We start from the raw sequence: 57,671 nt of genomic DNA on the forward strand, positions 1-57,671 counted from the left end.
TCCCCCGCCGCGCCCCCCCCCCCCCCCCCCCCCCCCCCCCCCCCCCCCCCCCCCCCCCCCCCCACCCCCCCCCCCCCCCCCCCCCCCCCCCCCCCCCCCCCCCCCCGCCCCCCCCCCCCCCCCCCCCCCCCCCCCACGAGCGCGGTGCGCCGGGAGTCCCGGGCGATCTCCGCCTCCCGGCCCTCGCGCTGCCGCGCCACCAGCCCCGGCAGCCGGCCGGACACCAGGCCGCCCAGCGCGAGGAAGACCGGCATGCGCGCCGCGGTGAGCGTCACGAACGCGACCGTCACCTCGCGCGGGCCGCCGCCCAGCAGCGGCACGAGCAGCGGCCCGGCGGCCAGGCCCAGCTGCACGCCCGCGCCGGCCAGCGTGCCGGCCACGAGGTGGCGCGCCCCCGCCCCCTCCGGCCCGTCCCCCGGGTCCGCGGGCGGCGGGGTGCCGCCCCCGCTCCGCAGCCGGCCGGTCAGCCAGAGGCCGGCCAGCACGACCGGCGGGCCGGAGGCCAGCAGCCATGCCACGGCGGTGGCGCTCGGCACCAGGGCCACGACCGGCACGGTGAGCACCAGCCGGACCGCCGCCTCCCCCGCCGTCGCCAGCCCGTACCCGACGGTGTCGCCCCGCGCGGCGAGCAGCCCCCGGGCGACCGTGAAGCCCCCGTAGGACAGCACGACCGCGGCACCGCCCAACCCCAGCAGCACCGGCCCACCGGGCAGCCGCCCCGCCGCCGCGGCCAGCCCCCCGCCCACGGCCGCCGCGAGGGCGACCGTCCACAGCAGGCAGAGCCGGGCCCTGCCCGGCGGGCCGCTGGCCACGAACGCCTCGAACGGGAAGAGCAGGACGGCGAACGCGAGGTACTGCACCGTCCAGAGCACCGAGACCGGGGCGTAGGCCTCCTCCCCGAGCACCCGCACGCCCAGCACCTGGTAGCCGTACGTGGCCAGGCCCGAGACGACGGCGCCGGCCAGCACGGTGCTCGTGCCGCGGCGGGCGCCCCGCGGGGGGCCGCTCACGCAGGCACGTTCGGGTGGAGCGTCACGGGCAGCAGGTGACAAGCCCGGAGCCCGCAGGCAGGATCAGGCTCGCCAGGGGGCCCGACCGCGACGACGAGGAGACGTGGTGACGACGTCACGAGAGGCCCGCGCCCTCCTGCGTGCCCACTACCGGACCAGCGACCCGAAGGTGCGGGCGTACAACACCGCACGGCTGGCGGTCCTGCCGATCCCCTGGACGGTGGGGCTGCTCGACTCCCTGCACGGCAGCATCCTGTGCCTCGGCTGCGGCTTCGGCACGCTGGAGACCGTGCTGGCGGCCAGCCACCCCGACCTGGACTTCACCGCCAGCGACCTGAACGCCACCCGGATCGCCGCCGCGCAGGCGTCGGTCCACGGGCTGGACAACATCCGGTTCTCCGTCGCCGACGCCACGCGCAGCGAGCCGAGCGGCTCCTACGACAACGTGTTCCTGTCCGACCTCCTGCACCACCTGCCGGCGGGCACCCAGGAGCCGCTGCTCGAGCAGCTGTGGGGCGTCGTCCGGCCGGGGGGCACGATGGTCGTCAAGGACCTGGACGTGCGGCCGCGGTGGAAGTACTGGTGGAACTACGCCCACGACCGGGTGGTCGCGGGGCTGCCCCTCACCTACCTGCCGCCGGACCACTACCGCCGGTTCCTCACCGGGCTGGGCGCCCAGGTGCGCACCACCGCGCCGCGGACGGCCCTGCCCTACGCGCACTACGCGATGCTCGCGACGAAGCCGGCCGCGGCCGGGGCCTGACCGCCCCGGCCCGGCCGGCGCCGGTCACGCGCCGCGGCGGGCCCGCAGCTTGGCCAGCGCCTCCTCGAGGAGGGCGTTGCCGTCCTCGTCGGAGCGGCGCTCGCGGACGTAGGCCAGGTGCGTCTTGTACGGCTCGGTGCGCGGCGCCGGCGGCGGGGCCGCCGCGTCCTGCCCGGCCGGGAGCCCGCAGCGCGGGCAGTCCCACAGCTCGGGGACCTCTGCCTCGGAGGCGAAGGCCACCCGCGTCTCGTGCCCGGACGCGCACCAGAAGGCGACCCGGCGACGCGGAGCGGACTCGCCGCGCTCGGCCTCACCCATCGGACCCGCGCCGACCCGCGTGCCGCGGATCGCGTTGCCACCAGCCACAGTGCCCCCTCTGATGCTCTGAGGTGCGACGTGGGACACGCCGCGGGAGGAGTCTAGGGCCTCCGGGCGGGGTATCAGGTCACGTTTTCGTCGACCTGCGCGTCAGACCTTGAGCAGGATCCCGAGGGCGACGATGCAGACGGCCCAGATCAGGCCCGTGAACACGGTCAGCCGGTTGAGGTTCTTCTCGACCACCGAGGAGCCCGACAGCGACGAGGACACCGCGCCGCCGAACATCGAGGACAGCCCGCCGCCCTTGCCGCGGTGCAGCAGGATCAGCACCACGAGGAGCGCACTGGTGAGCACCAGCAGCACGTTGAGGACGAGCTCGACCATGACCCCAGGGTAGCCGAGGCCGGACGCCGTCCCGCCCGCGACGCCCCCGAGGGGTCAGGCGACGCCGGCGGTGGCCAGGTCGTAGCCGGTGTAGGGCCGCATGACGACGGCGTTGTGCAGCCGCTGGCCGGCGAGCAGCTGCACCCGGGTCTCCGCCAGCGGCACGTAGGCGGCGGTGGCACCGGCGGCCTCGGCGACGTCGGCCCAGGCGGCGCGCGCGGCACCGGGGTCGGCGGCGGCCGCCACCGCGGCGTCGACCAGCCCGTTGATCGCGGGGTCGGCAAGGCGGGCGTAGTTGGTGTTGCCGACCAGGCTCACCGAGCGGCCGTCCACCAGGGGCACGAGGAAGGCGCCGGGCGTCGGGAAGTCCGCCGTCCAGGTGGCCAGGACGATGCCGAAGCCGTTGCCGCGCACGTTGTCGGGGTTGCCGATGTCGCGGGCGTAGAAGTCGGCGGCCGGCAGCGGCCGCACCTCCACGGTGATCCCGACGTCGGCCAGCTGGCCGGCGACGGTCTCGGCGACCGCCACGCTGGTCGGCGAGTCGGCGACGGCCAGCACGGTGGAGAAGCCGTCGGGCCGGCCGCAGTCGGCCAGCGCCTGCCGGGCGGTGTCGGGGTCCGGCTGCGGCTCGGGGTCCTCCGGACCGCCGGCGAGGCCGCGCGGCCACAGCTGCGAGGTGGGCACCGCGTTGGCCGGACCGCCGAGCGCCTCCTGCACCGCGGCCCGGTCGACGGCCGCGGCCACCGCCTGGCGGCAGGCCGGCACGTCGAACGGGGCGACGTCGAGCGGCAGGGCGAGCAGCCGCACCGCGCCGCTGGTCACCTCGTCCACCCGGTCCTCCAGCGGCACCTCCCCCTCGGCTCCGTCGGAGAGCCGCGCGGTGGTGGCCATCTGGATGCCGGTGGTGGAGATGTCGACGTCCGCCGACCCGGCGAGGAGGGCCTGGTCGCGCTCGAGGCCGGACAGGCCGGTGCGCACGACGACCTGGTCGGGCAGGGCGGTGCGGACGTCGTCGGTCGCGGGGTCCCACTGCGGGTTGCGGTCCAGCACGATGCCGGTGACGGGGTCGACCGTGGTGATCGCGTACGGACCCGAGGAGACCGGGTCCGCGGCGTAGCCGGCGCCCGAGTCGAGGTCGACCGGCACCGGGCTGCTGGAGGGCAGGGCGAGGACGTAGGGGAAGTCCGGGGTCGCCGCCCGCAGGTGGAAGACGATCGTCCGGTCGTCGGGGGTCTCGATGGCGGGCAGGCCCAGCCGGCCGGGCGTCTCGTCCTGGTACGGGCCGGCGTAGGGGTTGGCCCGGTCGTCGAGCAGGTCCACCACGTGGGTGGGCCCGCCGACGACGACGTCGGAGGCGAAGGACCGCTCGATGCCGTACTTGACGTCCCGCGAGGTGATCGGCTGGCCGGTCTCGAACCGGGCCCCCTCGCGCAGGGTGAACGTCCAGTTGAGCCCGCCGTCGGGCGTGGTGCCGAGGTCGGTGGCGAGGTCGGGCACCAGGGTGTCGGTCTCCCCCGGCTCGCTGGAGTAGGTGACCAGCGTGCGGGTGTAGAGCCGCATGAGGTTCCAGACGCCCGGCGAGTAGGAGCGCTGGGGATCGAGGCTGTCGATCTCCCCGGCGACCACCCGCAGCGTGCCGCCGGTCGCCTCCGACGGAGCGCGGACGCCGTCGACCCCGGCGTCGGCGCCGTCGGCCAGGACGGGCACCCGCCCGCCGCCGTCCCCGCCCGCGCCGCAGCTCACGGCGAGGGCGAGGACGAGGACCAGCAGCACGACGGTGCCCGCGACCCGGCTCCGGGTGCCGCGCGCCCACGCCGGGCCGCGGCGTGCCAGCCGCTCGAGGGTGCCGTCCACTCGCTCCGCTTCCCGCAGGGCGCCGGCGGCGGCGTCAGCTGCCGTCGGCGGCGATCCGACAGATCTGCGCGAACTCGTCGGCGTCCAGGCTGGCCCCGCCGACGAGCGCGCCGTCGATGTCCGGCCCGGCCAGGATCCCGGCCGTGTTCCCGGCCTTCACCGACCCGCCGTACAGGATACGGACGACGTCGGCCGTCTCCTGGCCGAAACGCTCGGCGAGCCGCGCGCGGAGTGCGCCACACACCTCCTGGGCGTCCTCGGGCGTGGCCACCTCGCCGGTGCCGATCGCCCAGACCGGCTCGTAGGCCAGCACGATGCCGCGCACCTCCTCGGCGGTGCGGCCGGCGAGCGCGGCGTCGAGCTGGTCGGTGCAGTGCCCGACGTGCCCGCCGGAACGGCGCACCTCCAGCCCCTCGCCGACGCAGAGGATCGGCACCAGGCCGTGCCGCAGCGCCGCGCTGACCTTGGCGGCCACGGTCGCGTCGGTCTCGCCGTGCAGCGCGCGCCGCTCGGAGTGCCCGACGACGACGAACCCGCAGGCCAGCGCGGCGAGCATCGCCCCGCTCACCTCGCCGGTGTAGGCCCCGGAGTCGTGCACCGAGAGGTCCTGGGCGCCGTAGCCGACGGGCAGCTTGTCGCCGGTCACCAGCGTCTGCACGCTGCGCAGCGCGGTGAACGGCGGCAGCACCACCACCTCGGCGGCGTCCAGCTGCCCTTCCTTGAGGGAGAAGACCAGCTTCTGCACCAGGCCGATGGCCTCGAGGTGGGTCAGGTGCATCTTCCAGTTGCCGGCGATCAGCGGCCGCCGGCCGGTGCGGGGTGCGGGGGTCTCCCGGGTCCGTGCCACGTCTGCGCCCCTCAGTCCGCCAGCACCGCGAGACCGGGCAGCTCCCGGCCCTCGAGGTACTCCAGCGACGCGCCGCCGCCGGTGCTGATGTGCCCGTAGGCCGACTCCTCGAGCCCGAGCACCCGGACGGCGGCCGCGGAGTCCCCGCCGCCGACGACCGACAGCCCGTCCACCGCGCCGACGGCCTGGGCCACGCCGCGGGTGCCGGCCTGGAAGGGGGCCAGCTCGAACACGCCCATCGGGCCGTTCCAGAAGACGGTGCGCGCGCCGCCCAGCGCCGAGCCGAAGGCCTCGACGGTGCGCGGGCCGACGTCCAGGCCCATCTGGTCGCCGGGGATGGCCTCGACCGGGACGACGGTGGTCGGCGCGTCGGCGCTGAACTCCGGCGCGCAGACGACGTCGACCGGCAGCACGATGCGGTCGCCGGCCTCGGCCAGCAGCCGCCGGCAGGTGTCGACCTGGTCGCCCTCCAGCAGCGACTTCCCGACCTCGTGGCCCTGGGCGGCGAGGAAGGTGAAGCACATCCCGCCGCCGACCAGCAGCCGGTCGACCTTGGGCAGCAGCGCCTCGATGACGGCCAGCTTGTCGCTGACCTTCGACCCGCCCAGCACCACCACGTAGGGCCGCTCCGGGTCCTCGGTCAGCCGGGTGAGCACGTCGAGCTCCGCGGCCACCAGCCGGCCCGCCGCGTGCGGCAGCCGCTGCGCGACGTCGTAGACCGAGGCGTGCTTGCGGTGCACGGCGCCGAACGCGTCGTCGACGTACACGTCGGCCAGGGCGGCCAGCCGGTCGGCCAGCTCCCCGCGGACGGCGTCGTCCTTGGACGTCTCCGCCGCCTCGAACCGGACGTTCTCCAGCAGCAGCACCTCCCCGTCGCCGAGCGCCTCGGCGCGGCTGCGGGCGTCGTCACCGGCGACGTCGGCGGCCAGCGCGACCGTCGTGCCCAGCAGCTCCCCGAGCCGGCCGGCGACCGGCGCGAGGGAGAACTGCGGGTCCGGCGCGCCCTTGGGGCGGCCGAGGTGGGCGGCGACCACGATGCGGGCACCGGCCTGGCGCAGCGCCTGCAGGGTCGGCAGGCTGGCGCGGATCCGGCCGTCGTCGGTGATCGCGTGGCTGGTCTTGTCCAGCGGGACGTTCAGGTCGGCGCGCACGAGCACGCGCCGACCCGAGACGCCCTCGGCGAGCAGGTCGTCGAGAGAGCGCATCGTCAGAGGGACTTGCCCACCAGCGCGGTCAGGTCGACCAGGCGGTTCGAGTAGCCCCACTCGTTGTCGTACCAGCCGAGGACCTTGGCCATCGGGCCGAAGACCTTGGTCAGCTTCGCGTCGTAGATGCAGGACGACGGGTCGGTGACGATGTCGGAGGAGACGATCGGCGCGTCGGTGTAGGTGAGGTACTTGCCGAGCGGGCCGGCCGCGGCCTCGCGGTAGGCGGCGTCGATCTCGTCGGCGGAGGCCTTGCGGGTCAGCTGGACGGTGAGGTCGGTCGCCGAGCCGGTGGGCACGGGTACGCGGATGGCGTAGCCGTCGAGCTTGCCCTTGAGCTCGGGCAGCACCAGGCCGATGGCCTTGGCCGCACCGGTCGAGGTCGGGACCATGTTCAGCGCGGCGGCACGGGCGCGGCGGAGGTCCTTGTGCGGGCCGTCCTGCAGGTTCTGGTCGGCGGTGTAGGCGTGGATCGTGGTCATCAGGCCGCGCTCGATGCCGAACGCGTCGTTGAGGACCTTCGCCAGCGGCGCCAGGCAGTTGGTGGTGCACGACGCGTTGCTGATGATCGTCTGCGAGCCGTCGTACAGGCCGTCGTTGACGCCCATCACGATCGTGATGTCGTCGTCGGTCGCGGGCGCGGAGATGATGACCTTCTTCGCGCCGCCGCTGTCGACGTGCTTGCGGGCGTCGGCGGCCTTGGTGAAGAAGCCGGTGGACTCGACGACGACGTCGACCCCCAGGTCACCCCACGGCAGGCTGGCCGGGTCGCGCTCGGAGAGCACCTTCATGGTGCTGCCGCCGATCTTGATGCCCTCGCCGTCGGCCGCGACGTCCTCGGCGAGCTTGCCCAGGACGCTGTCGTGCTTGAGCAGGTGCGCCAGGACCTCGGGGCTGGTCAGGTCGTTGACCGCCACGATCTCGATGTCCTGGCCGCTGGCCGCGGCCGCCCGCCAGAAGTTGCGGCCGATCCGGCCGAACCCGTTGATGCCCACCCGGACCGTCACTGCTGACCTCCACTGTTCGCGTCTCGCCATCGGGGACCGCGCTCAGGCACGCGGCCTCGCTCGGCGACGACCCTAGCGGGCGCCGCCCGCGGCGGCTCCCGGCCGTCCGTTCGATGGACCGACGGACGCGGGCCCGTCCCCCCGGGAGGGGGACGGGCCCGCGGTCGTGCGATCGGCCGGCCGGCCCCCTCGCCGGGCCCCGCCGCGAGCTTGCTCGTGGCGGGGGGCGAGGGGGTCCTTCTACTGGGCGAGCATGTCGTCGGTGACGACGGACTCCGTGTCCGGGATGCCGAGGTCCTTGGCGCGCTTGTCGGCCATGGCCAGCAGCCGGCGGATCCGGCCGGCGACGGCGTCCTTGGTCATCGGCGGGTCGGCGCGCTGGCCGAGCTCCTCCAGCGACGCCTGGCCGTGCTCGAGCCGCAGCCGGCCGGCGACCAGCAGGTGCTCGGGCGCGTCACCCGCGAGGATCTCCAGGGCCCGCTCGACGCGGGCGCTGGCGGCCACCGCGGCGCGCGCGGAGCGGCGCAGGTTGGCGTCGTCGAAGTTGGCCAGCCGGTTGGCCGTGGCCCGGACCTCGCGGCGCATCCGCCGCTCCTCCCAGGCGAGGACGGCGTCGTGCGCGCCCATGCGGGTCAGCAGCGCGCTGATCGCGTCGCCGTCGCGGACGACCACGCGGTCGGCGCCGCGCACCTCGCGGGCCTTGGCCGCGATGCCCAGCCGGCGGGCCGCGCCGACCAGCGCCATGGCCGCCTCGGGCCCGGGGCAGGTGACCTCGAGCGAGGAGGAGCGGCCGGGCTCGGTGAGCGAGCCGTGCGCGAGGAAGGCGCCGCGCCAGGCGGCCTCGGCGTCGTTGATGCCGCCGGAGACGACCGACGGGGGCAGGCCGCGCACCGGGCGGCCGCGCTGGTCGACCAGGCCGGTCTGCCGGGCCAGGCCCTCGCCGTGCTTGGCGATCCGGACCAGGTAGCGCACGCCGCGGCGGATGTTGCCGCCGGCCAGCACGCTGACGCCGCTGGTGTAGCCGTAGACCTCGCTGATGTCGCGCCGCAGGCGGCGGGCCACCGACCCGGTGTCCAGCTCGGCCTCGATGACCACCCGGCCGCCCACGATGTGCAGGCCGCCGGAGAAGCGCAGCAGCGCGGTGACCTCGGCCTTGCGCTCGGAGGTCTTCGTGCACTCCACGCGGGAGAGCTCGTCCTTGACCATGGCCGTCATCGCCACGTCGTCCACCCCCGCCCGGCCGGCGCGCGGCCCGTCGTTCCCCCTGGGGTCATCCCCACCGTCGTCCTCCCCCACGTGCACTCACGGTCCGCCGCTCCCGCACCGCGCGTCGTCCGTCGTCTGCTCGGCGCCTCACCGGCGTCCCCTCCCCCTCGTACCGTTCCGGTACTGCTGTCCCCCGTTACCCGGCTGCGGCCCGTCATGCCTCACCGCACCCCGACCACGGAGGCCAGCGCCGCCGACAGGCGCTCGGGGTCGTGCCTCGGCGCACCGTCCGGCTCGGCGACGGGCGCCAGGACGAGCTCGGCTCCGCACTCGCGGACTGCAGACAGGAGACCACAGCGGTCAACCACCGAATCCGCATCCGCGATCACCGTGTGCAGCGCCACTCCGCCCAGGTGGGCCTGCAGCACCCGCAGGTGCTCCTCCGGCGAGAAGCCGTCGGTCTCCCCGGGCTGCGGCTCCAGGTTGAGGACGACGACCACCCGAGCGGAGCTCGCGGCCAGCGCGGCGCGCAGCCGGGGCACGAGCAGGTGCGGCAGCACCGAGGTGTACCAGGAGCCCGGGCCGAGCGAGACGACGTCCGCGGCGGCGATCGCGGCGAGCACGTCGGGGTGCACCGGTGGGTCCTGCGGCGAGACGAGGATGTCGCGCACCCGGCCCGGGGTGGAGGCGATCGCCACCTGGCCGCGGATGGTGCGCGTGCGCGCCGGGTCGTCGGGGTCGACGGTCTCCACGCGGGCGACCAGGTCCAGCGGGACGTCGGCCATGGGCAGCACCCGGCCGCAGGCGCCGAGCAGCTCGCAGAGGGCGTCGAGGGCCCGCACGGTGTCGCCCCGGTGCAGCTCGACCAGCCCGGTGAGCACCAGGTTGCCCACCGGGTGCCCGGCCAGCACGCCGGTGCCGCCCAGCCGGTGCTGGAGCAGCGCGGTCATCTCCTCCCGCCGGCCGCCCTCGCCGGCGAGCGCGGCCAGCGCCATGCGCAGGTCACCGGGCGGCAGCACCGGCATCTCCCGGCGGATGCGCCCGGAGGAGCCGCCGTCGTCGGCGACGGTGACCACCGCGGTGAGCTCGGGGGTGATCCGGCGCCAGGCGCCCAGCGCGGCGGCCAGGCCGTGCCCGCCGCCGAAGGCCACCACCCGCGGCGGCGCGGCGGGGCCGCCGGGATCCCCGGCCTCGGCCAGGGTCGTCTCGGCGGCCACTACTCGCGCCCCAGGTCGCGGTGCTGCGCCACGGCCTGGACGCCGTCGGCCACCAGCCGGCGGGCGAACTCCTCGGCGAGGGCGACGCTGCGGTGCTTGCCGCCCGTGCAGCCCACGGCGAGGGTCAGGTAGCGCTTGCCCTCGCGGCGGTACCCGGGGATGAGCAGCCGCAGCACGTCGAGGTAGCGGTCGAGGAACGGCGCGGCGTCGTCCTGGCCGAGCACGTAGTCGCGCACCTCCGGGTCCTGCCCCGTGTGCGGCCGCAGCTCCGGCAGCCAGTGCGGGTTGGGCAGGAACCGGGCGTCGACGACGAGGTCGGCGTCGAGCGGGAGGCCGTACTTGAACCCGAAGCTGAGCACGGTGGCGGTCAGCGGCGGGGTCTGCCCCTCGCGGGCGAAGGCGTTCTCGAGGGTCGCCCGGAGCTGGTGGACGTTGAGGTCGCTGGTGTCCACCCACAGGTCGGCCTCGCCGGCGATGCCGGTGAACAGCGCCCGCTCGGCGGAGATGCCGTCGCTGAGCCGGCCCGAGCCCTGCAGCGGGTGCTCGCGGCGGTTGGACTCGTACCGGCGGACCAGCACCTCGTCGCGGGCGTGCAGGTAGAGCACCCGCGGCCGGTGGCCGGCCTCGGCCAGCGCGCGGACCGACTCCTGCAGGTCGCTGGAGAAGGCCCGGCTGCGGACGTCGACGATCGCGGCGAACCGGCGGATGTCGCCGCGGGCGCCGAGCTCGACCATCGGCTGCAGCAGCGCCGGCGGCAGGTTGTCGACCACGAAGAAGCCGAGGTCCTCCAGGACCCGCCCGGCGGTGTTCTTGCCGGCGCCGGACAGCCCGGTGACGACGACGACGTCGAGCGGCGCGGTCTCCGTCGAGGACGGGTCCGCCGGGGGCGGGGTGTCCAGCGGCGGGGTCTCCGGAGCCGTCACGAGGCGACCCCCGTGGGCGCGGCGACGCGGCCCACCTCGGCGGTGTCGCCGGCATCGGCCCGCGGCGTGCCGCGCTCGGCCGGCCCCTGCGGTGCGGTCGTCGTCTCCACCGTGTCGGTGCTCTCCGTTCCCTCGTCGGCTGCGTCCCGCGGCTCGGCGACCGCCGCCTGCACCGCCTCCGCGGTGCGCCGGCCGATGCCGGGCACCGCCATCAGCTCCTCGACGGTGGCCGCGCGCAGCCGCTTGAGCGAGCCGAACTGCTTCATCAGCGCCTTCCGCCGGGTCTCCCCGAGGCCGGGGACGTCGTCGAGGAGGGAGACCAGCATGCTGGCCGACCGCTTCTGCCGGTGGTAGGTGATCGCGAACCGGTGGGCCTCGTCGCGCACCCGCTGCAGCAGGTACAGCGCCTCGGAGGTGCGCGGCAGGATCACCGGGTCGGACTCGCCGGGCATCCACACCTCCTCCATGCGCTTGGCCAGCCCGCAGACGGCGACGTCGACGATGCCGAGCTCGTCGAGCGACCGGGCGGCCGCGGCCACCTGCGGCGCGCCGCCGTCGACGACGAGCAGGTTGGGCGGGTAGGCGAACCGGCGCGGCCGGCCCTCCTCGGCGGCGATGCCCTGCTCGTCGCGGCGGTCGGCCTCCTCCTTGAGGTGGCGGGCGAACCGGCGGCGCACGACCTCGGCCATGGCGGCGGTGTCGTCGGTTCCGTTGGTGACGGAGAAGCGGCGGTAGTCGGACTTCTTCGCCAGGCCGTCCTCGAAGACGACCATGCTGGCCACGACGTTGGTGCCCTGGACGTGCGAGATGTCGATGCACTCGATGCGCAGCGGCGCGTCGGGCAGCTCGAGGGCCTCCTGCAGCTCGCTGAGCGCCAGGGAGCGCGCGGTGAGGTCGCTGGCGCGCTTCACCCGGTGCCGGGCGAAGGCCTCCTTGGCGTTGCGCTCGACGGTCTCCATGAGGCTGCGCTTGTCGCCCCGCTGCGGAACGCGCAGCGACACCCGGCTCCCGCGCAGCTCGCTGAGCAGCTCCTCGTAGACGTCGGCGTCGTCGGGGAGCTCCGGGACGAGCACCTCCTTGGGCACCGCCTCGCCGGCCTCCTGGCCGCCGGTCTGCTCGTCGACGCCGCCGTAGACCTGGAGCAGGAACTGCTCGACCAGCTCGCCGGTGGTGACCTCCTCGACCTTGTCGATGATCCAGCCCCGCTGGCCGCGGACCCGGCCGCCGCGGACGTGGAAGACCTGGACGGCGGCCTCGAGCTCGTCCTGGGCGAAGGCGACGACGTCGGCGTCGGTGCCGTCGCCGAGCACGACCGCCTGCTTCTCCATGGCCCGCCTGAGGGCGCCGAGGTCGTCGCGCAGCCGGGCGGCCTTCTCGTACTCCATGGCCTCGGCGGCCTCGCCCATCTCGCGCTCGAGGCGCTTGACCATGAGGTCGGTGCGGCCGGCCATGAAGTCGCAGAAGTCGTCGACGATCCCGCGGTGCTCCTCGGCGCTCACCCGGCCGACGCAGGGCGCCGCGCACTTGCCGATGTAGCCGAGCAGGCAGGGGCGGCCGATCTGGCCGGCCCGCTTGAAGACGCCGTTGGAGCAGGTGCGGGCCGGGAAGACGCGGGTGAGGGTGTCCAGCGTCTCCCGGATCGCCCAGGCGTGGGCGTAGGGGCCGAAGTACCGGACCCCCTTCTTCTTGGGCCCGCGCATGACCTGCAGCCGCGGGTACTCCTCGTTCAGCGTCACGGCCAGCGACGGATAGCTCTTGTCGTCGCGGTACCGGACGTTGAACCGGGGGTCGAACTCCTTGATCCAGTTGTACTCGAGCTGGAGCGCCTCGACCTCGGTGCCGACGACGGTCCACTCGACGCTGGACGCGGTGGTCACCATCTGCCGGGTGCGCGGATGCAGCCCGGCGACGTCGGCGAAGTAGCTGTTCAGCCGCTGACGGAGGCTCTTGGCCTTGCCGACGTAGATGACCCGGCCGTTCGGGTCGCGGAACTTGTAGACGCCCGGCGACTCCGGGATGGAGCCGACCGCCGGGCGGTACGTGGACGGGTCGGCCATGCCCTCAACACTAGGTCGCGGCACCGACACGCCGGAGGCGGGCGGACCCGTCCGTCCCACGCGTCACACGGGCGCCGCTCCGCCGCCCAGCCGGGCCTCCAGCCAGTCGAGCAGGTCGGCGGTCACCTCGTCGCGGTTGGTCTCGTTGAAGACCTCGTGCCGCGCCTCCGGGTACAGGCGCAGGTCCACCGGCCGGCCGCTCCCGCGGAGCAGGTCGGCCAGGGCGACCACCTGGTCGCCGTCCTCCCCGCCGACGGGGTCCCGCCGGCCGGCCAGCACCAGCACCGGCAGCCCCTCGGGCAGCCGGGCCACCTCGCCGGCCGCTGCCGCGCGGCCGATCAGGGCGAACATCCCCGCGCCGTAGCCGTACGTGGGGGGCAGATCGTCGCCGCACAGCGGGTCGGCGAGGTAGGCGTCGACCTCCGCCTCGTCGCGGCTGAGCCAGTCGTAGGGCGTGCGGGCGGGCTCGAAGGCGGCGTTGAAGGCGCCCAGCACCTCCATCGGCTGGTCGCCCATCCCCGCGGCGACGGCGGCCTCCAGCTGCGGCACCGCCGCGGCCATCTGCGGCGCGATGCCGATGGGGCCGGAGAGGACCAGCCCGGCCAGCGGGGCGCCGTCCCGCTCGGCGGAGGCGAGTGCCACCGTCGAGCCGAGGCTGTGGCCGAGCAGGAAGCGCGGGACGCCGGGGTGGTCGGCGGCCAGCCGTTCCCCCAGGTTCCGGACGTCGTCGAGGACGGCGTCGCTGCTCGTGGCCTGGCCGGCTGCGGCGTCGCCGAACCGGCCGGGCCCGGTCGACTCCGCCGTCCGGCCGTGCCCGCGGTGGTCCAGCGCCCCGACGGCGACGCCGCGGGCGGTCAGGGCGGCGGCCAGCCGGCCGTAGCGGCCGGCGTGCTCGGACAGGCCGTGGACGATCTGCAGCACCGCCCGCACCTCGCCGTCCGGTCGCCAGCGGCGTTCGGCGAGCCGGGCACCGTCGGGGGCGTCGATCCAGGTGATCGCGGGGTCGTCGGCGGACAGGGTCACGGGCGGGGCCTCCTCGGACGTCGTCGTCGGTCCGAGCCTGCCCCGCCCGGGCCGGTCCCGCAGCGGGACCGGCGGCGGGTCGGCGCGAGCCGGTCAGCCCACCGGGCGCGAGCGGCGGACCGCCAGCGACAGCTGCGGCACGGCGGCGGCGGCCCGGCGGGCCAGGCGGACGCCACGACCGCAGAGGACGAGCGCGGAGACCGCGCCGACCGCACCGGCGGCGAACGTCACGAAGCCGGGGAGCGCGCTGCCGGTCACCGCCGCCACGGCGACGGCGACCAGGGCGAGGAGCACCGCGGTGGACCGGAGGCCCGGCCCGCTCCCCGATCCGCCGGCCTCCTCGGGTCCGCACCCGATGGGCGAGCCGCAGGTCGACATGTCGGGGTCGCAGTTGAACGTGAGCGCGCTCATCGCTCTCCTCTCGCGGAACGTCGTCACGGCGACGGAACGGCCGCCGTGACGTCGGTCACAAGGAGGATAGGGTGACCGACACCACATCCTCAACCCCGGCGTGTCACCTTCCCGACGGGACCGGCGACCGGTCGGCCGCGTGCCGCGCGGTGATGTAGCCGTAGACGAGGCCCTGGCCGATGGTGGCCCCGGCGCCCGGGTACGTGGCGCCGAAGACGTTCGCCGCGGTGTTGCCGATCGCGTAGAGCCCCTCGACGACCGAGCCGTCCGCGCGCAGCGCCCGGCCGTGCTCGTCGGCCCGGATGCCGCCGCAGGTGCCGAGGTCGCCGAGCACGACGCGCACCGCGTAGAACCGGCTCCCGCGCAGCGGGCGCAGGTTCGGGTTGGGCGTCACGGTCGGGTCGCCGTAGTACCGGTCGTAGGCGCTGTCGCCACGGCCGAAGTCCTCGTCACGGCCGGCGGCGGCCAGCACGTTGAACCGGTTCACGGTCGCGACCAGCGCCTTCTCGGGCAGGCCGGTCGCGCGGGCCAGCTCCGCGACGCTCCCGGCACGGTGCGCGATGCCGGCGTCGTACCAGGCCTTGGGCAGGGCCTGGCGCGGGAAGACCGCCCCGGCGAGCACGTAGCTGTTGCGGTACTGCTGGTCGAAGACGAGCCACATGTCACCCACCGGGTCCCCGGCCCGCTCGCGGGCGAGCACCCGCTGGCCGAAGGTCATGTAGTCGGTGGACTCGTTGAGGAAGCGGCGGCCGCTGCCGTCGACCATCAGCGAGCCGGGCAGCGACCGCTCGGCCAGCAGCACCTGCGGCGCGCGCCCGCGCAGCGGGGCGACCGCGGGGAACCACCAGGTCTGCTCCATCAGCGCCAGGTCCGCGCCCACCTCCTGGGCCAGCTTGATGGCGTCGCCGGTGTTGCCCTCGCTGCCCAGGCTCCAGCCGGCCTCCAGGGAGGGCGACTGGTACCGGTGGCGCATCGCCAGGTCGTGGTCGAAGCCGCCGGCAGCGAGCACGACGCCGCGGGTCGCGGTGACGGTGACCTCCCGGCCGTCCTGCTCGAGCACCGCACCGCTCACCCGGCCGTCGGTGACGACCAGGCGCCGCAGGCCGGTCCCGGTCCAGAAGGGGATGCCGGCCCTCAGCAGGCCGGCGAACATCCCGGCGGCGATCGCCTGGCCGCCCGCGACGTACTCCCGGCCGAACAGCAGGCCGCCCAGCCCCTGGGCCAGGCGCCGGGCGATCCGGGGAACCGCCTTGCGCGGCACCCGGGACAGCAGGTTCATCCACCGGTAGTCCGCGCCGGTGACCGGCATCGGGACCGGCGCCTCCACCACGCCGGGCCGCAGGCGCGGGCGCTCCTCCCCGAGCACCGAGAGGTCGAACGGCCGGCACTCGCAGCTGCGCCCGGCCGCCGATCCCCCCGGCTGCTCCGGGTGGTAGTCGGAGTACTCCCGCGCCCACGAGAACCGCATCGGGGTGGTGCGCCGGAGCATCTCGACCGCCGCCGGGCCGTGCTCCAGGAAGGCCTGCCAGCGGGCCGCGGGCGCGCTGTCGCCCACCACGGCGCCGACGTACTCGGCCCCGCGCTCGAGCGTGTCGACGCCCCCGGCCTCGAGCAGGGCGGGGTTCGCCGGGATCCAGAAGGCGCCGCCGGAGCGGGCGGTCGAGCCGCCCACGTACCGCGTCTTCTCGACCACCAGCACTCGCAGGCCGAGCTCGGCGGCCGCCAGGGCGGCGGCCATCCCGGTGCCGGAACCGACGACGAGCAGGTCGACCGAGGTGTCGTGCGCCCGCGTCGAGGGCGGGATCGGCTTGGTGGCCACGGGGTCTCCGTCCGCGAACCGGCTCCGGGCCCGGCGGCGCCGGCCCGGTCGGGTGCCGGGGTGGTGGGGGGCAGCCAACTGACCGGCCCGCCGGTCGGCAACCACCCGTCCCACCCATCGAGCCGGCCGGCCGGGCGCCCGCTCAGGAGGCCGGCCCGAACTCCCGGTCCAGCGCCAGGTTGAGCTCGAGCACCCGCACGTGCGGCGCCCCGACGAACCCCAGGTCCCGGCCGGCGGTGGCCTCCCGCACCAGCGCGGCGACCTCCCCGGGAGCGACCCCGCGGGCCGCGGCGACCCGGTCGACCTGGATCGCCGCGTACTCCGGCGAGATGTCGGGATCCAGCCCCGAGCCGGAGGCGGTCACCGCGTCCGGGGGCACGTCGGCCGGGAGGACGCCGTTGAACGCGGCCACCTCGGCCCGGCGCTGCCGCACCAGCTCCACCAGCTCGGCCGAGTTCGGGCCGAGGTTGGAGCCGCCGGAGGCCGCGCCGTCGTACCCCGACGCCGAGGGGCGGGGCTGGAAGTACTGCGGCAGCGGGTCGCCGTCGGCGTCCGTCGTGGCCTGGCCGATCAGCGCCGAGCCGACCACCTCGCCGTCGACGACGACCAGCGAGCCGTCGGCCCGCCCCGGTGCGACGAGCTGGGCGATGCCGGTGACCAGCAGCGGATAGGCCAGGCCGAGGACGGCGGTGGCCACGAGCAGGGCACGGACGGCGGCCAGCAGCAGGCGGCCCGAGCGCAGGGCGGACATCAGGCGATCCCGGGGAGGAGGGAGACGAGCAGGTCGACGAGCTTGATCCCGAGGAACGGGGCGACGACACCGCCGACCCCGTAGACGAGCAGGTTGCGGCGCAGCACCGCCTCGGCCGAGGCCGGCCGGTACCGGACGCCGCGCAGCGCCAGCGGCACCAGCGCGACGATGACGAGGGCGTTGAAGACGACCGCGGAGAGGATCGCCGACTCCGGCGAGGCCAGCCGCATGACGTCGAGCGCGTCCAGGCCCGGGAAGACCCCGGCGAACATCGCCGGGACGATCGCGAAGTACTTCGCCAGGTCGTTGGCGATGGAGAAGGTCGTCAGCGAGCCGCGGGTGATGAGCAGCTGCTTGCCGATCTCGACGATCTCGATGAGCTTGGTCGGGTCGGAGTCGAGGTCGACCATGTTGCCGGCCTCCTTGGCCGCGGTCGTCCCGGTGTTCATCGCGACGCCGACGTCGGCCTGCGCGAGGGCGGGCGCGTCGTTGGTGCCGTCGCCGGTCATCGCGACCAGCCGGCCGCCCTCCTGTTCCCGCCGGATCAGCGCCAGCTTGTCCTCCGGCGTCGCCTCGGCCAGGACGTCGTCGATGCCGGCTTCGGCGGCGATCGCCCGGGCGGTCCGCTCGTTGTCGCCGGTGATCATCACGGTGCGGATGCCCATGCGGCGCAGCTCGGCGAACCGCTCCCGCATCCCGGCCTTGACCACGTCCTTGAGGTGGACGACGCCGAGCACGCGCGGGCCGGCGTCGCCGTCCTCCGCCAGCACCAGGGGCGTTCCGCCCGAGGCCGAGATCCCGTCGACGACCTCCCCGACCTCCGCCGGCACCGCACCGCCCAGGCCGCGCACCCACCCGGTGATCGCGCCGGCGGCACCCTTGCGCAGCCGGCGCCCGCCGGGCAGGTCGACGCCGCTCATCCGGGTCCGGGCGGTGAAGGGCACGAACTCCGCGCCCGGCAGGTCGTCGCGCCCGCGCAGCCCGTATCGCGCCTTGGCGAGGACCACGACGCTGCGGCCCTCGGGGGTCTCGTCGGCGAGGGAGGCCAGCTGCGCGGCGTCGGCCATGACGGCCTCGTCGACCCCGGGCGCCGGCACGAACTCCGCGGCCTGCCGGTTGCCCAGCGTGATCGTGCCGGTCTTGTCGAGCAGCAGGGTGTTCACGTCGCCGGCCGCCTCGACCGCGCGGCCGCTCATCGCCAGCACGTTGCGCTGGACCAGCCGGTCCATGCCGGCGATGCCGATGGCCGACAGCAGCGCGCCGATCGTGGTCGGGATCAGGCAGACCACCAGGGCGATGAGCACGGTCACCGGCTGCCCGGCGCCGCTGTGGAGCGCCAGCGGCTGCAGGGTGACCACCGCCAGCAGGAAGGCGATGGTGAGCGCGCTGAGCAGGATGTTCAGCGCGATCTCGTTCGGCGTGCGCTGCCGCTGCGCACCCTCGACGAGGGCGATCATGCGGTCGACGAAGGTCTCCCCCGGCCGGCTGGTGATCTCCACGACGATGCGGTCGGACAGGACCGTCGTCCCGCCGGTGACCGCCGAGCGGTCGCCGCCGGACTCCCGGATCACCGGCGCGGACTCGCCGGTGATAGCCGACTCGTCGACGCTGGCGATGCCCTCCACCACGTCGCCGTCGCCGGGGACGACCTGGCCGGCCGCGACGACCACCCGCATCCCCGGCCGCAGGTCGGCCGCGGGCACCTCGGTGCCGTCGAGCAGGTGGGCCACGGTCGTGGTGCGGGCCCGGCGCAGCGTCGCGGCCTGGGCCTTGCCGCGCCCCTCGGCCACCGCCTCCGCGGCGTTGGCGAACAGCACGGTCAGCCACAGCCAGGCGGTGACCAGCCAGGCGAACGGCGAAGGGTCCCCGACCGCCAGCACGGTCGAGAACACCGAGCCGACCCAGACCACAAAGACGACGGGCTGGCGGACGAGGGCGCGTGGGTCGAGCTTGCGCACGGCACCGGCCAGCGCCGGCCCCCACTCGATGCGCGGGCGGCGCTGCGCGCGCGGCTCGCGGGGATGGACGGGTGCGCGGTCGAGTGCGCGGGTCATGACAGTCCTTCTGCGAAGGGTCCGAGGGACAGGACGGGGAAGTAGGTGAGGCCGACGACCACGAGGACGACGGCGGTCAGGAGCCCGGCGAACAGCGGCGTGTGCGTGGGGAGGGTCCCGGCGGTGACCGGGCTGCGGCCCTGCGCGGCCAGCCGGCCGGCCAGTGCCAGGACCAGCACGATCGGCAGGAACCGGCCGGCCACCATCACCAGGCCCAGGGCGGTGTTGTAGAAGGGCGTGTTCGCCGAGAGCCCGGCGAACGCCGAGCCGTTGTTGTTGCCGGCCGAGGTGAAGGCGTAGAGCACCTCGGTGAGCCCGTGCGGCCCGTCGTTGAGCATCGAGCCGCGGCCGGCCTCGGTGCCCATCGCCACGGCGGTGCCGACGAGCACGACCGCCGGTGTGGCGAGGACGTACAGGGAGGCCAGCGTCATCTCGCGGCGCCCGAGCTTCTTGCCCAGGTACTCCGGCGTCCGCCCGACCATGAGCCCGGCCACGAACACCGCGACGACGGCGAGCACGAGCATCCCGTAGAGCCCCGAGCCGACGCCGCCCGGCGCCACCTCGCCGAGCATCATGTTGGCCAGCGTCAGGAGCCCGCCGGCGGGCGTGTACGAGTCGTGCATCGAGTTCACCGCGCCCGTGGAGGTCAGCGTGGTGGCGGCGCCGAACAGGGCCGACAGCGGCCCGCCGAAGCGCACCTCCTGGCCTTCCGTGGCGGCGCCGGCCAGCTGCAGCGCGGCACCGCCGGCCCGCGCCTGCGCCCAGGTGATCAGCGCCACCGACGCCGCGGCCAGCCTCGTCATGACGCCGAGGACCGCCAGCCCCTGACGGCGGTCGCCGACCATGCGGCCGAAGGTGCGCGGCAGCGCCGAGGGGATGAGCAGGATCAGGAACACCTGGAACAGCGAGACCCATGCCGACGGCCCCTCGAAGGGGTGCGCGGAGTTGGCGTTGTAGAAGCCGCCGCCGTTGGTGCCGAGCTCCTTGATGACCTCCTGCGAGGCCACTGGCCCGCCGGGCAGGAACTGCGGAGCGCCCGCCAGCGTGCTCGCGTCCGTGCCCGCGGAGAGGTTCTGGACCACGCCGCCAAGCACGAGGACCAGCGCTCCGACCACCGACAGCGGCAGCAGGATCCGGCTGATCGCCCGGGTGACGTCGACCCAGAGGTTGCCGAGCCGGTCGGTGCGGGTGCGGGCGAGCCCGCGCACCAGGGCGACGGCGACCGCGATGCCGACCGCGGCCGACACGAAGTTCTGCACGGCCAGGCCGGCCATCTGGACGAGGTGACCCATCGTCGACTCGCCGCTGTAGCCCTGCCAGTTCGTGTTGGTCACGAAGCTGACCGCGGTGTTCCAGGCCGACGCGGGCGCCACCGCGGCCATCCCGTTGTCCAGCGGCAGCAGCTTCTGCAGCCGCTGCAGGCCGTAGAGCAGCAGCACGCCCGCGGCCGAGAAGACCAGCAGGCTGCGCGCGTACACCGGCCAGCGCTGCTCGGCGGCGGGATCCACGCCCACCGCCCGGTACACCAGGCGCTCGCCGCGCCAGTGCCGGTCGCTGGTGAACACCCGCGCCATCCAGTCACCCAGCGGCCGGTGCACCAGCGCCAGCGCCCCCACCAGCAGCGCCACCTGCAGCCAGCCGGCCGTGACGTCGCTCATCAGAACCGCTCCGGGAACAGCAGCGCGGCCAGCAGGTAGAGCACCAGCCCGGCCGCGACGGCCAGGCCGATCCAGGCCTCGATCACCGGCGCTCCCGCCCGTCCGACCGCTCCAGGCCGCGCACGGCCAGCGCGAGCAGGCCGAACACGGCCACTGTGAGCGCGATGAACAGCACGTCGATCACGACGTCGATCCCTCGATCCGGTCCAGCGGGCGACCCGTCGTCGTCCCGCACCGGGCGGCGACGTTAGGAGCGCCCGGGCAGCCCGGACAGGCCGTTGACGGGTCCCTGACGCCGCCGGCGCCCTCCCTTGACGGGATCTTGACGCCGGCCGCCGCCGGAGCCGCTCCGCCCGGGGCGATCATGGACGCCGTGAATCGCGGGACGCTGCGCGTCTACCTGGGGGCCGCCCCCGGCGTGGGCAAGACCTTCGCGGCACTGGGCGAGGCGCACCGCCGGGCCGAGCGCGGCGCCGACGTCGTCGTCGGGCTGGTCGAGACGCACGGCCGGCCGCGCACCGCCCGGCAGCTGGCGGGCCTGGAGGTGCTCCCGCGGCGGCGGGTGGCGCACCGCGGCATGGTGCTCGAGGAGCTGGACGTCGACGCGGTGCTCGCCCGCCGGCCCGAGGTGGTGGTCGTCGACGAGCTGGCGCACACCAACGCGCCGGGCTGGCGGCACGAGAAGCGCTGGCAGGACGTGGAGGAGATCCTGGCCGCCGGCATCTGCGTGCTGAGCACGGTCAACGTGCAGCACCTGGAGAGCCTCACCGACGTCGTCGCCTCCATCACCGGCGTCGTGCAGCGGGAGACCGTGCCCGACGAGGTGGTCCGCCGGGCCGACCAGGTCGAGCTGGTCGACATGTCGCCCGAGGCGCTGCGCCGCCGGATGGCGCACGGCAACGTCTACCCGGCCGAGCGCGTCGACGCCGCGCTGGGCAACTACTTCCGGGTCGGCAACCTGACCGCGCTGCGCGAGCTGGCGCTGCTGTGGCTGGCCGACCGGGTCGACGAGGGACTGCGCCGTTACCGCGCCGAGCACGCCATCGACGCGGTCTGGGAGGCGCGGGAGCGGGTGGTCGTCGCGCTGACCGGCGGCCCCGAGAGCGAGACGATCGCCCGCCGGGCGGCGCGGGTGGCCCGCCGCTCGGGCGGGGACCTGCTGGCCGTGCACGTGGTCTCGGCCGACGGGCTGACCGGGGCCTCCCCGGGCGCGCTGCGCGGCCTGCGGGAGCTGACCGAGAGCCTGGGGGGCAGCTGGCACCAGGTCGTCGGCGACGACGTGGCCGAGGCGCTGCTGGAGTTCGCCCGCGGCGCCGACGCCACCCAGCTGGTGGTCGGCACCAGCCGGCGCTCCCGCTGGGCGCGGGCGCTGCGCCGGGGCATCGGCGGCTCGGTGGTGGCCGGCTCCGGCGACGTCGACGTGCACATCGTGACGCACGCAGCCGCCGGCTCGCGGGGGTGGCGGCTGCCTCCGCCGGCCAGCGCGCTGACCGCCCGGCGGCGCGGGCTGGGCGCGCTGCTGGCCGTGCTGGGGGTGCCCGCGCTGACCGCCCTGTGCCTGGCCGGCGGCGCCGCGGTGTCGCTGCCCCTGGTGCTGCTGGCCTTCCTCCTCCTGGTGCTCGCGGTGGCCCTGGTCGGAGGGCTGTGGCCGGCCCTGGCCGCGGCCGTGCTGGGCGGGCTGGCGGAGAACTGGTTCTTCGTCTCCCCCACCGGCCGGCTGACGGTCTCCAGCCCGGACGACGTCCTGGCGCTGGGCGGCGGGCTGGTCGTCGCGCTCACCGTGGCCACCGTCGTGGACCGCTCGGCGCGGCGGGCCACCGCGGCGGCGCGGTCGCGCGCGGAGACCGCGATGCTGGCGTCGCTGTCGCGGGCGGTGCTGGAGGGCGACGGCGACCTGCCCGGGCTGCTGGAGCGGATCCGGGAGGGCTTCGGGCTGACGTCGGTCTCGATGGTCGAGGGCGGCACCGTCGTCGGCACCTGCGGCCGGCCGGGCGGCGAGAGCGTCGACGAGGTCGCCGTCACCGGGTCGCTGGTCCTGCGCTGGTGCGGCCGGACGCTGCCGGCCGGTGACCGGCGGCTGCTGGTGGCCGTCGCCGAGCAGGCGGCCGTGGCGCTGCAGCAGGGGCGGCTGGCTGCGCAGGCCGCCGAGGCCGACCGGCGGGCCGCCGGCGACGGGATGCGGCGGGCGCTGCTCGCGGCGGTCAGCCACGACCTGCGCACGCCGCTGGCGGGGATCAAGGCCGCGGCCTCGGCGCTGCGGACCGGGCTCGCGCTGTCCGACGCCGACCGGGACGAGCTGGTGGCGACCGTCGACGAGTCCGCCGACCGGCTGACCGCCCTGGTCGACAACCTGCTCGACATGAGCCGGCTGCAGGCCGGTGCGGTCAGCCCGGCGCTGGTCGCGGTCGACCTGCCGGGGGTCGCCGAGCGGGCGCTGGCCGAGCTGACCGCCGGGGAGCGCTCGCGGATCTCCTGCGACTGGCCCGACGGGCTGCCGGCGGTGCTGGCCGATCCGGGGCTGCTGGAGCGGGTGCTGGCCAACCTGGTGGGCAACGCCGTACGGCACGTCGCCACCGGGCCGGTGACCCTGCGGGCGGACGCGCTGGACGACCGGGTCGAGCTGCGGATCGCCGACCGCGGCCCCGGCGTCCCCGTCGCCGACCGGGAGCGGGTGTTCGCGCCGTTCCAGCGGCTCGGGGACGCACCGGGCGGGCAGGGCGTGGGGCTGGGCCTGGCGGTCGCCCGCGGCCTGACCGAGGCGATGCGCGGCACGCTGGCCGCCGAGGACACCCCCGGCGGTGGGCTCACGATGGTGGTGGCGCTGCCGGCCGCGCCGGCCCCGGCGGACACGGCACCGGTGGCCGCGTGAGCCGGGTGCTCGTCGTCGACGACGACCCGCAGCTGCTGCGCGCGCTGCGCATCACGCTGCGCGCGGCCGGCCACGAGGTGGTGACCGCCGCCGACGGCCGCGCCGCGCTGCGGGAGGCCGCCGCCGCCCATCCGGACGTCGTCGTGCTCGACCTCGGGCTGCCCGACCGGGACGGCACCGAGGTGCTGGCCGGGCTGCGCCCGTGGTTCGCCGGCCCGGTGCTCGTGCTCTCCGCGCGCGTCGACAGCGCGGACAAGGTCGGCGCGCTCGACGCCGGCGCCGACGACTACGTCACCAAGCCCTTCGACATGGGCGAGCTGCTGGCCCGGCTGCGCGCCCTGCAGCGCCGCGCGGTCGCCGACGGGGCAGATCCGGTGACGCGGACCGAGTACTTCACCGTCGATCTCGCCGCCCGCCAGGTGACGGTGGCCGGCGAGGCGGTGCGGCTGACCCCCACGGAGTGGGCGCTGCTGACCGAGCTGGTGCGCGCCCCCGGCCGGCTGGTGGGCCAGCGCCAGCTGCTCCAGGCGGTGTGGGGGCCGGCGTACGAGAAGGAGACCCACTACCTGCGGGTCTACCTCAACCAGCTGCGCCGCAAGCTCGAGCCCGACCCCGCCCACCCGCGCTACCTGCACACCGAGCCCGGGATGGGCTACCGCTTCACCCCGTGACGCCTCGGGCCGTGTCCGGCTCCCGCTCCTCCCACCGCCGACCGGCCGCGACGCGCCCCTCGGCCAGCCGCGGGAAGTGGGCGCCCACGCCGGAGGTCCCGGGTTCGGCCAGCTGCCGCCACAGCTCCCTGCGGGTGCGGTCCGCCCGGACCGGGTCGACGTCGCCCATCGACCGCCAGCCGGGCTCGGCGAGCTGCACCGGGCAGGTGATCGCGTCGCCGAGCAGGAGCAGCCGCTCCTGGCCCGCGGTCACCGACACCGACAGGGAGCCCGGGGTGTGCCCGGGCGTGAGCACGGCGGCGACGCCCGGTGCGACGGCGGCGTCGTCGGCGAGCGGGCGGAGTCGGTCGGTGCCGGCCCACCGCCGGAAGCCGGTGCGGACGTGCCCGGCCATCTCCCCCGGCCCGTCGACGAAGTGCTCGGCGTCGGCGGCGCCGAACCAGATCGTCGCGCCGGCGAAGCCCGGCTCCCCGTCGGGGCCGAACAGCCAGCCAACATGGTCGGCGTGCAGGTGGGTGCAGACCACGTCGGTGACGTCGTCGGGGTGCAGGCCCAGCGCCCGCAGCCCGGTGGTCAGCTGGCCGCCGGCCAGCAGCATGCCGCCGGGCAGCTGCTGGACCTCGAAACCCAGCCCGGCGTCGACCAGCAGCACCCGCCCGCCGGTGCGGACGACGAAGCACCCGATCGGGAGCCAGGCCGCGTCGTCCCGGTCGAAGACCTCCGGATGCGCGCCCGCCGGCACCCCGGCACCGAAGTAGCTGCGACGGGCGACGAACGTGCCGTCCGCGACGGCGTCGACCCGGATGTCCCCGACGCGCACCGGAACCCGCTCAGCTGGCGCGCTTGCGCGCCCGCTTCTTCGGGGCGGCGGCCGCCTCGATCGCCTCGGGGTCGAGCATCGGCACGAGGTACCGGCCGGTGTGGCTCTCCGGCACCGTCGCGACGAACTCCGGCGGCCCCTCGGCGACGACCGTGCCGCCGCGGAACCCGCCCTCCGGCCCCATGTCGATCAGCCAGTCGGCGCTCTTGATGACGTCGAGGTTGTGCTCGATGACGATCACCGAGTTGCCCTTGTCGACCAGGCCCTGCAGCACCAGCAGCAGCTTGCGGATGTCCTCGAAGTGCAGGCCGGTGGTCGGCTCGTCGAGCACGTAGATGCTGCGGCCGTTGGACCGCTTCTGCAGCTCGCTGGCCAGCTTCACCCGCTGCGCCTCACCACCGGAGAGCGTGGTGGCCGGCTGGCCCAGCCGCACGTAGCCCAGGCCGACGTCGGTGAGCGTGCGCAGGTACCGGGCGATCGAGGGGATGGCGGCGAAGAAGTCCGCGGCCTCCTCGATCGGCATGTCGAGGACCTCGGCGACCGTCTTGCCCTTGTAGTGCACCTCGAGGGTCTCCCGGTTGAACCGGGCCCCCTTGCACACCTCGCACGGCACGTAGACGTCGGGCAGGAAGTTCATCTCGATCTTCAGCGTGCCGTCGCCGGAGCAGGCCTCGCAGCGGCCGCCCTTGACGTTGAAGGAGAACCGCCCCGGCAGGTAGCCGCGCATCTTCGCCTCGGTGGTCTGGGCGAACAGCTTGCGGATCTGGTCCCAGACGCCGGTGTAGGTGGCCGGGTTCGAGCGGGGCGTGCGGCCGATCGGCGACTGGTCGACGTGCACGACCTTGTCGAGGTGCTCGAGGCCGGTGACGGTGCGGTGCCGGCCGGGCACCATCCGCGCCCGGTTCAGCTCGTTGGCCAGCACCGTGTAGAGGATGTCGTTGACCAGGCTGGACTTGCCCGAGCCCGAGACGCCGGTGACCGCGACCAGGCAGCCGAGCGGGAAGGTGACGTCGACGCCCTTGAGGTTGTTCTCCCGGGCGCCCTTGACCACCAGTTCGCGCCCGGGCTGCGGCTCGCGCCGCTTCTGCGGGACGACGATCTCCCGGCGGCCGGACAGGTACTGCCCGGTCAGCGACCGCTCGCTGGCCAGGAGGTCCTCGAGGGTGCCACTGACGACCACCTCGCCGCCGTGCTCGCCGGCGCCGGGGCCGATGTCGACGATCCAGTCGGCGACCTTGATGGTGTCCTCGTCGTGCTCGACGACGATCAGCGTGTTGCCCATGTCGCGCAGCCGGACCAGCGTCTCGATCAGCCGGGTGTTGTCGCGCTGGTGCAGGCCGATGGAGGGCTCGTCGAGCACGTACAGCACGCCGACCAGCCCGGAGCCGATCTGGGTGGCCAGCCGGATGCGCTGCGCCTCGCCGCCGGCCAGCGTCGCCGCCGGCCGGTCGAGGGACAGGTAGTCCAGGCCGACGTCGACGAGGAAGGACAGCCGGGCCTGGATCTCCTTGAGCACGCGGTCGGCGATCGCCCGCTCCCGCTCCCCCAGCTCCAGGGCGCCCAGCCACTGCGACGCCTCACCGATGGACAGCCCGGTGACGTCGGCGATCGAGCGCCCGCCCAGCTTGACCGCCAGGATCTCCGGCTTCAGCCGGGTGCCGTGGCAGACGGGGCAGGGCACGTCACGCATGTAGCCCTCGTACTTGTCCTTCATGTACTCGCTGTCGGTGTCCTCGTGCCGGCGCTCGAGGAAGGGCAGCACGCCCTCGAAGGCGGCGTAGTAGCTGCGCTCGCGGCCGTAGCGGTTCTTGTAGCGGACGTGCACCTGGTCGGGCGAGCCGTGCAGGATCGCCTTCTGCACCTTGGCCGGCAGCCGCTCCCACGGCTCGTCCATGGAGAAGCCGATCTGCTGGGACAGGCCGGTGAGCAGCCGGGTGAAGTACTCGTTGCTCATCGAGGTCGACCACGGGGCGATGGCGCCCTGCGCCAGGCTCTTGCCGGGGTCGGGGACGACGAGGTCGGGGTCGACCTCCTTGCGGGTACCGATGCCGGTGCACTCCGGGCAGGCGCCGAACGGCGAGTTGAACGAGAACGACCGCGGCTCCAGCGCCTCGAACGACAGGCCGTCGTCGACGCAGGCCAGGTGCTCGGAGAAGGTGCGCTCCCGGTAGGGGTCGTCCTCCGGCAGGTCGACGAAGTCGAGGACGACGAGGCCGCCGGCCAGCCCGAGCGCGGTCTCGACCGAGTCGGTGAGCCGCCGCTTGGCGCTCTCCTTGACCGTCAGCCGGTCGACGATCACCTCGATCGTGTGCTTCTCCTGCTTCTTGAGCTTCGGCGGCTCGGTGAGCGGGTGGACCGTGCCGTCGACCCGCACCCGGGAGAAGCCCTGGGTCTGCAGGGAGCTGAACAGGTCGACGTACTCGCCCTTGCGGGCGCGCACGACCGGGGCGAGCACCTGGAACCGGGTGCCCTCCTCCATGTCGAGCACCTGGTCGACGATCTGCTGCGGGGTCTGCCGGGAAATCGGCTTGCCGCAGTTGGGGCAGTGCGGCTGCCCCGCGCGGGCGTAGAGCAGCCGGAGGTAGTCGTAGACCTCGGTGATCGTGCCGACGGTCGACCGCGGGTTCCGGTTGGTCGACTTCTGGTCGATCGACACCGCCGGGGACAGCCCCTCGATGAAGTCGACGTCGGGCTTGTCCATCTGGCCGAGGAACTGGCGGGCGTAGGCCGACAGCGACTCGACGTACCGGCGCTGCCCCTCGGCGAAGATCGTGTCGAAGGCGAGGCTGGACTTGCCCGAGCCGGACAGGCCGGTGAAGACGATCAGCGCCTCACGCGGCAGGTCGAGGTGGACGTCCTTGAGGTTGTGCTCGCGGGCGCCGCGGACGACGAGGCGGTCCATGGTGGTCCTGTCGATCAGGGGCTCGGTGCGCGGCGGCGCCGTGCCGTTGGGTCGTGCGGGGGTGCGGACGCTCCGGCCCGCGGGGGGCGGTGCGCTCCGGTGCTCAGCTGGGCGCCGCGGCGGGCGGCCGGGCGGGGTCGAAGACCGGCGCGTGACGGCGCCACGGCCGCCGGCGTTCCAGCTCTCCGGCCAGCCAGAGTAGTCGCCGTTCGGCACCCGGGGGGCCGACGAGCTGCACGGCCAGGGGCAGCCCCTCGGGCCGGGTGCCGGCCGGCAGCACCAGGGCCGGCACCCCGGCCAGGTTCCACGGCGAGGCCCACGGCGCCCAGCGGGCGTTGGCCGTCACGTTGGCCAGGAATCCGCGCTCGTGCCACGGCCGCGCGGGCAGCGGCGGGCCGCTGACCACGGGTGTGAGCAGCACGTCGACGTCGGCGAAGAACGCCTCGGTGCGCCGCCGGAAGCGCTCGGCCGTGGCCGGGCGGACCAGCCCGAGCCGCCGCACCAGCCGGCCGAGGCGGGCGTGCGTGCGGCTGCGCGGCTGCAGCCGGGCGCGGTCGAGGCCGAGCGCCGCGGCGTCGTCCTCGGCGCCGGCCAGCCAGCGGGCGATCGCGCCGACCGCGGCGTCGGGCGGGACGACCGGCTCCCGCGGCACCACCGTGTGACCCATCTCGCGCAGCAGCGCGGCGGTGCTCTCCACCGCCTGCCGGGCCTGCGCGTCGGGCCGCACCCCCGGGACCGGGGCACGGAAGGACAGCGCGATCCGCAGCGGCCCCGCCGGCTCGGGCAGCGGCGCGTCCTCCTCCCCGGCCAGGACGGCGAAGGCCAGCGCGGAGTCGGCGACGGTGGTGGCCAGCGCGCCGTTGACCGCCATGCCCGACCAGTCGTCGGCGCCGATCCCGCCGGGCAGCACGCCCCGGCCGGGCTTGAGCGCGACCAGCCCGCAGGCGGCGGCCGGCAGCCGCAGCGAGCCCATGCCGTCGTTGCCGTGGGCCAGCGGCACGGTGCCGGCGGCGACCGCGGCCGCGCTGCCGCCCGAGCTGCCCGCCGGCGAGCGTGCGGTGTCCCAGGGGTTGCGGCTCACCGTGCCGGGGCCGTCGGTCGCGGCGTACAGGCAGAGCTCCGGCACCCGGGTGATGCCCACGACCACGGCGCCGGCGGCCCGCAGCCGGGCGACGACGGGATGGTCCTCGGTCGCCGGGACCGGGTCGGCCGCGGCCGAGCCGTCGGTGCAGACCTCGCCGGCGACGGCGACGTTGTCCTTGATCGCGACCGGCACGCCGGCCAGCGGCAGGCTGCCCCGGTCGGGCCGGGCGTCGACCGCGGCGGCCTCGGCCAGCGCCGCCTCCCGGCGCACGACCCGGTAGGCGCCGATCCGCGGCTCGACCTCCTCGAGGTGGTCGAGGTGGGCGCGGACGACCTCCACGGCGGACAGCTGCCCGGCCCGCACCCGGGCCGCGATGCCGGTCGCGGGGAGGCCGACGACGCCCGCGCCGTCGGGGGCGGCGGGCCCGACGAGGCCGGTCGCCCCGTCGTCCTGAGCAGGAGCGGGACCTCCGCTAGCGTCCATGCCTGGACCGTAGCCGCGGCCACCGACACTCTCGAACGGAGCCTGGGATGAGCGCGGACACCTACACCGGCGACGTCGAGGTCGGCGGCCCGGCCGACGTCCGGGAGCTGCCGGGCCTGACGATCAGCAAGCTCGCGGTGAGCGAGATGGCGAACAACGCCTACCTGCTGCGGTGCACGGCGACCGGGCAGCAGCTGCTGGTCGACGCCGCCGCCGAGCCGGGGGCGCTGCTCGCCCTCGTGGGCGACGGCGGGCTGGCCACCGTCGTCACCACGCACGGCCACTGGGACCACCACCGCGCGCTCCCCGAGGTCGTCGAGGCGACCGGCGCCACGACGGTCGCCCACCCGGCCGACGCCGGCGACCTCCCCGTGCCCGTGCAGCGGCCGGTCGGGCACGGCGACACCGTGCAGGTCGGCGAGCAGACGCTGAAGGTCGTGCACCTGCGCGGCCACACGCCCGGCAGCATCGCGCTGGTCTGGCGGGGCCCGGACGACGCGGGGGTGCACGTCTTCACCGGCGACAGCCTCTTCCCCGGCGGCGTCGGCAACACGCAGAAGGACCCGGTCCGGTTCGCCAGCCTCTTCGACGACGTCGAGCAGCGGCTGTTCGGCACGCTGCCCGACGGCGCCTGGGTCTACCCGGGGCACGGCAAGGACACCACGATCGGCGCCGAGCGGCCGTCCCTGCCGGAGTGGCGCGCCCAGGGCTGGTGACCCCGGGTCAGTCCTCCTCGTCCTCCTCGAAGAGGGCGACCACCTCGTCGACGGTGCCGGGCACGTGCAGCGGCACCACCGACACCACCCAGTCGTCGCGCCGCCCGGAGACCCCGCAGGCGAGGTCCCAGGCGGCGCGGGCGGTGAGCGGGCCGAAGCAGGCGTCGTCGCCGTCCTCGCCGACGGCGACCTCCACCAGCCAGGCGTCGGAGAGGTCCGCGGCGAGCTCGGCGAAGTCGGGGGCCGTGCCGTCGACCGCGTCGGGGGCGTCGGCGGGGACGGGGTAGATGAGCGCCATGGGGGAACGCTAGGGGTCCGGGGGCTCCCCCGTCACCGCACTAGGGTCGGGGCATGCCCCGCGGCGCCCGTCCCCCCTCGGCCACGGTCTACGGCATCGACCTGGGGACCACCTACAGCTGTCTGGCCCAGGTCGACGACACGGGGCGGGCGCAGGTCGTCCCCCTGCTCGACGAGAGCCCGACGCTGCCCAGCGTGGTGCTGTTCGTCGGCCCGGACGACCACGTCACCGGCGAGCGGGCCCGCGTGCTGGCCCGCGCCCAGCCCGACGACGTCTGCACCCTGGTCAAGCGGCGGATGTCCGACGCCGACTGGCGCTTCGTCAGCCACGGCCAGGCCTGGTCGGCGCCGGCGGTCAGCAGCCTGATCCTGCGGGCGCTGGTCAGCGAGGCGAGCTTCCGCACCGCCGGACCGGTCGAGGACGTCGTCATCACCGTGCCGGCGTACTTCGGCGACGAGGAGCGGCGGGCCACCCGGCTGGCCGGCGAGTACGCCGGCCTGCACGTCCTCGACGTGATCAACGAGCCGACCGCGGCGGCGCTGGCCTACGGCTTCGCCCGGCTGGACGGCACCGGCGACGGCTCGCACGCCGAGGAGGTCGCGCTCGTCTACGACCTCGGGGGCGGCACCGTCGACGTCGCCGTGGTGGAGCTGGCCGACCGCCGGCTGGCCGTCGTCGCGACCGACGGCGACCACGAGCTCGGCGGCGCCGACTGGGACGAGAAGCTCGCCGTCCACCTCTCCTCCGCGTTCCTGGCCGCCCACCCCACCGCCGAGGACCCCCTGGACGACAGCGCCGGGGCCCAGGCGCTGCTGCTGGCCGCCGAGCGCGCCAAGCGGGAGCTCAGCACGGTCGAGCGCGTCGTCGTCCCCGTGGCGCACGACGGCCGGCAGGCCGACGTCCCGGTCACCCGCGCGGACTTCGAGCGGCTCACCGCCGGCCTCCTGGACCGCACCGTCGAGCTGACCCGCGCGGCGATCGCCGCGGCCCGGGCGCGGGGGGTGGACCGCATCGACCGGGTGCTCCTGGTCGGCGGCTCGACCCGCATGCCGGCGGTGGCGCGCCGGCTGGCCGCCGAGGTCGGCGCCCCGGTCGAGGTGCACGACCCCGACCTCGCCGTCGCCAAGGGCGCGGCGGTCTACGGCCGGAAGAAGTCGCTGGAGCGGCTGCTGCTCGCCGATCTGGTCACCCGCGGGCACCTGCGCGAGGGCATGCCGCTGGAGTACGCCGCCGCCCCGGAGGTCGACGCCGCCTGCGCCCGGCTCGGCGCGGCGTTCGGCCTGTCCGCCGCGGAGGTGCGCCGCACCGTCGAGGTGCAGGTGCTCAACACGGTCTCGCGCGGGTTCGGCGTGCTCGCCCTCGACCGGTTCGGCGACCAGTCGGTGGTCTTCCTCGTGCACCGCAACGACCGGCTCCCGGTCGCCGTCCGGCGCTCCTTCGGCACCGTGCACGACGACCAGCGGGCGGTCACCATCCGGGTCGTCGAGCAGGGCGGCGGAGCCGAGTCGCCGCGGCCCGAGGACGCCAAGCTGATCGCCGAGGCCTCCATCGAGGACATCCCGCCGGGATATCCGGCGGGCACCGAGATCCAGGTGGTCCTGCGGATGGGGTTCGACGGCATCCTGGAGCTGACGGCGCTGCACGAGGGCCTGGCCGACCGGCCGCTCACGGTGCGGATCGAGACCGGCGCGGCGATGAGCCAGGCCGACGTCGCCCGGGAGCGCGACCAGGTGGGCCGGTCGCGCCGCCGGGACCTGTGACGCTGCGGGCCGGCCGATGACCCCGCTGCCGCCGTTCGACGGCAACGCCTACCGCAAGCGCGTGCTGGCCGGCATCGAGGCCCGCGGCGGGCTCGACGCCACCGATCCCTTCGAGGTCTACGACCTGCCGCTGGAGGCGGCCGGGACGCTCACCGACGAGCAGGTCGGCCGGCAGGTCGACGCGGTCTGGGCGTTCTGGCAGAAGCAGCGCGACCACCCGAAGTACCGGGGCCTGGTGACGGCGCTGCTCGCCGCGCACGACGGGCTGGCCGCCCGGCTGCGCACCCCCGGCGGGCGCCGGGAGCTCGCCGAGCGGACCCGCGTCGCGCGCGCCCGCCGCGACGCGGCGCGGTACGCCGAACTGGACGCCGCCCTGGAGCGGCTGGTCGAGCGGTTCGGCGGCGTGCCGGCCGGGAAGGTCGCCGGGCTCCGGTCGCTGGCCGCGGCGGCCGGGATCGACGAGGCCGGCTTCGAGGCCCGGCTGCGGCGCCATCCCCGGGTCGACGACGACGCGCCGGCGCCGGCTGCTCCCGGGCCGGACGCCGACGCGGCCGTGCTGCGGCAGGTCCGCGAGGGGCTGGAGGAGCTCGGCCGGCTGGACGGCGTCCGCGTGCCGAGCCTGCACGCCTTCCTGGACCTGCCCGCGACCGCGCCGGCCGAGGTCGTGCGCCGCCGTCGCGACGCCTTGGCCGCGCTCAACCGCCGGCTGCGCCCCGACCGGCGCCGCGCCCTCGTCGACGACCTGCTGGCCGCGGTGGGGGCGCTGCTGCTCGACCGCGATCCGGCGTACTACCTGGACTCCCTCCGGGACGGCGCGCGCGAGACGCTGCGCCCCCTCGTGGCGGCCGCCGTCCTGGTCGAGGACGAGCTGACCCCCGACGACGCCGAGCACCTGGTCGGCGAGGCCCTCGCCGCGGGGCTGGACCCCGCGCGCGCGGAGGCCCTCGTCGCCGAGCTGGCCGCCGAGGCCGGCGCTCCGCTGCCGGCGCGGCCGTCCCCGGCACGGCCGGCGGCGGGGCCTCCCGGCGGCCGGCCCGACTGGCGGTCCGAGGTCTCCGCCGGGCGGGCGGCGCTGCGCGCCGGCCGGCTGCGGGCCGCGGAGCGGCACGTCGCGGCGGCCCGGGCGGCCGCCGGGGAGATGCAGCCGCCGATCCGCGCGCTGCAGGACGAGGTGGCGCAGGCCGGCGCCCGCGCCGAGGCCGCCTGGCGGCGGGCGGAGACCGCCCTCGCCGAGCGCCGGCACGTGGCCGCGGCCGGCGAGCTGGAGGAGCTCGCGCGCACCGCCGCCGACCTGCCCGGTCCCGGCGGGGCCTCGGTGGAGGAGCGGCTGCGCACCGCCCGGGCCGCCGTCGCCGCGGCCGACGCCGCGCTGGCCGCGGCCGGCGCGCTCCGCGGCCCGCAGCGCGAGCTCGCGCTGCTCGCGGTCGTGGCGTCCGTCGCCGACCACGCCGCCACCTGGCGGGAGCTGACCGGCATCGGCGTCGCGCCGGCCACCGGGGTGCACGTCGTGCCGGCGGGCGGCGGTGCCCGGGAGGTGCGCTGGACGCCGTCGACCTCCCCCGGGACCGTGGTGTACCGGGTGCTGCGGGTGCGGCCCGACGGCAGCCGGCAGGCGGTCGGCACGACGCAGGCGGCCGCGCTGGAGGACGGCGGCTCCGGCGAGGTGGCCGGCTACGTCGTCGTCGCCTCCCGCGCCGGCATCGCCGCTCCCGAGGCGGCGAGCGGCCCGCGGCCGGCGCCGGGCACCGGGCCGGCGCCCGCCCCGGCCGCCCCGGCCGGCGCGGCCGTCCCGGTGCTGTCGATCCGGCCGCACGGCCGCCGGCTCCGCCTGGTCTTCCCGCCGCCCGCCGAGGGCAGCACCGAGGTGCGGCGGCTGCCGGCCGGGGCCGCCCTCCCGGCACCGGGCAGCGTCGTCCCCGATGCCGGCGCGCTGGGGGCGCTGGTCCCGGCGATGGCCCCGGGGCTGGCGGTCGACGCGCGCCCCTCCGCGCCGGTGACCGACTACGTGGTCCTGACCCGCACCGACGCGGGGACCGTCGCGGGGGCCGTCGCCTCCTGGGTCGTGCTGCCGGCGGTCGCCGGGCTGGCGGTGGACGGCGACCGGCTGCGCTGGACGTGGCCGGCCGGCTGCACCGAGGTGGTGGTCGCCGTCCGCCCGGACGCGCCGCCGGAGGGCCCCGACGACCCGGCTGCCACCCGGCGCAAGGTGACCAGCTCCCGCTACGACATCGACGGCGGCCTGCCGCTCCCCGACGCCGGCTCCGCGCACGTCGCGGTGTTCGCCTGCGCGCGCAGCGCCGGGCGCCTGCTCGTGGCCGGGGAAGCTCCCCCGGAGGCGCGCGTCCGGCTGCCCTGAGGTCAGCCGGCCGCCACCGGCAGCCAGCGGTCCCACCAGCGCAGCAGGTGCTCGAAGCGGGCCAGCCGGTGCCGCGGGCGGCCCGCGCGGGACAGCTCGTGCCCCTCGCCGGGGAAGAGCAGCAGCTCCGCCGGGACGCCGCGCCGCGTGAGCGCGACGAACAGCTGCCGGCCCTGCTCGACCGGGCAGCGCAGGTCCTCCTCGCCGTGCACGACGAGCGTGGGCGTGACGATGCGGTCGGCGCGCGCCAGCGGGCTGGCCTCCGCCCAGCGCGCGGGGTCCGGGCCGAACGCCCGCTCCATCTCGTACCAGCCGACGTCGGACGTGCCGACGAAGCTGTACGGCTCCGTGAGCGCGCGCTCCACGACGGCGGCGGCGAAGCGGTCGGTCCGGGTGAGCAGCAGCGCGGTCAGGTACCCCCCGTAGGACCCGCCCGCGATGCCCACCCGGCCGGCGTCCAGGTCGAGCGCCGGATCGGCCAGGGTGTCGTCGAGGAAGGCGAGGACGTCGTCGGCGTCGCAGCCGCCCCACGCGCCGGCGACGGCGCGGGCGTGCTCCTCCCCGTAGCCCGACGAGCCCCGGGGGTTGCACTGCACGACCGCGTACCCGGCAGTGACCGCCAGCTGCACCTCGTCCAGCAGCGCCCAGCCGTACTGGGCCAGGGGGCCGCCGTGCAGGTACAGCAGCACCGGATGGGGGCCGGGGCCGTCCGGCACGGTCACCCAGCCGTGCACCGGCCGGCCGGCCGGGGCCGCGGTCCGCTCGCGCATGCGGTGCACCCGGCCGGTCTCCGCGAGCCGCCGGCCGAAGCCGGTGAGCAGCCGCCGCCGGCCGGGCGTGATGGCGATCAGCTCCCCCGCCGAGCCGTCGTGCGCGACGGTGGCCACGACGACGCCGCCCCCGGCACCGATCCCGCGCACCGTGAACGGCCCGTCGACCAGCCGGTCCGGGGGGCCGCCGTCGCGCGGCACCCGCAGCAGCTCGACCGCGCCGCGGACCTGGACGCCGACCAGCACCCCCTCGGGCGTCACGACGGTGCCCGGCGTCTCGTCGCCGCGGTGCTCAGCGGCCGGGTCGAGCAGCGGCTCGAGGGCGCCGCCGTCCGCGGGCACGCGGCACAGCGTGGCGCCCCGGCCCGCGACGTCCAGCCCGTCGGAGCCGAGGTCGGGCACCGCGGTGACGTACAGCGCGGTCCCGGCCGGATCCCAGGCCGGCCGGCTGCACAGCCCGCGGCCGTCGGTGACCCGCCGCAGCCCGGTGCCGTCCGGCCGGACCGCCCAGACGTCGGCGACCAGGTCGCGGTCGGCCCGCCGGTGGCGGGCGGAGACGAAGGCCAGCTCGCCGCCGTCCGGCGACCAGGCGACGTCGGCGCAGTCCGCGTCGCCGGCGGTGACCTGCACCGGTCCGGGCACCGGGACGCCGTCGTCCCCGAGGTCCTCGGGGAGCTCCAGCACGAACACCTGGCTGCGCCGGTCGGTCACGGTGCCCACGCCGTCCAGCCGGGAGCGCAGCGTGGTGACCAGCCGCGGCGGCTCCGCCTCGGGCGGCACGTCCGGGTCCGTGCCGTACCGCCCCGGCTCGGGCACGCGCGCGACCCACGCCAGCCGCCGGGAGTCCGGTGCCCACACCGGCGCGCCGGCGCCCAGCGGGCAGTCGGTGAGCCGGCGCGGCGCCCCGCCGGCGGTGGGCAGCACGTGCACCTGGGGCCGGCCGCCGTCCGGAGTGCCGAGGAAGGCCAGCCAGCGGCCGTCCGGGGAGAAGGCCGGTGCGGTGTCGCGGCCGCCCGAGGTGAGCGGGCGGGCGGGCGCGGAGGCGTCGGTCGGCACCGCCCACAGCTGGCTGCGGTAGCGGTCGGCGTCCAGGTCCAGCCGGGTGACGGCGACGACGGCGATCCGCCCGTCCGGGGAGACGGTGGGCGGTCCTGGGGTCCTCAGGGAAGCGAGGTCGGTCGGCCGCACGGACGCCGACGCTAGCCGAGCGGCACCGGCCCCTCCGCCACGGCACCGGCCAGGGCAGCGGCTCCGCGGGCGGCGAACCAGCGGAGGACGTCCTCCCCCGCGTCGATCCCGGTGGACGGCAGCACGTCGACCCAGGGCGCCGACCAGCCGGACTCCGCGATCTCGCCGTGCCCCGGGCGGACGGCGAGGTCGGCCGCGGCGAGCAGGTCGATGTCGAGGAGCGAGTCCCCCGCCGCCAGCGTCGTCCCGGTGCCGGCCCGCCGGGCCACCTCGGCGACCGCCGCGGACTTGGTGAGGGCCCGCGGGACGAGGTAGACCTTGCGGCCCTGCACGGACAGCGTCCAGCCGGCTCCGTCCGCCCAGGCCTGCAGCCCGGCCACCACCTCGGCGGACAGCCGCGCCCGGTCGACGACCCGGTAGCAGAACAGCCCGTCGGCGATCCGCGTCGGCCTCGCCCAGCTCGCGTCGCACGCGCGGTCGAGGACGGCGAACGCCTCGTCGACCGGTGCCGCGCCGGCCACCGCCGCGCGGACCTGCGCGGCCCAGCCGGGGTCGGGCCGGCCGTCGACGAGCAGCACGCCCCCGTTGGCGGCGACGGCGTAGGGCAGCGGCGCGTCCGCCAGCCGCACGCGGGCCAGCTGCGCCGGGGTGCGGGTGGTCACCGGGACGAGGAGGTGCTCGGCCAGGAGGTCGGCGAGCAGCTGCACCCCGGTCGCCGTCATGTAGGAGATCGGCTGCCCGTCGAGGTGCTCGACCACGACCAGGTCGGCCGTCGACCGGCCCGCGGCGGCCGCGGAGTAGATCAGCGTGCGGTCCAGGTCGGTGGCGATCAGGACGCTCACGCGGCTCCTCCACGGGTGTAGCCCGGCCGGACGATGCCGACGCAGGAGTAGGTCAGGTCGTCGACGTACTCGACGGTCGCGCCGCGCCGGTCGGCGAGCAGGAGGACGTGCCCGAGGTCGGGGACGGCGTCGCGGCGGACCAGCACCCGCCAGGGCACCCGGCGCAGCAGCACCCGCGTCGTCTCCCCCACGCCCGGCTTGACCAGGTTGACGCTGCCGACGCCGTACTCCCGGGCCAGCCGCTCCACCGTCGCCCAGCCCGCCCAGTCCGGGGTGCGGTCGGCGGCCCGCAGCGCCGGCAGGTCGGCGGCGACCCGGTCGCGGACGGCGGCGAACCCGGCGCTCACCGTGTCCAGGAAGGTGCCCGACACGTCCGCGCCGGCCAGCTCGGCGTAGTACTTCGCGCCGTGGAAGTCCCCGGGACCGATCAGCTCGTCGTTGAGCACGGTCCGCGAGACCAGCCCGGAGACCGTGGAGTTCAGGCAGGCCGAGGGGATCAGGAGGTCCTCCCGCGTGCCGTACAGCCACGCGCAGCGGCCCGGGTCGGCGAGCACCGCGAGGTCGTCCCGGAAGCCGCGTCCGGGCGCGAGGCCCAGCGCGGTGTTCGCCTCGCGGAGGGCCGCGGTCAGCTCGCGGCTGATCGCGCCCTTGCCCGTCCAGCCGTCGACGAAGACCACCGACGCCGGGTCGTGGTGGGCGGCCAGCCAGCCGAGCGCGACCTGGTCGATGCCGCGGCCCCGGACGATGGAGACCGCGGCGTGCGGCAGGTCCAGGCCGTGCACGGCCGCGGCCCAGCGGCGCATGAGGATGCCGATCGGGGTGCCGGCCCGGGCCAGAGACACCAGCACCGGGGGGCGCTCCCGCTCGGCCAGCACCAGCTCGGTGACCAGCCCGACGGCGTGCGCGAGCGCGCCGGCCCCCGACCGCAGCGCCGCGGCGAACAGCTCCTGGTACTCGCGGTCGGGCTGGTACTCCACCGGCAGCGACTCGGCGTAGTGCGCGGCGCCGGACTGCACGGCCTCCTCGCGCTCCTCGACCGGCGCCTCCAGGGCGACCGACGACAGGTCGGTCAGCAGCCAGGCCACCTCGTCGGGGGCGTAGGAGCCGAACTCCGGTCCGCGCAGCGGCGCGGGAAAGGCATCCCGTGGCCGGGCGCTGGGCACGGTCAGGACGACCACCGGACCGGCGACCGTCGCGGCCAGCCGGTCGGGCAGCCGCTCCTCGCTCCGGCCCCACCGGCGCCCGTCGTCGTCGACCACCAGCACGGCGGCGTCGAAGGGGGCCTCTCCGGACGGCGGGGCGACGTTGTAGGCGTGGCGGGGGCCCGGACCGTCGACCGGACGGTCGCTGCTGGGGAAGGTCAGCGCGGTGCGGATGGCGTACCCGGGGTCGTCCACCGCCAGCACCGGGGAGCGGGTGGTGCTGCTGACCAGCACCTCTGCCCCGCGCCCGGCCAGCAGCCCGGCCAGCTCCGCGCCGATGCGCACCGGCAGGTGCATGAGCTCCTCGGTGCCCAGCACGAGCACCCGGCCGCCGGCGGCCACCGGGAGCTCGGCGGCCAGCTCCCGGGCGACGGACCGGACGGCGTCGTCGAACGCGGGCAGCTCCGCGGCGGCCCGCCCGTGCCGGGCGCTCTCGCGCACGCCGCGCGGCCAGGCGACCGCCGACTCGCGCACCGTCCCCGGCGTCGGCAGCGGTGCCGGTGCGGGTGCGGTGCCGGCCGCGGCGACCAGTGCCTGGCCGCGGGCCAGCACGTCGGCGGGCAGCCGGACCCGGCCGGTCACCAGGGCGACGACGTCGATCCGGACCCCGGCGTCCCGCGCGAACCGGTCCAGCCGCGCCCGGTCCTCGCCCGACCGCAGGTCGACCAGGGTGGCGACGACGTAGCGCTCGCGCGGGCCGAGCCGCTGCACGGCCCGGACGGTGTCCATGACCGTGTTCCCGGTCGAGAGCTCGTCGTCCACGAGGACCAGCGGCCGGGGCCGGGCGAGCAGGTCGGGGTCCTCCGGGAGCAGCAGGTGGCTCGTGGCGTGCGAGTGGCTCTCCTCGAAGGCGCCCGCGGGGACGGCGCCGGGCACCGCCCGGCGGGTGGAGACCAGGGAGTCGGCCGGCAGGGCGTCGGCGACCGCACCCCCGAGGCCGGTGGCGGTCTCGGCGAAGCCGAGCACGAGCGCGTCCGGGACGGTGCCGGACGCGCGCTTCTGGTCGCACAGGGCGAGCAGCTCGGCGGCCGCGGCGGGGTCGGCGCCGGTCAGGGCCGCGGCGAGGAGCTTGCCGCCGTCCTCCCCGATGCCGCCGGCCTCGACCCCGGCCAGCCGGTCGGCGACCAGCGCGCCCAGCAGCCGGCCGGCGCCGAGCACCAGCCGCGGGTCGACCGGCACGTGCTTGCCCAGGACGCGGCTGACCAGCAGGTGCGCGCGGCGGGGGTTGCGGCGGAGCGCCATGCCGACCAGGTCCTCGACGCGCAGGCCGCCGACCCCGCTCTCGGTGACCAGCTCGACGTCCAGCCGGTCGGCCACCCAGCGGCCGCTCCACGGCCGGCCCGGCGGCTCGGACCAGCGGTCGCTCACGCGGCCAGCCCGGCGCTGAGCAGGTCGACGAACGACGTCGTCGGGCGGGCCACGCCGAACGCCCGTGCCCGCCCCACGACCCGGGTGGCCCAGGCCGCGTGCGGTTTGGCCTCGTTCATCTTGTTGCGGTAGGCCGACGCCGCGGCACCGCCGTCGGTCCGGCCGAGGACGTCGAGGGCGTCCCGGTACTCCTCGTGCGTCACGACCGACAGGGCGTGGACGGCGGCCACGTGCGAGGGGTGGACGACGGTCTTGCCCGACAGCCCGTTGGCCCGGTCGAGCACGACCTCGCGGAGCAGGCCGTCCAGGTCGTGGGCGAGCAGCTCCGCCCGCAGCGACCGCTCCCGGTGCTCGTCGAAGGGCGACTGGCGCAGCTGCGGCTTGAAGATCCGCTCCGGGCTCGGGAAGTACTCCCACACCGGCCCGGTGACGACGTGGCCGGAGCCGTCGGCGCGGCCGAAGACGTTGACGATGCCGGAGATCGCGTCGGCGATCACCCGGACGTCGTAGACGGTGAGCTCGCGGCTGCGCCGCAGCCCGTAGGCCCCGGAGAGGTCGGTCGCCCCGATGCGGACGGCCAGCACCTGGTCCCGGTGCCGGTCGAGGAGGTCCCGCAGCTCGAGGAGCAGGGTGGTCCGGGACTCGGCGTAGGCCAGCTCGGGCGACTCGAGCACGGGCATGGCCCGCAGCATCCGGCCGGCCGTGGCCGAGGCCTCCTCGAGCGCGGCGAGGAAGGCCGGCCCGGTGCGCGGGGTGAACTTGGGCAGCACGAAGCCGGTCAGCACCGACAGGTCCTCCCCCAGCGCCGCCGCCACGGCGGTGAGCTGGGCGGGGTTGCGCACGCGCACGAACACCAGGGGGCCGTCGAGGTCCAGGGCGGCGAGGTCGCGCAGCTGGCCGACCGCGTTGCGCTCGGCGTCCTCGAGGTCCTGGTCGGCCACCGAGTCCTCCAGGCAGACGACGACGCTCATCACCCCGGCGGCCCGCTGGCGGGCGATGTCCTTGGCCAGCGCGGGCCGCGTCGCCGGGCAGTAGAGCGTCGCCCCGAGCGCCGGCGCGAGGACGGCGGTGGCGTCGTCCCTCGTGAACGGCTCGGGCGCCAGCGCGAACAGGCGCTGCTCGTCCTCGGCGGAGAAGTGGTCGAAGTGGCGCATGGGGTACCTCGTCGGTGGGTCACCGTGGTCTCGGTGAGGGCGCACGCCGCGGACGGCCGGGCTGTCGGGGGCACGCTAACCCGGGGGCGCCCGGGGCCTCACAGCAGCGGTGTCTCGTCGTCCGCCCAGGTGATGCGGTCGTAGCCGTAGCTGCGCGCCACCTCGCGCGCCGCGCCGGCGATCCTCTCGAGCTCGGCGCGGAGGACGAACTCGCCGTCGACGGCGTACAGCGACAGCAGCGCCACCGGGCCGGCGTGGCGGCCGACGTCCATCGGGATCTCGATCCGGGCTCTCCCGAAGGTCGTGATCCGCAGGGTCCCGCCCCAGGCCAGCTCCGCACCGGAGTCGGAGAAGGCGTAGACCAGCAGCCGCTCCAGCGACCGGGCCTGGCGCAGGTCGACCGTCAGCCGCTCGTGCTCCTCGTGCGAGCCGCGGATCACCGGCCGCCGGGAGCCGGGCGGCGCCACCGGCACCCCGCGGGCCGCGCGCACCAGCGAGGAGGTCTCGTCGGCGAGCTGGTACAGGGCGCCCAGCCGCAGGTCGCCGACCGCCGGCGAGCACACCGCGTCGACGGTCAGCGTCCCGATGCCCGACTGGAGCCGGTTGAGCGTCACCGTCGGGTTGCGCGGCGTGAGGATCTCCCGGCCGCCGGGCTCCACCCGCACCGGGGGCCGGTGCACCGGTGCCGGCGCGCGGCCGGCGGCGGGGGTGGCGGGGACGGGCGCCGGCGGCGGGCCGCCCAGGTCCAGCGAGGACGATCCCGGAGCCGGCGGCGGAACGGCCGGCGGCGGGCCGCCCAGGTCCAGCGAGGACGATCCCGGAGCCGGCGGCGGAACGGCCGGCGCCGGCGGGCCGCCCAGGTCCAGCGACGACGTCGGCGCCGGACGAGGTGCCGGACGAGGTGCCGGTCGAGGTGCCGCGGGCGGAGCCGGGGGCGTCGACGGGCCGGAGAGGTCCAGCGACGTGCTGGAGGACGGCGGGGTCAGCGGTCGCGCGGCCGGAGGCGGCGGGGGTGGTGCGGCCGGTGCGCGGCGCCGGCCGCGGTGCCGCAGCCAGGGCAGGTCGGTGCGGGGCCGCGCCGAGGAGGGGTCGGCAGCGATCACAGCGGCAGGCCGTAGTCGGCGGCGATGCCGGCGATCCCGCTGGCGTAGCCCTCCCCGACGACCTTGAACTTCCAGTCGCCGCTGTAGCGGTAGACCTCGGCCAGGACCAGCGCGGTCTCGGTGCTCAGCGGGGGCGCGAGGTCCTCGGAGCGGACCAGCTCGCGGTTGCTGCCGGCCTCCCGGGCGACCACGGTGATCTCCCGGAGCTGGCCGAGGGTGCGGCGCTGCGCCGTCCCCTCGTTGAGGTAGACCACGACGACGATCCGGGCGATGCCGGCCGGGACGTCCGGCAGGTCGATCTCGATCTGCTCCCGGTCGCCGGCGAGCGCGGTCTCCACCTGGCTGACCGACTCGTCGGGGGAGGCCAGCTGGTTGAAGAACACGAAGTGCTCGGGCGACGGCGCCTTGCCGCGGTCGTCGCAGAGCACGGCGGCGAGGACCAGGTTGTCCTCCAGCACCCGCTCGGCCCCGGGGTTCCAGGACACGCCGACGACGAGCCCCCGCAGGCCGGGGATCTCCCGGGTCAACGCGACGTTGGCGCCGCGCCTCATGGGTGGCATGTCAGCGATCCATCCTCGGTCGTGCCTAGATGTCCAGGTCGGAACGGGTGAACTTCGTGCGCAGGAAGCTGCCCTGGGTCATGAGCCCGTCGACGTCCTGCTGCCGGCTGGCCTCCAGCACGGCGAGGGCCGCGCCCTCCAGGGCGTCGAGCTGCTCGATGAGGGACTGCCGCGGGGTGCGGCCCGACGCCCGCGGCACGTCGACGAGCGACTCGTCCACCGCGAGCCAGGTCCGCACGGTCGTGGGCAGGTAGTCGGTCGCCATGGCCCGCACCGAGATGACCGCGTGGATGTCCAGCGGGCGCACCTCCGAGGTGGCCACCACGTCGGCGAGCACGTCGGTGATCCGCCGCGCGGCGACCACGGCCGCCGTCGGCAGCCGCCCGGCCGAGGCGTTCACCAGCCGGACGACGTCGGCGATCGCCGCCGCCAGCGCCTCGGGCCGGTCGGCGGCGTCCTCGTCCAGCGCCGGCGGGACGACCGGCGGGGACGAGGCCCTCCGAAACCACGGCACCGCTGTTCCTCCTCATCCGTCGAGAGCCGCCGGCGGGCGCCGGCCCACCGCTCCCGACGTCACCCCCCGCTGAGCTCGTTCCGGCGGGTGCGCTCCAGGTAGGGCTGGGCCCGCTGGATCTGGCCCTCGAGCGCCTGGATGGTCTGGGCCATCGAATCGACCGCCTGCGCGCGGAAGGTGTCGACGGCGTCCATGGTGGCGAACACGTTGTCGAACGCGGCCTGCAGCTTCTCGACCTGGATGGTCGAGCTCGAGGCCTGCTCGTTGATCTGCGCACCCTGGATGCGCAGCTGCTGCGAGGTGGACTCGATCAGGTTGCTGGTGACCGTGTTCAGCGCGTTGATCTGGTCGAGGACCAGCTTCTGCCGGCTCAGCGCCTGGGACACGATGACGGCGGTGCGCAGGGCGGCGATCGTCGTGGTCTGCGCCCGGTCGACGCCGCGGATCAGCTCGAGGTTGTTGCGCCGGATGAGGTCGAGGGCCATGTAGCCCTGCACCGCCACGGCCATCTGGGTCTGGATGTCCTGCCGCCGCTGGCGGACCGGGAACAGCGCGTCGGCGCGGACGGTGTTGGCGTCCTCCGTGCGGCCGGCCGCCTCGAACTCGGCCACCTTCTGCTCGAGCGCGGCGTCGAGGGCGGCGGCGAGCTCGTTGTACTCGCGCAGCTTGCCCATGAGCTGCCACATGTTGGCCTTCTCGGTCTCGATCGCCGCGTTGTCCTTGCGCAGCTCGTCCTGACCGGAGGCCAGCGCCTTGATGATCGCGTCGAGGTGCGACTGGGCCGAGCGGTACTTGTCGAAGTACCGGTCGATCTTGTCGCCGCCGGGCAGCCACTTGAGGATCTTCTTGACGCCGGTGAGGTCGGCGCCCTTCGGGTCCAGGTCGGTCACCGTGCGCCGCAGGTCGACCAGGGTGTTGGACACCCGGGTCTGCGCGTCGGCCTTGCCGCCCTTGCCCATGGCCGCGGCCGGGCGCTCCAGCATCCGGTTGGAGACCGAGGCCGACGCCTGCATCTCCCGGTCGCCCATCGAGGTGATCGAGCCGACCTTCTGCGCGAACTCCGGCGACCGGGTGTCCAGCGACACCAGCTCGCTGACGAACGCCTCCGCCTTGGTGCGCAGCTCGACGGTCTTGGCGTCCTCCAGGGGGACGGCGCCGGCCGCCTGCTCGGGCGCCACGACGACGACCGGCTGCGGCGGCGCGAGGACGAGCGCACCGCTCGTGGCCGGCGGGGCCGCGGCGGTCGTGGGCGGAGCGGAGGTGGAGCCGAGGTCGAGCTCGGACATGGCGGAACGGTCCTCCTGGTTCAGAGCGCGCTGGCCATGGCGGGCAGCAGGTCGCGGAACGTGCGGCCGGTGGCTGCGATGCCGAGGGCGGTCATCGACCAGCCTGCACCGTCCCGGCTCACCTTGGCCATGATCTGGGCGTTGTGTCGGCCGGAGCCACTCAGGGTGTACCGGGCGATCTCGGCCTCGGTGGTCTCGTCGACCAGCCGGCAGAAGGCGTTCTCGATCTGCGAGAAGTCCTGCCCGGTGAACGAGTTGACGGTGAAGACGATCGAGGCGACGGTCGCCGGCAGGCGGGAGAGGTCCACGCGGATGGACTCGTCGTCGCCCTCGCCGGCGCCGGTGAGGTTGTCCCCGGTGTGCTGGACCGCGCCGTCCTTGCTGCGCAGCTGCTGGAACCAGACCTGGTCGACCAGCTGACCGGAGGCGTCGAACAGCAGCGCCGAGGCGTCCAGGTCGACCGACTGGTCCTTCAACCCGCCGAAGAAGCCCTTCTTCTTCACCGCGTCCCAGCCCAGACCCATGCGGACGCGGGTCAGCGCCCCGCCGTCGTTCTTGGCCAGCGAGACCTTCTGGCCCTTGCTGAGGTTCACGCTCATCGCGTCCCGCTTCCTCTCGCTCGGTCGACCGGCGGGGCGCCGGGCAGCCGTCACCCGGCGCCCTCGCGACCCTCGGGCTCATGCAACCAGCTCACCCCGGCAGGGGCGAGGAACTCACTCGTTCCGGTTCCGCGTCGTCCGCACCCGCGGACGACGACGGTCAGACGTTGACGCCGAAGTCGCGCGCGATGCCCGCGAGGCCGGACGAGTAGCCCTGCCCGACGGCCCGGAACTTCCACTCCGCGCCGTTGCGGTAGAGCTCGCCGAACACCATCGCGGTCTCGGTGGAGGCGTCCTCGGAGAGGTCGTACCGGGCGATCTCGGCGTTGTCGGCCTGGTTGACGACGCGGATGTAGGCGTTGCGGACCTGGCCGAAGTTCTGCCCGCGGGTCTCGGCCTCGTAGATCGAGACGGGGAAGACGACCCGGTCGAGGTCGGCCGGGGCGCCGGCGAGGTCGACCTTGATCTGCTCGTCGTCGCCCGCGCCCTCGCCGGTCACGTTGTCGCCGCTGTGCTCGATGGCGCCGTCGGGGCTGCGCAGGTTGTTGAAGAAGACGAAGTGCTGGTCGGAGGAGACCTTGCCGTCCGGCCCGCAGCCGATCGCCGACGCGTCGAGGTCGAAGGGCCGGCCGTCGGTCGTGCGGGCGTCCCAGCCCAGGCCGACGGTGACCGCCCGGAGGCCCGGGGCCTCCTTGGTGAGCGAGACGTTGCCGCCCTTGGTGAGGCTGACTCCCACAGCTTCCTCCATCCCCGCGGGCGCCAGCGCCCGGCGTCGGTGTCGTCGCGGCCGCACGCGGCCCTGACCGGCATCGTATGTGGCCGGGCGTCCCGGGTGGGTCCCGAGCGCCCGGCGGCGGAGCCGGGGCGGCGCTGCGGCCCGGGTCAGCGCGGCAGCAGCAGTCGCTGGGCGCGCGCCCGCTGGAGCCAGCCGGGGTACTCGTTCATCAGCCGGTCGAACAGCGCGTCGTCGCTGATGGCCTGCCGCCCGACGAGGTCCTTCTCGGTCACCGAGAAGAAGTCCGCGTTGTCGGTGTAGCGGTTGCCCAGGTCGTCCAGTCGCTGCAGGTAGGAGAACTCGCGCGGCGAGCCGATGCCCATGAACTGCCAGAAGACCGGTTCGTACGACGCCGCCCTGATCTGCTTGGTCGCCACCGCCTTGTCGCTGGGCGCGCCGTCGGTCAGGAACATGACGTAGACCGGCAGGCGGTCCGGCAGGGGCTCCGACCGGTCCTGGCTGGCCCCGAAGTAGTGCCGGCGGACGGCGGACATCGCCGCGCCGTACCGGGTGTCGTACTCCAGCCGGTACCGGCTGGTCAGCTCCGCGATGTACTGCTGGTGGCCCTCCAGGCGCAGGCCCGGCGGCTGGTGCACCTCCTTGCCGAACAGGAACACGTCGACGACGCCGTCGTCGTCGAAGCGCAGCCCCAGGGCCAGGACCCGCTCGGCCAGCCGCTGCACCGCACCCGAGCGGTACAGGCCGCTCATCGAGCCGGAGATGTCGAGCACGAGGGCGACCCGGGCGGTGTGCTCGGCCAGGCCCCGCTTCTCGAGGCTCACGCCGGCGGTCTTGACCAGCGAGAGCATCTGCGGCGACTGGGTGCTGAGCTTCTTCTCCAGGTCGACCAGGCGCTTCTTCTCCAGGCTGATCGGCGGCCCACCCGGCGCCGGTCCACCCGGCGGCGGCCCGGCCAGCGGCGCGCCGGTCGGGGGCGCCCACTGCTGCGGCGACGGCGGTGCGGCCGGCGGCGCCGGGGCGGGCTGGGGTGCCGCCGGCGCCGGGTCGTCGACGGTGACGCCGTGGTCGGTGGCGAGGCCCGCAAGCCCGTTCGTGTAGCCCTGGCCGACCGCGCGGACCTTCCACTCGCCGTTGCGGCGGTACACCTCCGCGAACACCAGCGCGGTCTCGGGGCCGGCCGTCAGGTCGCACCGCACCGCCGGCGGCGCCTCCGGTGTCGCGGCCACCTCGACCGCGAGCCCGCTCAGCGCGCCGAAGGTGCCGGCGCCGTCGAGCGAGGCCGCGATGACCACCCGGTCGACGTCGCCCGGCAGGCCGGCGGGGTCGATCCGCAGCCGGTCGGTGACCGCCCCCGGCCGGGAGGACTTGCCCAGGTGCCGGACGGCCCCCTCGCCGCCGACCGGCTGGTTGTAGAAGACGAAGTCCTCGTCGCTGCGGACCTTCCCGCCCGGGCCGCACAGCAGCGCCGAGAGGTCCATGTCGGTGCCGGGAGCGGGCGCCCAGGCCAGGGTGACGACGATCTCGCCGCCCAGCCCTGCCTGCGCCAGCCCGATGTTGCCGCCGGGGACGAGTGTGGTGGTCACGCCTCCGTTGGTAGTCGAGCCGACCTGCGCACGCCAGTGCGGCGCGCGCGGGTCAGCGCGACGGGCAGGTCATTTGCTGCCGGCCGTCCACTGCATGCCCCAGCCGTAGGCCTGGTCGAGCAGGCGGTGCCCGCCGGGGATGTAGCGGATCTCGCGGTTGACCGTCAGGTCGTTGCCGCTGTTGGTGAGCAGCGCGATAGCGCACATGCGGGCGTCGGGGTGCGACTCGTCGAGCCGGACCTCGATCGGCGCGCCCGCGGACGGGTACAGCGTGACGACGCCGTCGGCCGCCGCCCAGTTGGGCACACCCTCGTAGATGAAGGTGAACACCAGGATCCGGCGGATCTCGGGCAGCCGGGACAGGTCGATCCGCAGGTTCTCCCCGGTCGTGTTCGTGCCCGACCGGTCGTCACCGTCCAGCGTGATGATCGGCCTGCCCGCGTTCCGGGAGGCGAACGAGTTGCCCAGCGCCTGGACGACGCCCTTGGACCCGTCGGCGAACTCGTAGAGGCAGGCGAGGTCCAGGTCGATGTTCCCCTGCGCGGCGCCGGCCAGCTTCCGGAAGAACCCCCCGCCCTGCTGCTGCGCCGGCCGCGCGTTCCAGTTCAGGTTGACCCGCAGCTCACCGGAGGCACCGCCGCCCTTGGTGAGCGACACGCTGGGGGCGCTCTTGGTCAGCGTGACCTTGCCGAGGTTCACCGGCGCACCGGCCGGCTGCTGTGCCCCGCCACCGCTGGACGGCCGCTTGGTGTAGTCGATCCCCATGCTCTCCGGTTCTCCTCGTCGGTGGGTGGGTCAGACCCGCTCAGGTGCGTGCGACTCCCCGATGTGGATGTCCTCGACGTCACCCCGGCGGCGCCGGACGATCGAGGCGGCGAACGCCGCGCCGATGAAGACCACCCCGATCAGGCCGGTGATCAGCTCGGGGATGTGCCACTCCAGGCTCAGCAGCAGGATGGCGGCGAGGGCACCGATGGCCCAGTGCGCGCCGTGCTCCAGGTACACGTACTGCGCCAGCGTCCCCTGGCGGACCAGGTAGACGGTGATCGAGCGGACGAACATCGCGCCGATCAGGCCGAGGCCGAGGGCGATGATGATCGGGTCCGACGTGATCGCGAAGGCGCCGATGACGCCGTCGAAGCTGAACGAGGCGTCGAGCACCTCGAGGTACAGGAACAGGAAGAAGCCGGCCTTGCCGGTGGCCTTGGCCAGCTGGGTGGGCCCACCGGTGCGGGTCTCGGTCGCCACGGCGCCCTTCTCCGTGCGCCCGGCCGGCGGCCGCGGCGTCTCCTCGCCGTCGGCCGGGGCGTCCTCGTCGTCGGCGAGCCCGCTGGACTCGAACAGCGAGCCCAGCCCGTTGACGGCGAGGTAGGTGACCAGGCCGAGGATCCCGGAGATCAGCACCGAGGTCCGCACGTCCTCCTCGGCCAGGAACTCGGCGGCGAGCACGAGCGAGACGGCGGCGACGATGACGGCCAGCGCGTCGAGCTTGCCGATCCGGGCCAGCGGGCGCTCCAGCCAGCTCAGCCAGGTGATGTCGCGCTCCTCGAACAGCCAGTCGAGGAAGAGCATCAGCAGGAACATGCCGCCGAAGGAGGCGATCAGCGGGTGCGCCTCGTTGAGGAGGTACCCGTAGGTGCCCGGCTCCTCGGGGTCACCGCCCTCCAGCGCGAGGTCGACCGCCTCGATCGGGCCGAGGTTCGCGGTGAGGCCGACGATCAGCAGCGGGAAGACCAGCCGCATGCCGAAGACGGCGATGAGGATGCCGATGGTGAGGAAGATGCGCTGCCAGAACTCGCTCATCCGCTCGAGCACCTTGGCGTTCACCACGGCGTTGTCGAACGACAGGGAGACCTCGAGCACGCCGAGGATGGCGCAGAGCAGCAGCGCCTCCCAGCTGCCGTACAGGAAGGCGGCGACGAGGCTGGCGATGGTGACCCCGAAGGACCAGCCGAAGGTTCGCAGGATCACGTGAGTCCTTGGGGTGCGGGGTTCGACGGACGGGGCACCGCGGCGGCGGACCCGGGGTGCGGGTGCCGGCTCCGGCCGCGGCGCCCCGCCGGCGGTCAGCCGACGTTGACGCCGAAGTCCTTCGCGATGCCACTCAGCCCCGAAGCGTAGCCCTGCCCCACCGCGCGGAACTTCCACTCCCCGGCGTTGCGGTAGAGCTCGCCGAAGATCATGGCGGTCTCGGTGGAGGCATCCTCGGAGAGGTCGTACCGGGTGATCTCGGCGCCACCGGCCTGGTTCACCACGCGGATGAAGGCGTTGCGGACCTGCCCGAAGCTCTGCCCACGGGACTCGGCGTCGTAGATGCTGACCGGGAAGACGATCTTCTGGCACTCGGCCGGGACGGCGGCGAGGTCGACCCTGATCGCCTCGTCGTCGCCCTCGCCCTCACCGGTGAGGTTGTCGCCGGTGTGCTCCACGGAGCCGTCGGGGCTCTGCAGGTTGTTGAAGAAGACGAAGTGCGAGTCCGACAGGATCTTGCCGTCCTCGCCCAGCATCAGCGCCGACGCGTCCAGGTCGAAGTCCGCACCGGTGGTCGACCGGGCGTCCCAGCCCAGGCCCACGAGGACGGCGGTCAGGCCGGGGGCCTGCTTGCTGAGGGAGACGTTGCCACCCTTGGACAGACTGACGCTCACGTGTGCGCTCCTCCTCGCCCGGGTCGCCGGCGACCCGCCCCCGAACTCCGGCCCGGACGTGGGCTCGGAGCGATCCGCAGACTAACGGCCCGGCCGTGGCCTGCGGAGTGTCCCGCTCGGCGGCTCGCCGCGTCCTCGAGGGACCGACGGCCGCCGAGGGGACGCGTCTGCGCCGGTCAGGACGACGGCGGGGTCCGCGGTGACTCCACCGCGGCCCGCCGCGGCTCGGGCGGCCCGTCGGCCGTTCCGGTCGCGGAGCCCGTCGTGGAGACCTGCTGCACCCCCGGGGCCGCGACGTGGCGGCCCTCCTCGTCGGCGCCGGGCTCGCCGGCCCGCGGGTGGCCGGCCTGGGCGACGGCCGCGGTCCGGCGGTTCTTCGCCAGGCTCGCCACGGTGGTCACCAGCAGGGTCACCAGGATGACGGTGAGCGACAGCCAGGTCGGGATCTCCGGGATCGCGGTGACGTGCTCGCCGCCGTTGATGAACGGCAGCTCGTTGGTGTGCAGCGCGTGGATGACCAGCTTGACCCCGATGAAGCCGAGGATGACGGCCAGGCCGTAGGCCAGGTACACCAGCCGGTCGAGCAGGCCGTCGAGCAGGAAGAACAGCTGGCGGAGGCCGAGCAGCGCGAAGGCGTTGGCCGTGAACACCAGGTAGGTCTCCTGGGTCAGGCCGAAGATCGCCGGGATCGAGTCGACCGCGAAGAGGATGTCGGCGCTGCCGATGGCGATCAGGGCGATGAACAGCGGCGTGATGTGCCGCTTGCCGCTGATCTTCGTGGTGAGCCGGTCGGAGTGGTAGTCCTCGGTGGTCGGCAGGACCCGGCGGGTCAGCCGGAGGACCGCGTTCTCCTTGAACTCCTCGTCGTCGTCGTGGCCGCCGCTGCGGGCCTGCGCCCAGGCGGTGTACAGGAGGAAGGCCCCGAAGAGGTAGAAGATCCAGCTGAAGTTCTCGATGGCCGCGGCGCCGATGAAGATGAAGACGGTGCGCAGGACCAGCGCGAAGGCGATGCCGAACAGCAGCACCTTCTGCTGCAGCTCCCGGGGCACCGCGAAGCTCGCCATGATCAGGACGAAGACGAAGAGGTTGTCGACCGACAGGCTCTTCTCGGTGATGAAGCCGGCGAAGTACTCACCGCCGTAGGTGCCACCGGCGAACCACCAGACGAGCAGGCCGAAGACGACGGCGATGCCGACGTAGACCGCCGACCAGGTCGCCGACTCCTTGAGGGTGGGGGCGTGCGGTGTCCGCACGTGACCGATGAAGTCGAAGGCGATCATGCCCACGATCGCGACGATCGTGATGGCCCAGATCCAGAGCGGGACGTCCATGCAGTTCCTCCGGTCGACAGGCAGGTGTCGTTGCCGGAGGTCTCTCCCGCCACGGGCCCGGAGCCGGTGGCCGGCAGCGCCGGGGGCCATCGGACCCCGTGTTGACGACACTGCCGCGCAGGGATACTCCCCTCCACGGTGAAGCCACCCGGACGCGCGACAGCGGGGCCGTCGGGTCAGGCGGTCTCGAAGGGGTGGAACGAGCGGCGCCGCCGCTGAGTTCCCGGAACGCCGAGGAGCGACGGTTCAGGCCGGCCGCAGCCGCTCGGGCGGTGCCCTGACGATCGCGTCGTCGGAGGCGCCGACCAGCTCGCGGACCTCGTCGTCGGGCACCGGACCGGTCCGGTCGACGCTGTTCCACCCGTACCGGCCGATGGAGGCGAACGCCGTGCCGACCAGCTCCGCGTCCCCCCACGGGTAGGTCTCCTCCGCGAAGGGGGGGGCACGGGGCTCCTGTCAGGCGTGCGCGGCGTCGAACTGCCGCAGCTCCTTCTTCAGCTCCTGCAGCTCGTCGCGCAGCCGGGCGGCCACCTCGAACTGCAGCTCGCGGGCGGCGGCCAGCATCTGGTCGTTCATCTGCTGGATGAGATCGGCCAGCTCGTTGCGCGGCAGCCCCTGGACGTCGATCGACCCGGCCTTGCCGGCCTTCTTCGACGACAGCCCGGGCACCGGCGACTTGCCGCGGGACTGCTGGCGGCCCGAGCCGCCGAGCAGCTCGCCGCCGCTGCCGGCGTCCTCGGCCTCGCGGTAGATGCCGTCGAGGATGTCGACGATCTTCTTCCGCAGCGGCTGCGGATCGATGCCGCGCTCGCGGTTGTAGGCGATCTGCTTCTCGCGGCGGCGGTTGGTCTCCTCGATGGCCGTGGCCATCGAGGGGGTGATCTTGTCGGCGTACATGTGCACCTGCCCGGAGACGTTGCGCGCCGCGCGGCCGATCGTCTGGATCAGCGAGGTGCCCGACCGGAGGAAGCCCTCCTTGTCGGCGTCGAGGATCGCCACCAGGGAGACCTCGGGGAGGTCGAGGCCCTCGCGGAGCAGGTTGATGCCGACCAGCACGTCGTACTCGCCCTGGCGCAGCTCGCGCAGCAGCTCCACCCGGCGCAGGGTGTCGACCTCCGAGTGCAGGTACCGCACCTTGATGCCCATCTCGAGCAGGTAGTCGGTGAGGTCCTCGGCCATCTTCTTGGTGAGCGTGGTGACCAGGACGCGCTCGTCCTTCTCGGTGCGCAGCCGGATCTCGTGCACGAGGTCGTCGATCTGGCCCTTGGTCGGCTTGACCACGACCTCGGGGTCGACCAGGCCGGTCGGCCGGATGACCTGCTCGACGAACTCGCCGCCGGTGCGGCCCAGCTCGTAGGGGCCCGGGGTGGCAGACAGGTACACCGTCTGGCCGATGCGCTCGGTGAACTCCTCCCACTTCAGCGGGCGGTTGTCCATCGCCGAGGGCAGCCGGAAGCCGTGCTCGACCAGCGTGCGCTTGCGGCTCATGTCGCCCTCGTACATGCCGCCGATCTGCGGCACGGTGACGTGCGACTCGTCGATGACGAGCAGGAAGTCGTCGGGGAAGTAGTCGAGCAGACAGGAGCCGGCGCTGCCGGGGGCGCGGCCGTCGATGTGCCGCGAGTAGTTCTCGATGCCGGAGCAGAACCCGACCTGGCGCATCATCTCGATGTCGTAGGTGGTGCGCATGCGCAGCCGCTGGGCCTCCAGCAGCTTGCCCTGGCGCTCCAGCTCCGCCAGCCGCGTCTCCAGCTCCGCCTCGATCGAGGCGATCGCCCGCTCCATCCGCTCCGGCCCGGCCGCGTAGTGGGTGGCCGGGAAGACGAACAGCTCGTCGACCTCGCGCACCACCTCGCCGGTCAGCGGGTGGAGGTAGTACAGCCGCTCGACCTCGTCGCCGAACATCTCGATCCGGACGGCGAGCTCCTCGTAGACCGGGAAGACCTCGATCGTGTCGCCCCGGACCCGGAAGGTGCCGCGGGTGAAGGACAGGTCGTTGCGCGTGTACTGCTCGGTGACCAGGGTGCGCAGCAGCTCGTCGCGGTCGCGCTCCTCCCCCACCTTGATCTTCAGCGCGCGCTCGACGTACTCCTCCGGCGTGCCGAGGCCGTAGATGCAGGAGACGGTGGCCACCACGATCACGTCGCGCCGGGTGAACAGGCTGTTGGTCGCCGAGTGCCGCAGCCGCTCGACCTCCTCGTTGATCGAGGAGTCCTTCTCGATGTAGGTGTCGGTCTGGGGGACGTAGGCCTCGGGCTGGTAGTAGTCGTAGTAGCTGACGAAGTACTCGACGGCGTTGTCCGGGAACAGCTCGCGGAACTCGTTGGCCAGCTGGGCGGCGAGCGTCTTGTTCGGGGCCATCACCAGCGTGGGCCGCTGGACCTGCTCCACGAGCCAGGCGGTGGTGGCCGACTTGCCGGTGCCGGTGGCACCGAGCAGGACGACGTCCTGCTCGCCGGCGTTGACCCGCTCGGCCAGCGCCTTGATCGCCGCCGGCTGGTCGCCCGAGGGCTCGAACTCGCTGACCACGCGGAACCGCCCGCGGGTGGGTCGCTTCAGGTCGGTCTTCGCTCGCACGGGACGACGGTACGACGGGGGTGTGACAGGACGGCGCCGCTGCGACGTCCGTGCCCGGTGGGACGGCGCCGCGCGGGCCGGGCACCCCCGGTACTTGTCCCCGTACCGCCCTCCCCCTACCGTGCCGTGTCGCAGGAGCGGTCCCGACCGGGGACCAGCGCCACCCGGCCGCGCCGGGCGAGGTCGGACCCCGGTTCGGCGCCCACGGCGTCCGTCCGGACGGCCCCGGGACCGCCCCGACCTGCGCACGACGCCCCCCGCGGCCCCGCCGTGGGGGGCGTCGTCGCGTCCGGAGGAAGCCGGTGAGCGATCTCTCCTGCCGTCCCGCCGCCGTCCAGGTGTGGCGGCGCCCCGTCGGGGGCAACGGGGGGCCTGGAGCACCACGTGCACCGACCTCCCCTCCGACGGCCCCGGCGGGGAGGCCACCGGCCCCCGAAGCCCCCGGGGGCGCCAGCGCAGGAGGAACCCCCACGATGACCCAGGTCTGGCCTGGCAGCGCCTATCCGCTCGGTGCCACCTACGACGGCACCGGCACCAACTTCGCGATCTTCAGCGAGGTCGCCGAGAAGATCGAGCTCTGCCTGTTCGACGAGGCCGGCAACGAGGAGCGCATCCGGCTCCCCGAGATGGACGGCTACGTCTGGCACGCCTTCCTCCCGGGCGTGCAGCCCGGACAGCGCTACGGCTTCCGCGTGCACGGCCCGTACGAGCCGGAGAAGGGGTTGCGCTGCAACCCGAACAAGCTGCTGCTCGACCCCTACGCCAAGGCCATCGACGGCTCCATCGACTGGGACGAGGCGTGCTTCGGGTACCGGTTCGGTTCCGGCGAGCGCAACGACGACGACTCCGCGGCGCACATGCCGAAGTCCGTCGTCGTCAACCCGTACTTCGACTGGGGCGTCGACCGCCCGCCGAAGACGCCGTACAACAAGACCGTCATCTACGAGGCCCACGTCAAGGGCCTGACGATGACCCATCCGCGCATCCCCGAGGAGCTGCGCGGCACGTACGCGGGCATCGCGCACCCCGCGGTCATCGAGCACCTGCAGGACCTCGGCATCACCGCGATCGAGCTCATGCCGGTGCACCAGTTCGTGCAGGACGACACCCTGCTGCAGAAGGGGCTGCGCAACTACTGGGGCTACAACACGATCGGCTTCTTCGCCCCGCACAACGAGTACGCCCAGGCCAGCGACGGCCAGCAGGTGCAGGAGTTCAAGGGCATGGTCCGCGCCCTGCACGAGGCGGGCATCGAGGTCATCCTCGACGTCGTCTACAACCACACCGCCGAGGGCAACCACATGGGCCCGACGCTGTCGTTCAAGGGCATCGACAACCAGGCGTACTACCGCCTCGTCGAGGGCGACGAGCAGTACTACATGGACACCACGGGCACCGGGAACTCGCTCAACGTCCGGCATCCGCAGTCGCTGCAGCTGATCATGGACTCGCTGCGCTACTGGGTCACCGAGATGCACGTCGACGGCTTCCGCTTCGACCTCGCCTCCACCCTGGCCCGGCAGTTCCACGAGGTCGACCGGCTGAGCGCCTTCTTCGACCTGGTGCACCAGGACCCGATCGTCAGCCAGGTGAAGCTGATCGCCGAGCCGTGGGACGTCGGCGATGGCGGCTACCAGGTGGGCAACTTCCCCGCGCTGTGGACCGAGTGGAACGGCAAGTACCGCGACACCGTCCGCGACTTCTGGCGCGGCGAGGACGCCACCATCGGCGAGTTCGCCAGCCGCATCTCCGGCTCGGCCGACCTCTACAAGCACTCCGGCCGGCGCCCGGTGGCCAGCATCAACTTCGTCACCGCGCACGACGGGTTCACCCTCAACGACCTCGTCTCCTACAACGAGAAGCACAACGAGGCCAACGGCGAGGGCAACAACGACGGCGAGAGCCACAACCGCAGCTGGAACTGCGGGGTCGAGGGCGAGACCGACGACCCGGAGATCCTGACGCTGCGCGCCCGCCAGCGGCGCAACTTCATCGCCACGCTGATGCTCAGCCAGGGCGTGCCGATGCTGCTGCACGGCGACGAGCTCGGGCGCAGCCAGAGCGGCAACAACAACGGCTACTGCCAGGACTCCGAGCTCACCTGGATCGACTGGGAGAACGTCGACCAGGGCCTGCTGGAGTTCACCAAGCTGGTCACCAAGCTGCGCACCGACCACCCGACGTTCCGGCGCCGGCGGTTCTTCCACGGCCGGCCGGTGCGCCGCGAGGAGGGCGACCCGGTGCAGGACGTCGCCTGGTTCACCCCCGCCGGGGAGCTGATGTCCGACGAGGACTGGGACGCCGGCTTCGCCAAGTCGCTGGCCATGTACCTCAACGGCCACGGCATCCGCGAGACCGACGAGCGCGGGGAGGACGTCGTCGACGACTGCTTCTACCTGCTGTTCAACGCCCACCACGAGCCGATCGAGTTCACCCTGCCTCCCGGCGAGTACGCCGAGGGCTGGACCGTCGTGGTCGACACCGCCGAGCTCGGCGCGGTCGAGCCCGTGACCGTCAAGGCCGGCGACACGCTCACCGTCGAGGCCCGCGCCACCGTCGTCCTGCACGCCGCGCCGTGACCGGGGGCACCGACCGCCGCCGGGACGTGCCGGGGGCGACCTACCGCCTGCAGTTCACCGCCGACTACACGCTCGGCGACGGCGCGCGGATCGCCGACTACCTGGCCGGCCTCGGCGTGACCCACGCCTACGCCTCCCCGCTGCTGCGGTCGGCGGCGGGCAGCACGCACGGCTACGACACCGTCGACCACGCGCACATCGACGAGTCCCGCGGCGGCCGGGAGGGCTTCGACCGGCTGGTCGAGGCGCTGCACGCCGCCGGGCTCGGGCTGGTGCTCGACCTGGTGCCCAACCACATGGGGGTGGCCGACCCGGCCGAGGCCCCGTGGTGGTGGGACGTGCTCCAGCACGGGCGCGACAGCGTGCACGCCGGCGCCTTCGACATCGACTGGGACTTCGGCGGGGGCAAGGTGCGGCTGCCCGTGCTGGGGTCGGCCGACGACGTCGAGAAGCTGGAGGTCGTCGGCGGGGCGGGTGAGGGCAGCACAGGCGGGGAGCTGCGGTACTACGACAACCGCTTCCCGCTGGCTCCCGGCACGGAGGAGGGCACCCCGCAGGAGGTGCACGCCCGCCAGCACTACGAGCTGGTCGACTGGCGGCGGGCCGACACCGACCTCAACTACCGCCGGTTCTTCGCGATCAACACCCTCGCGGGGCTGCGCGCCGAGGACCCGGAGATCTTCGAGGCCACCCATCGGCTGGTGCTCGACCTCGTCCGCGAGGGAGCGGTGGACGGGCTGCGGATCGACCACCCCGACGGCCTGGCCGACCCCAAGGGCTACCTGGACCGGCTGGCCGAGGCCTCCGGCGGCCGCTGGACGGTCGTCGAGAAGATCCTCGAGCCCGGCGAGGAGCTGCCGGACAGCTGGCGGGCGGCCGGCACCACCGGCTACGACGCGCTCGCCGAGGTGGACGGCGTGCTGGTCGACCCGGCCGGCGAGGGGGCGCTCACCGCGCTGGACACCGAGCTGGCCGGAGGCGAGGTCGACTACGCGCGGCTGGTGCACGACTGCAAGCGCGAGGTCACCGACGGGATCCTCGGCTCGGAGGTCGCGCGGCTGGTGCGGGTGATCGGCGACCTGCCGGGCGTGGACCGCGAGCAGCAGACCGAGGCGCTGGCCGAGCTGCTGGCCTCCTTCCCCGTGTACCGCAGCTACCTGCCCGACGG

General features: G+C 74.9%; 46 protein-coding genes (1 of these 46 running past the window's edge). 8 read left to right on the forward strand and 38 right to left on the reverse strand.

The features are described from left to right. The coding region (locus tag ACI79R_RS21290; protein ID WP_456575673.1) for a hypothetical protein at positions 1–1,010 on the reverse strand (1,010 nt) is incomplete at its 3' end. 106 nt (positions 1,011–1,116) lie between these two features. Here ACI79R_RS21290 and ACI79R_RS21295 point away from each other — a divergent pair. Further along, a complete protein-coding gene (locus ACI79R_RS21295) occupies positions 1,117–1,773 on the forward strand; it encodes a class I SAM-dependent methyltransferase (RefSeq protein WP_456575674.1) in 657 nt (218 codons plus the stop codon). 24 nt (positions 1,774–1,797) lie between these two features. Here ACI79R_RS21295 and ACI79R_RS21300 read toward each other — a convergent pair whose 3' ends face one another. The 17 genes from ACI79R_RS21300 to kdpF form a co-directional block, all read right to left on the reverse strand. Further along, positions 1,798–2,139: an RNA polymerase-binding protein RbpA gene (locus ACI79R_RS21300; protein WP_456575675.1), complete on the reverse strand. Its 342-nt coding sequence runs from the start codon at positions 2,137–2,139 to the stop codon at positions 1,798–1,800. Positions 2,140–2,241: 102 nt separating this feature from the next. Next, positions 2,242–2,475, reverse strand: coding sequence for a preprotein translocase subunit SecG (gene secG, locus ACI79R_RS21305; protein ID WP_456575676.1), 234 nt, complete (start codon positions 2,473–2,475; stop codon positions 2,242–2,244). Between the two features lie 54 nt (positions 2,476–2,529). Then, a complete protein-coding gene (locus tag ACI79R_RS21310) occupies positions 2,530–4,329 on the reverse strand; it encodes an ABC transporter substrate-binding protein (protein WP_456575677.1) in 1,800 nt (599 codons plus the stop codon). 34 nt (positions 4,330–4,363) lie between these two features. Further along, a complete protein-coding gene (tpiA, locus tag ACI79R_RS21315; protein ID WP_456575678.1) occupies positions 4,364–5,176 on the reverse strand; it encodes a triose-phosphate isomerase in 813 nt (270 codons plus the stop codon). Positions 5,177–5,187: 11 nt separating this feature from the next. Next, on the reverse strand, positions 5,188–6,381 hold the full coding sequence (locus ACI79R_RS21320; protein ID WP_456575679.1) for a phosphoglycerate kinase: 1,194 nt from the start codon (positions 6,379–6,381) through the stop codon (positions 5,188–5,190). A 2-nt stretch (positions 6,382–6,383) separates the two neighbouring features. Next, positions 6,384–7,388: a type I glyceraldehyde-3-phosphate dehydrogenase gene (gene gap / locus ACI79R_RS21325; protein ID WP_456575680.1), complete on the reverse strand. Its 1,005-nt coding sequence runs from the start codon at positions 7,386–7,388 to the stop codon at positions 6,384–6,386. A gap of 240 nt (positions 7,389–7,628) precedes the next feature. Continuing rightward, the gene (gene whiA, locus ACI79R_RS21330) at positions 7,629–8,603 is read right to left on the reverse strand and encodes a DNA-binding protein WhiA (RefSeq protein WP_456575718.1); all 975 of its coding nucleotides are present in this window, start codon (positions 8,601–8,603) and stop codon (positions 7,629–7,631) included. Positions 8,604–8,815: 212 nt separating this feature from the next. Beyond that, on the reverse strand, positions 8,816–9,811 hold the full coding sequence (locus ACI79R_RS21335) for a gluconeogenesis factor YvcK family protein (RefSeq protein ID WP_456575681.1): 996 nt from the start codon (positions 9,809–9,811) through the stop codon (positions 8,816–8,818). Beyond that, on the reverse strand, positions 9,811–10,734 hold the full coding sequence (gene rapZ / locus ACI79R_RS21340; protein WP_456575682.1) for an RNase adapter RapZ: 924 nt from the start codon (positions 10,732–10,734) through the stop codon (positions 9,811–9,813). The genes ACI79R_RS21335 and rapZ overlap by 1 nt, the downstream gene beginning before the upstream one ends. Then, a complete protein-coding gene (gene uvrC, locus ACI79R_RS21345) occupies positions 10,731–12,791 on the reverse strand; it encodes an excinuclease ABC subunit UvrC (RefSeq protein WP_456575683.1) in 2,061 nt (686 codons plus the stop codon). Before uvrC ends, rapZ begins: the two co-directional genes overlap by 4 nt. Before the next feature lie 63 nt (positions 12,792–12,854). Then, positions 12,855–13,814: an alpha/beta fold hydrolase gene (locus ACI79R_RS21350; protein WP_456575684.1), complete on the reverse strand. Its 960-nt coding sequence runs from the start codon at positions 13,812–13,814 to the stop codon at positions 12,855–12,857. Positions 13,815–13,907: 93 nt separating this feature from the next. After that, positions 13,908–14,225, reverse strand: coding sequence for a hypothetical protein (locus tag ACI79R_RS21355; protein WP_456575685.1), 318 nt, complete (start codon positions 14,223–14,225; stop codon positions 13,908–13,910). A 103-nt stretch (positions 14,226–14,328) separates the two neighbouring features. Then, complete coding sequence (locus ACI79R_RS21360) at positions 14,329–16,044, reverse strand: 3-ketosteroid-delta-1-dehydrogenase (RefSeq protein WP_456575686.1); 1,716 nt, start codon at positions 16,042–16,044, stop codon at positions 14,329–14,331. A gap of 142 nt (positions 16,045–16,186) precedes the next feature. After that, positions 16,187–16,795: a potassium-transporting ATPase subunit KdpC gene (kdpC, locus tag ACI79R_RS21365; protein ID WP_456575687.1), complete on the reverse strand. Its 609-nt coding sequence runs from the start codon at positions 16,793–16,795 to the stop codon at positions 16,187–16,189. Beyond that, positions 16,795–18,849, reverse strand: coding sequence for a potassium-transporting ATPase subunit KdpB (gene kdpB / locus ACI79R_RS21370; protein ID WP_456575688.1), 2,055 nt, complete (start codon positions 18,847–18,849; stop codon positions 16,795–16,797). The genes kdpC and kdpB overlap by 1 nt, the downstream gene beginning before the upstream one ends. Further along, on the reverse strand, positions 18,846–20,507 hold the full coding sequence (gene kdpA / locus ACI79R_RS21375) for a potassium-transporting ATPase subunit KdpA (RefSeq protein ID WP_456575689.1): 1,662 nt from the start codon (positions 20,505–20,507) through the stop codon (positions 18,846–18,848). Before kdpA ends, kdpB begins: the two co-directional genes overlap by 4 nt. Next, the gene (kdpF, locus tag ACI79R_RS21380; RefSeq protein ID WP_456575719.1) at positions 20,507–20,593 is read right to left on the reverse strand and encodes a K(+)-transporting ATPase subunit F; all 87 of its coding nucleotides are present in this window, start codon (positions 20,591–20,593) and stop codon (positions 20,507–20,509) included. Before kdpF ends, kdpA begins: the two co-directional genes overlap by 1 nt. 278 nt (positions 20,594–20,871) lie before the next feature. Between kdpF and ACI79R_RS21385 the strand changes: the two genes are divergently transcribed. Together ACI79R_RS21385 and ACI79R_RS21390 are read left to right on the forward strand one after the other, a co-directional pair. After that, positions 20,872–23,376 carry an ATP-binding protein gene (locus ACI79R_RS21385; protein WP_456575690.1) on the forward strand — a complete coding sequence of 835 codons (2,505 nt, stop codon included), beginning with the start codon at positions 20,872–20,874 and terminating at the stop codon, positions 23,374–23,376. Continuing rightward, positions 23,373–24,047 carry a response regulator gene (locus ACI79R_RS21390; RefSeq protein ID WP_456575691.1) on the forward strand — a complete coding sequence of 225 codons (675 nt, stop codon included), beginning with the start codon at positions 23,373–23,375 and terminating at the stop codon, positions 24,045–24,047. Before ACI79R_RS21385 ends, ACI79R_RS21390 begins: the two co-directional genes overlap by 4 nt. Here ACI79R_RS21390 and ACI79R_RS21395 read toward each other — a convergent pair. The 3 genes from ACI79R_RS21395 to ACI79R_RS21405 all read right to left on the reverse strand — a co-directional run bounded on the left by ACI79R_RS21395 (position 24,037) and on the right by ACI79R_RS21405 (position 29,336). Beyond that, the gene (locus tag ACI79R_RS21395; protein ID WP_456575692.1) at positions 24,037–24,867 is read right to left on the reverse strand and encodes an MBL fold metallo-hydrolase; all 831 of its coding nucleotides are present in this window, start codon (positions 24,865–24,867) and stop codon (positions 24,037–24,039) included. The genes ACI79R_RS21390 and ACI79R_RS21395 overlap by 11 nt on opposite strands. A 10-nt stretch (positions 24,868–24,877) precedes the next feature. Further along, positions 24,878–27,769: an excinuclease ABC subunit UvrA gene (gene uvrA / locus ACI79R_RS21400; protein WP_456575693.1), complete on the reverse strand. Its 2,892-nt coding sequence runs from the start codon at positions 27,767–27,769 to the stop codon at positions 24,878–24,880. Positions 27,770–27,872: 103 nt separating this feature from the next. After that, positions 27,873–29,336 carry an amidase gene (locus ACI79R_RS21405; RefSeq protein ID WP_456575694.1) on the reverse strand — a complete coding sequence of 488 codons (1,464 nt, stop codon included), beginning with the start codon at positions 29,334–29,336 and terminating at the stop codon, positions 27,873–27,875. Positions 29,337–29,383: 47 nt separating this feature from the next. Here ACI79R_RS21405 and ACI79R_RS21410 point away from each other — a divergent pair, with 47 nt between their 5' ends. After that, the gene (locus ACI79R_RS21410; protein ID WP_456575695.1) at positions 29,384–30,052 is read left to right on the forward strand and encodes an MBL fold metallo-hydrolase; all 669 of its coding nucleotides are present in this window, start codon (positions 29,384–29,386) and stop codon (positions 30,050–30,052) included. A gap of 7 nt (positions 30,053–30,059) precedes the next feature. On the opposite strand, the gene ACI79R_RS21415 is transcribed toward ACI79R_RS21410, so the two are convergent. Continuing rightward, on the reverse strand, positions 30,060–30,350 hold the full coding sequence (locus tag ACI79R_RS21415; protein WP_456575696.1) for a hypothetical protein: 291 nt from the start codon (positions 30,348–30,350) through the stop codon (positions 30,060–30,062). A gap of 53 nt (positions 30,351–30,403) precedes the next feature. Here ACI79R_RS21415 and ACI79R_RS21420 point away from each other — a divergent pair, with 53 nt between their 5' ends. Together ACI79R_RS21420 and ACI79R_RS21425 are read left to right on the forward strand one after the other, a co-directional pair. Then, positions 30,404–32,110 carry an Hsp70 family protein gene (locus ACI79R_RS21420; RefSeq protein WP_456575697.1) on the forward strand — a complete coding sequence of 569 codons (1,707 nt, stop codon included), beginning with the start codon at positions 30,404–30,406 and terminating at the stop codon, positions 32,108–32,110. A gap of 16 nt (positions 32,111–32,126) precedes the next feature. Further along, positions 32,127–34,466: a hypothetical protein gene (locus ACI79R_RS21425; RefSeq protein ID WP_456575698.1), complete on the forward strand. Its 2,340-nt coding sequence runs from the start codon at positions 32,127–32,129 to the stop codon at positions 34,464–34,466. Between the two features lie 2 nt (positions 34,467–34,468). Here ACI79R_RS21425 and ACI79R_RS21430 read toward each other — a convergent pair whose 3' ends face one another. The 16 genes from ACI79R_RS21430 to uvrB all read right to left on the reverse strand — a co-directional run bounded on the left by ACI79R_RS21430 (position 34,469) and on the right by uvrB (position 53,924). Beyond that, positions 34,469–36,424, reverse strand: a complete 1,956-nt coding sequence (locus ACI79R_RS21430) for a S9 family peptidase (protein ID WP_456575699.1) — start codon at positions 36,422–36,424, stop codon at positions 34,469–34,471. Between the two features lie 11 nt (positions 36,425–36,435). Beyond that, entirely contained in the window at positions 36,436–37,266 is an 831-nt protein-coding gene (locus ACI79R_RS21435) for a hypothetical protein (protein ID WP_456575700.1), read from the reverse strand. Continuing rightward, entirely contained in the window at positions 37,263–39,836 is a 2,574-nt protein-coding gene (locus tag ACI79R_RS21440) for a phosphoribosyltransferase (protein ID WP_456575701.1), read from the reverse strand. Before ACI79R_RS21440 ends, ACI79R_RS21435 begins: the two co-directional genes overlap by 4 nt. Next, positions 39,833–40,990, reverse strand: coding sequence for an HpcH/HpaI aldolase/citrate lyase family protein (locus ACI79R_RS21445; RefSeq protein ID WP_456575702.1), 1,158 nt, complete (start codon positions 40,988–40,990; stop codon positions 39,833–39,835). Before ACI79R_RS21445 ends, ACI79R_RS21440 begins: the two co-directional genes overlap by 4 nt. A 98-nt stretch (positions 40,991–41,088) precedes the next feature. Continuing rightward, positions 41,089–42,093, reverse strand: a complete 1,005-nt coding sequence (locus tag ACI79R_RS21450; RefSeq protein ID WP_456575703.1) for a hypothetical protein — start codon at positions 42,091–42,093, stop codon at positions 41,089–41,091. Next, positions 42,090–42,653, reverse strand: a complete 564-nt coding sequence (locus ACI79R_RS21455; RefSeq protein ID WP_456575704.1) for a TerD family protein — start codon at positions 42,651–42,653, stop codon at positions 42,090–42,092. The genes ACI79R_RS21450 and ACI79R_RS21455 overlap by 4 nt, the downstream gene beginning before the upstream one ends. Before the next feature lie 25 nt (positions 42,654–42,678). Next, complete coding sequence (locus tag ACI79R_RS21460) at positions 42,679–43,167, reverse strand: hypothetical protein (protein ID WP_456575705.1); 489 nt, start codon at positions 43,165–43,167, stop codon at positions 42,679–42,681. 59 nt (positions 43,168–43,226) lie between these two features. Beyond that, positions 43,227–44,453 carry a toxic anion resistance protein gene (locus tag ACI79R_RS21465; protein WP_456575706.1) on the reverse strand — a complete coding sequence of 409 codons (1,227 nt, stop codon included), beginning with the start codon at positions 44,451–44,453 and terminating at the stop codon, positions 43,227–43,229. A 20-nt stretch (positions 44,454–44,473) separates the two neighbouring features. Further along, positions 44,474–45,052, reverse strand: coding sequence for a TerD family protein (locus ACI79R_RS21470; protein ID WP_456575707.1), 579 nt, complete (start codon positions 45,050–45,052; stop codon positions 44,474–44,476). 160 nt (positions 45,053–45,212) lie between these two features. Beyond that, the gene (locus ACI79R_RS21475; protein WP_456575708.1) at positions 45,213–45,788 is read right to left on the reverse strand and encodes a TerD family protein; all 576 of its coding nucleotides are present in this window, start codon (positions 45,786–45,788) and stop codon (positions 45,213–45,215) included. Positions 45,789–45,934: 146 nt separating this feature from the next. Continuing rightward, positions 45,935–47,371 (reverse strand): VWA domain-containing protein, encoded by a 1,437-nt coding sequence (locus ACI79R_RS21480; RefSeq protein WP_456575709.1) that lies wholly within the window; start codon positions 47,369–47,371, stop codon positions 45,935–45,937. A gap of 69 nt (positions 47,372–47,440) precedes the next feature. Further along, positions 47,441–48,136 carry a TerD family protein gene (locus tag ACI79R_RS21485; RefSeq protein ID WP_456575710.1) on the reverse strand — a complete coding sequence of 232 codons (696 nt, stop codon included), beginning with the start codon at positions 48,134–48,136 and terminating at the stop codon, positions 47,441–47,443. Between the two features lie 30 nt (positions 48,137–48,166). Continuing rightward, entirely contained in the window at positions 48,167–49,342 is a 1,176-nt protein-coding gene (locus tag ACI79R_RS21490; protein ID WP_456575711.1) for a DUF475 domain-containing protein, read from the reverse strand. A 95-nt stretch (positions 49,343–49,437) separates the two neighbouring features. Continuing rightward, a complete protein-coding gene (locus ACI79R_RS21495) occupies positions 49,438–50,016 on the reverse strand; it encodes a TerD family protein (RefSeq protein WP_456575712.1) in 579 nt (192 codons plus the stop codon). 176 nt (positions 50,017–50,192) lie between these two features. Then, the gene (locus ACI79R_RS21500) at positions 50,193–51,347 is read right to left on the reverse strand and encodes a TerC family protein (RefSeq protein ID WP_456575713.1); all 1,155 of its coding nucleotides are present in this window, start codon (positions 51,345–51,347) and stop codon (positions 50,193–50,195) included. Between the two features lie 456 nt (positions 51,348–51,803). Beyond that, entirely contained in the window at positions 51,804–53,924 is a 2,121-nt protein-coding gene (uvrB, locus tag ACI79R_RS21505) for an excinuclease ABC subunit UvrB (protein ID WP_456575714.1), read from the reverse strand. 473 nt (positions 53,925–54,397) lie between these two features. On the opposite strand from uvrB, the gene glgX reads away from it, so the two are divergent. Continuing rightward, entirely contained in the window at positions 54,398–56,503 is a 2,106-nt protein-coding gene (gene glgX, locus ACI79R_RS21510; RefSeq protein WP_456575715.1) for a glycogen debranching protein GlgX, read from the forward strand. Continuing rightward, positions 56,500–57,671 carry the 5' portion of a malto-oligosyltrehalose synthase gene (gene treY, locus ACI79R_RS21515; protein WP_456575716.1) on the forward strand. It continues 1,174 nt past the right edge of the window, so only the first 1,172 of its 2,346 coding nucleotides appear in the window; it begins with the start codon at positions 56,500–56,502; the stop codon falls past the right edge of the window. Before glgX ends, treY begins: the two co-directional genes overlap by 4 nt.

This window comes from Blastococcus sp. SYSU D00820, assembly GCF_054050695.1.

Coding starts and splice junctions, on each gene's coding strand:
- ACI79R_RS21485 (WP_456575710.1), bottom strand. CDS start 48,136: ATGGGGATCGACTACACCAAGCGGCCGTCCAGCGGTGGCGGGGCACAG.
- ACI79R_RS21425 (WP_456575698.1), top strand. CDS start 32,127: ATGACCCCGCTGCCGCCGTTCGACGGCAACGCCTACCGCAAGCGCGTG.
- uvrA (WP_456575693.1), bottom strand. CDS start 27,769: ATGGACCGCCTCGTCGTCCGCGGCGCCCGCGAGCACAACCTCAAGGAC.
- kdpC (WP_456575687.1), bottom strand. CDS start 16,795: ATGTCCGCCCTGCGCTCGGGCCGCCTGCTGCTGGCCGCCGTCCGTGCC.
- ACI79R_RS21405 (WP_456575694.1), bottom strand. CDS start 29,336: ATGGACGCTAGCGGAGGTCCCGCTCCTGCTCAGGACGACGGGGCGACC.
- ACI79R_RS21500 (WP_456575713.1), bottom strand. CDS start 51,347: ATGGACGTCCCGCTCTGGATCTGGGCCATCACGATCGTCGCGATCGTG.
- ACI79R_RS21465 (WP_456575706.1), bottom strand. CDS start 44,453: ATGTCCGAGCTCGACCTCGGCTCCACCTCCGCTCCGCCCACGACCGCC.
- ACI79R_RS21420 (WP_456575697.1), top strand. CDS start 30,404: ATGCCCCGCGGCGCCCGTCCCCCCTCGGCCACGGTCTACGGCATCGAC.
- secG (WP_456575676.1), bottom strand. CDS start 2,475: ATGGTCGAGCTCGTCCTCAACGTGCTGCTGGTGCTCACCAGTGCGCTC.
- uvrC (WP_456575683.1), bottom strand. CDS start 12,791: ATGGCCGACCCGTCCACGTACCGCCCGGCGGTCGGCTCCATCCCGGAG.
- ACI79R_RS21385 (WP_456575690.1), top strand. CDS start 20,872: ATGGACGCCGTGAATCGCGGGACGCTGCGCGTCTACCTGGGGGCCGCC.
- ACI79R_RS21455 (WP_456575704.1), bottom strand. CDS start 42,653: ATGCCACCCATGAGGCGCGGCGCCAACGTCGCGTTGACCCGGGAGATC.
- kdpA (WP_456575689.1), bottom strand. CDS start 20,507: ATGAGCGACGTCACGGCCGGCTGGCTGCAGGTGGCGCTGCTGGTGGGG.
- ACI79R_RS21355 (WP_456575685.1), bottom strand. CDS start 14,225: ATGAGCGCGCTCACGTTCAACTGCGACCCCGACATGTCGACCTGCGGC.
- kdpB (WP_456575688.1), bottom strand. CDS start 18,849: ATGACCCGCGCACTCGACCGCGCACCCGTCCATCCCCGCGAGCCGCGC.
- whiA (WP_456575718.1), bottom strand. CDS start 8,603: ATGACGGCCATGGTCAAGGACGAGCTCTCCCGCGTGGAGTGCACGAAG.
- glgX (WP_456575715.1), top strand. CDS start 54,398: ATGACCCAGGTCTGGCCTGGCAGCGCCTATCCGCTCGGTGCCACCTAC.
- ACI79R_RS21410 (WP_456575695.1), top strand. CDS start 29,384: ATGAGCGCGGACACCTACACCGGCGACGTCGAGGTCGGCGGCCCGGCC.
- ACI79R_RS21470 (WP_456575707.1), bottom strand. CDS start 45,052: ATGAGCGTGAACCTCAGCAAGGGCCAGAAGGTCTCGCTGGCCAAGAAC.
- ACI79R_RS21320 (WP_456575679.1), bottom strand. CDS start 6,381: ATGCGCTCTCTCGACGACCTGCTCGCCGAGGGCGTCTCGGGTCGGCGC.
- ACI79R_RS21445 (WP_456575702.1), bottom strand. CDS start 40,990: ATGCGCCACTTCGACCACTTCTCCGCCGAGGACGAGCAGCGCCTGTTC.
- ACI79R_RS21415 (WP_456575696.1), bottom strand. CDS start 30,350: ATGGCGCTCATCTACCCCGTCCCCGCCGACGCCCCCGACGCGGTCGAC.